The 57,671-nt window shown below is 72.1% G+C and carries 29 protein-coding genes (2 of these 29 cut by a window edge); 14 read left to right on the top strand and 15 right to left on the bottom strand.

The features are described 5' to 3' along the window. Window positions 1-661, top strand: partial view of a PLP-dependent aminotransferase family protein gene (locus AB0M02_RS36195; protein WP_364235458.1) — the 3' end only. Its footprint begins 704 nt before the window's first position; only the last 661 of its 1,365 coding nucleotides appear in the window; its start codon lies off the left edge, out of view; its stop codon occupies window positions 659-661. Here AB0M02_RS36195 and AB0M02_RS36190 read toward each other — a convergent pair. Then, a complete protein-coding gene (locus tag AB0M02_RS36190) occupies window positions 642-1,301 on the bottom strand; it encodes an MSMEG_1061 family FMN-dependent PPOX-type flavoprotein (protein WP_364235455.1) in 660 nt (219 codons plus the stop codon). The two genes, AB0M02_RS36195 and AB0M02_RS36190, sit on opposite strands and share 20 nt — an antisense overlap. Window positions 1,302-1,358: 57 nt before the next feature. After that, a complete protein-coding gene (locus AB0M02_RS36185; RefSeq protein WP_364235453.1) occupies window positions 1,359-1,865 on the bottom strand; it encodes a hypothetical protein in 507 nt (168 codons plus the stop codon). An 81-nt stretch (window positions 1,866-1,946) separates the two neighbouring features. Here AB0M02_RS36185 and AB0M02_RS36180 point away from each other — a divergent pair, with 81 nt between their 5' ends. Next, a complete protein-coding gene (locus AB0M02_RS36180) occupies window positions 1,947-4,163 on the top strand; it encodes an EAL domain-containing protein (protein ID WP_364235450.1) in 2,217 nt (738 codons plus the stop codon). A 28-nt stretch (window positions 4,164-4,191) separates the two neighbouring features. Further along, entirely contained in the window at window positions 4,192-4,659 is a 468-nt protein-coding gene (locus AB0M02_RS36175; protein ID WP_364235448.1) for a hypothetical protein, read from the top strand. 25 nt (window positions 4,660-4,684) lie between these two features. Here AB0M02_RS36175 and AB0M02_RS36170 read toward each other — a convergent pair whose 3' ends face one another. From AB0M02_RS36170 to AB0M02_RS36160, 3 genes are all read right to left on the bottom strand, one after another. Continuing rightward, the gene (locus tag AB0M02_RS36170) at window positions 4,685-6,139 is read right to left on the bottom strand and encodes a hypothetical protein (protein ID WP_364235446.1); all 1,455 of its coding nucleotides are present in this window, start codon (window positions 6,137-6,139) and stop codon (window positions 4,685-4,687) included. 25 nt (window positions 6,140-6,164) lie between these two features. Further along, window positions 6,165-19,799, bottom strand: a complete 13,635-nt coding sequence (locus AB0M02_RS36165) for a hemopexin repeat-containing protein (protein ID WP_364235443.1) — start codon at window positions 19,797-19,799, stop codon at window positions 6,165-6,167. A 269-nt stretch (window positions 19,800-20,068) separates the two neighbouring features. Beyond that, window positions 20,069-21,913, bottom strand: coding sequence for a BTAD domain-containing putative transcriptional regulator (locus AB0M02_RS36160; protein WP_364235441.1), 1,845 nt, complete (start codon window positions 21,911-21,913; stop codon window positions 20,069-20,071). 146 nt (window positions 21,914-22,059) lie between these two features. Between AB0M02_RS36160 and AB0M02_RS36155 the strand changes: the two genes are divergently transcribed. Further along, entirely contained in the window at window positions 22,060-23,451 is a 1,392-nt protein-coding gene (locus AB0M02_RS36155) for an FAD-binding oxidoreductase (RefSeq protein ID WP_364235439.1), read from the top strand. 195 nt (window positions 23,452-23,646) lie between these two features. Here the strand turns inward: AB0M02_RS36155 and AB0M02_RS36150 are convergent, their stop codons facing one another. Together AB0M02_RS36150 and AB0M02_RS36145 are read right to left on the bottom strand one after the other, a co-directional pair. Next, window positions 23,647-24,654, bottom strand: coding sequence for a carboxypeptidase-like regulatory domain-containing protein (locus AB0M02_RS36150; RefSeq protein ID WP_364235437.1), 1,008 nt, complete (start codon window positions 24,652-24,654; stop codon window positions 23,647-23,649). Window positions 24,655-24,717: 63 nt separating this feature from the next. Continuing rightward, the gene (locus AB0M02_RS36145) at window positions 24,718-25,956 is read right to left on the bottom strand and encodes a PQQ-dependent sugar dehydrogenase (RefSeq protein ID WP_364235434.1); all 1,239 of its coding nucleotides are present in this window, start codon (window positions 25,954-25,956) and stop codon (window positions 24,718-24,720) included. A gap of 199 nt (window positions 25,957-26,155) precedes the next feature. On the opposite strand from AB0M02_RS36145, the gene AB0M02_RS36140 reads away from it, so the two are divergent. From AB0M02_RS36140 to AB0M02_RS36130, 3 genes are read left to right on the top strand one after another with little or no spacing between them, the layout of a single operon-like run. Beyond that, window positions 26,156-31,249 (top strand): hypothetical protein, encoded by a 5,094-nt coding sequence (locus AB0M02_RS36140; RefSeq protein WP_364235432.1) that lies wholly within the window; start codon window positions 26,156-26,158, stop codon window positions 31,247-31,249. Then, on the top strand, window positions 31,246-36,165 hold the full coding sequence (locus tag AB0M02_RS36135; RefSeq protein ID WP_364235429.1) for a hypothetical protein: 4,920 nt from the start codon (window positions 31,246-31,248) through the stop codon (window positions 36,163-36,165). The genes AB0M02_RS36140 and AB0M02_RS36135 overlap by 4 nt, the downstream gene beginning before the upstream one ends. 10 nt (window positions 36,166-36,175) lie before the next feature. After that, on the top strand, window positions 36,176-38,785 hold the full coding sequence (locus tag AB0M02_RS36130) for a hypothetical protein (RefSeq protein ID WP_364235426.1): 2,610 nt from the start codon (window positions 36,176-36,178) through the stop codon (window positions 38,783-38,785). On the opposite strand, the gene AB0M02_RS36125 is transcribed toward AB0M02_RS36130, so the two are convergent. Next, window positions 38,772-39,977, bottom strand: a complete 1,206-nt coding sequence (locus AB0M02_RS36125) for a cysteine desulfurase-like protein (RefSeq protein ID WP_364235424.1) — start codon at window positions 39,975-39,977, stop codon at window positions 38,772-38,774. The two genes, AB0M02_RS36130 and AB0M02_RS36125, sit on opposite strands and share 14 nt — an antisense overlap. Window positions 39,978-39,995: 18 nt before the next feature. Between AB0M02_RS36125 and AB0M02_RS36120 the strand changes: the two genes are divergently transcribed. Next, window positions 39,996-40,643, top strand: coding sequence for a hypothetical protein (locus AB0M02_RS36120; protein ID WP_364235422.1), 648 nt, complete (start codon window positions 39,996-39,998; stop codon window positions 40,641-40,643). 60 nt (window positions 40,644-40,703) lie between these two features. Beyond that, window positions 40,704-41,828, top strand: coding sequence for a nucleotide disphospho-sugar-binding domain-containing protein (locus AB0M02_RS36115; RefSeq protein WP_364235419.1), 1,125 nt, complete (start codon window positions 40,704-40,706; stop codon window positions 41,826-41,828). Here AB0M02_RS36115 and AB0M02_RS36110 read toward each other — a convergent pair. Continuing rightward, window positions 41,767-42,426 (bottom strand): VTT domain-containing protein, encoded by a 660-nt coding sequence (locus tag AB0M02_RS36110; RefSeq protein WP_364235417.1) that lies wholly within the window; start codon window positions 42,424-42,426, stop codon window positions 41,767-41,769. The two genes, AB0M02_RS36115 and AB0M02_RS36110, sit on opposite strands and share 62 nt — an antisense overlap. A gap of 185 nt (window positions 42,427-42,611) precedes the next feature. Here AB0M02_RS36110 and AB0M02_RS36105 point away from each other — a divergent pair, with 185 nt between their 5' ends. From AB0M02_RS36105 to AB0M02_RS36095, 3 genes are read left to right on the top strand one after another with little or no spacing between them, the layout of a single operon-like run. Continuing rightward, window positions 42,612-43,436, top strand: coding sequence for a type II CAAX endopeptidase family protein (locus AB0M02_RS36105; RefSeq protein ID WP_364235416.1), 825 nt, complete (start codon window positions 42,612-42,614; stop codon window positions 43,434-43,436). Then, a complete protein-coding gene (locus AB0M02_RS36100) occupies window positions 43,433-44,587 on the top strand; it encodes a histidine kinase (RefSeq protein WP_364235414.1) in 1,155 nt (384 codons plus the stop codon). The genes AB0M02_RS36105 and AB0M02_RS36100 overlap by 4 nt, the downstream gene beginning before the upstream one ends. After that, the gene (locus AB0M02_RS36095; RefSeq protein WP_364235411.1) at window positions 44,584-45,243 is read left to right on the top strand and encodes a response regulator transcription factor; all 660 of its coding nucleotides are present in this window, start codon (window positions 44,584-44,586) and stop codon (window positions 45,241-45,243) included. The genes AB0M02_RS36100 and AB0M02_RS36095 overlap by 4 nt, the downstream gene beginning before the upstream one ends. On the opposite strand, the gene AB0M02_RS36090 is transcribed toward AB0M02_RS36095, so the two are convergent. The 6 genes from AB0M02_RS36090 to AB0M02_RS36065 are packed head-to-tail and all read right to left on the bottom strand — an operon-like array spanning window position 45,219 to window position 53,538. Continuing rightward, window positions 45,219-46,946: an ABC transporter ATP-binding protein gene (locus tag AB0M02_RS36090; protein ID WP_364235409.1), complete on the bottom strand. Its 1,728-nt coding sequence runs from the start codon at window positions 46,944-46,946 to the stop codon at window positions 45,219-45,221. The two genes, AB0M02_RS36095 and AB0M02_RS36090, sit on opposite strands and share 25 nt — an antisense overlap. Further along, the gene (locus AB0M02_RS36085) at window positions 46,943-48,583 is read right to left on the bottom strand and encodes an ABC transporter ATP-binding protein (protein ID WP_364235407.1); all 1,641 of its coding nucleotides are present in this window, start codon (window positions 48,581-48,583) and stop codon (window positions 46,943-46,945) included. The genes AB0M02_RS36090 and AB0M02_RS36085 overlap by 4 nt, the downstream gene beginning before the upstream one ends. Continuing rightward, window positions 48,580-49,623: an iron chelate uptake ABC transporter family permease subunit gene (locus AB0M02_RS36080; RefSeq protein ID WP_364235404.1), complete on the bottom strand. Its 1,044-nt coding sequence runs from the start codon at window positions 49,621-49,623 to the stop codon at window positions 48,580-48,582. Before AB0M02_RS36080 ends, AB0M02_RS36085 begins: the two co-directional genes overlap by 4 nt. After that, window positions 49,620-50,663, bottom strand: coding sequence for an iron chelate uptake ABC transporter family permease subunit (locus tag AB0M02_RS36075; protein ID WP_364235402.1), 1,044 nt, complete (start codon window positions 50,661-50,663; stop codon window positions 49,620-49,622). The genes AB0M02_RS36080 and AB0M02_RS36075 overlap by 4 nt, the downstream gene beginning before the upstream one ends. Then, window positions 50,663-51,655 carry an ABC transporter substrate-binding protein gene (locus AB0M02_RS36070; RefSeq protein WP_364235399.1) on the bottom strand — a complete coding sequence of 331 codons (993 nt, stop codon included), beginning with the start codon at window positions 51,653-51,655 and terminating at the stop codon, window positions 50,663-50,665. Before AB0M02_RS36070 ends, AB0M02_RS36075 begins: the two co-directional genes overlap by 1 nt. Window positions 51,656-51,672: 17 nt before the next feature. Next, window positions 51,673-53,538 carry a siderophore-interacting protein gene (locus AB0M02_RS36065; protein WP_364235398.1) on the bottom strand — a complete coding sequence of 622 codons (1,866 nt, stop codon included), beginning with the start codon at window positions 53,536-53,538 and terminating at the stop codon, window positions 51,673-51,675. 119 nt (window positions 53,539-53,657) lie between these two features. On the opposite strand from AB0M02_RS36065, the gene AB0M02_RS36060 reads away from it, so the two are divergent. Together AB0M02_RS36060 and AB0M02_RS36055 are read left to right on the top strand one after the other, a co-directional pair. Continuing rightward, window positions 53,658-55,223 (top strand): AraC family transcriptional regulator, encoded by a 1,566-nt coding sequence (locus AB0M02_RS36060; protein ID WP_364235396.1) that lies wholly within the window; start codon window positions 53,658-53,660, stop codon window positions 55,221-55,223. After that, window positions 55,220-57,671, top strand: partial view of a TIR domain-containing protein gene (locus AB0M02_RS36055; RefSeq protein ID WP_364235394.1) — the 5' portion only. The gene runs 914 nt beyond the window's last position; the window shows 2,452 of its 3,366 coding nt (coding positions 1-2,452); the start codon lies at window positions 55,220-55,222; the stop codon falls past the right edge of the window. The genes AB0M02_RS36060 and AB0M02_RS36055 overlap by 4 nt, the downstream gene beginning before the upstream one ends.

The raw sequence follows: 57,671 nt of genomic DNA, 5'->3' as shown, positions 1-57,671 counted from the left end.
CCTGACACCGGCGCACCAGCACCCCACCGGCGTGGTCCTGGCCCCGGAGCGCCGGACCGCGCTGATCTCTCTGCTGCGTGCCACCGGTGCCGTCGCCGTCGAGGACGACTACGACGCGGAGTACCGCTACGACCGGTCACCGGTGGGCGCTCTGCAGGGTCTCGATCCGGAGCACGTGGTCTACGCCGGAACGGTCAGCAAGATCCTGGCCCCCGCACTGCGGCTGGGCTGGATGGTCCTGCCCCCGTCGCTGGTGGATGCGGTACGCGAGGAGGAGCACGGCACCGCCCGCGTCGAGCAGCTCGCCTTCGCCCACTTCCTGCGGCGCGGCGACCTGGACCGGCATCTGCGCCGGATGCGTACGCGATACCGCCGCCGCCGCGACACGATGATCGCCGCCCTGGCCGAGTCGTTCCCCCAGGCGACGGTCCGCGGGATCGCCGCCGGACTGCACGTCACCGTGGAGTTACCGCGCACCGCCGACGAGGCAGCCGTCGCGGCCGCGGCCCGTGCCCTGGGCATCGCGCTGGCCACGATGGGCGATTACTCCACCCGCGCCGACCGCCCGCCCACCCTGATCCTCGGCTACTCCCAGATGACCGAGTCCCGGCTGCGCGAGGGTGTACGCGAACTCGCCGCCGCTACTCGTACCGGTACTTGAGCGCGTCCGCCTCGGTCTGCTCGATCTCCGCGATCGTCAGCTCCGGCATCCGCAGCTGAGCGAGCGTCACCTCGGCCGAGGTCGGCTGGGCGTCCGCCGGCAGCCACTGATCGGGCTTCCACACCGTGCCCCGCAGGAACGACTTGGGGCAGTGCGGGTAGACCTCCTCAATACCCACCACCAGCGCGCTGGCCGGCGGCTTGCCCACCGCGGTCAGCTGCGACAGCAGGTCCGGCCGGGTGGAGACGCAGGCCCGGCCGTTCACCCGGAGCGTCGTGGGGCGCCCCGGGATGACGAACATCAGCCCCGCCCGCCCGGTCGCGATGACGTTCTGCAGGGTGTCGAGACGCTTGTTGCCGGTCGCGTCCGGAATCGCCACCGTCCGGGAGTCCAGGACGCTGACGAACCCGGCGGGGCCACCGCGCGGGGAGACGTCACAGTTGCCCTCGGCGTCCATGCTGGCGACGAGGACCAGCGACGCACAGGCGATCAGCTGGCGGGTCTGCTCGGTGAGCTCGGTCATCTGCTTGCGCACGGCCGCGTCGCCGGGCAGCGCGTAGATCCGGCGCAGCGCCTCCTGATCGGGCACGGCGTCGACGCGCAGCGAGTCGAAGGCACTGGTGTCCAGGGCTGACGTCATTCACCGACCCTAATCGACCGGCCCGGCGACCCGGCCACCGATTTTCCCGTCCCGGGCTCAGGCGGTCAGGCAGCGGCCGCCGGGGAGCAGGCCCGCGTACCACTCGTGCCAGCGCCCGTCCGGACCGGGAACGACGTCGCCGAGCACGCAGACGTCGCCGACGCGGACCGCCCAGAGCAGCGCGCCCGGCACGGACGGGTCCTCGGGGCGGGCGAGGCGCACCACGGCGCCGGTGTAGCCCTTCTCGGTCAGCGCGCGCTGGACGCGGGTCACGTACTCCTCGGTCGCCTCCAGTCCGGTGCCGTCGAGGCGGGCGGTGTTGAACACGGCGACGGCGGCCTCGTCGAGAGCCTCGTCCTGGCCGATGGCGGGCGCACCCGTACGCTGATGGCTGTCTTTGAGTTCGTGAGCGCAGTGTCCCGGGTCGTTGATCGGATCGGCGCAGACGGCCGAGGGTGCGCTGCTCGGCGGTGACCGGACCGAACTCTCCGCGCCGCACGACGCGATGACGGAGAGCAACAGGGCCGCCGGGGCGAGATGCGCTCTCCGTGATGTTGATGTCACAGCCAGCAACGGTACGTGACCGCGCCCGCACCGCAGCCGCAACTGTCGCCTGGTGCGCTTGACCATGTGACGGAACGGGGCATGCGAACGGCGGCGTACCGGTGGTACCTCGGTTTCGGCGGCCTGGTCCTGGCCGCTGTGCTGATCGCGCCCCCGCTGGTGCAACGCGTGCTGATCATGGTGCTCGCCCTGTCGGTGATCGTCGCTGTGATCGTGGGCGTGCGCCGCTACCGGCCGGTCTGGTCGCGCCCCTGGTGGCTGGTGGTGACCACGGTCGGTGTGTCCATGGGCGCGAACCTGGGATGGGCGCTGGCGACCACCCCGTCCGGCGAGCTGATCTTCCCGTCCGCCGGCGACCTGTTCTTCGCGATGTCGATGGCCCTGCTGACCGCCTGCGTCTACTGGTGGATCCGCCCGGGCCGGTACCGCGGCGGCATGATCGACGCGGCCATCGCGCTGACCGGCGGCGGTGCGGTCGTGTGGGTGTTCGTCCTGACACCGCTGCTGTTCGACGGCCGGGCCACCGGGCTGCGGCTGGGCAGCTACCTCTACCTCATCGCGGTCGACCTGCTGATCCTGGCGTTCACGGTCCGGGTCGCGGTGATCTCGCGGGTGCGCACGGTCGCGTACCGGCTGATGGTCACGGCCTCGACCCTGTGGGTGGTGACCGACACGGTCTACTACGCGGCGCTGTTCGGCGGTGCCTACCGGCCCGCCCACTGGACGGTGGTCGGCTGGCTGACGGCGTACGTGCTGGTCGGCGCCGCCGCGCTGCACCCGTCCATGGCCCGCAGCACCGGAAGCATGCCGCGCAACGCAGCGTTGATGTCGCGGACCAGGCTGGCCGCCTACGTCATGCTCACGATGCTGATCGCCGGGCTGGCCGTCTACGGGTTCGAGAACGCGCGCCCGGCCCACCGGACCGTCCAGCTGATGGTGATGCTCGGCATCGGCTGCACCACGTCGGTGCTGCTGATCGCCCGGCTGGCGCACCTCGGCGCCGCCCTCAACCGCCGCGCGTACGTGGACCCGCTGACCGGTCTGGGCAACCGCGCCGCGCTGCAGACCCACCTGCACCGCCGCGCCGCTCACGACCGGATCCTGCTCGTGGTGGACCTCGACTGCTTCCGGGAGATCAACGCCGCCTTCGGCCATCAGGTCGGCGACGCCGTGCTGGTCGAGACCGGTCACCGCCTGCGCGCGGCGGCACCCAGCGACGCCGTGGTGGTCCGGCTCGAGGCCGACGCGTTCGCGGTGCTGACCCGCGGCGGTGACGCGGACTTCCACGGCCTCGCCGAGCAGTTCCTGCGGGCGATCGCCGAGCCGTACCCGGCGGCCGGGCTGACCAGCCGGCGCGTCCAGGCCGTCATCGGCGGCGTCACGGTCACCGGCGGCGGCGACGGCACCACCGCACTCCGCGACGCCGATCTGGCACTCGGCGACGCCCGCACCGAGGGCTGCCGGTCGGTGCTCTTCGACACCGGCGACTACGCGCGGTGGAAGGCGAACCGCGACCTGGTCGCCGGCCTGCAGCACGCGGCCGCCGCCGGCGAATTCGGCCTGCACTACCAGCCCATCGTCGACCTCGGCACGGGCGCGGTCGTGGCCGCCGAGGCCCTGCTGCGCTGGACCCGCGCCGACGGCACGAAGGTGTCGCCGGGCGAGTTCATCCCGCTGGCCGAGCAGAGCGGCGAGATCATCGCGATCGGCGACTGGGTGATCGCCCAGGTCTGCGCCGATCTGGACGAGCTGTGGAAGGCGTACCGGCTGCCCGTCACCGTGAACGTGTCGGCGCACCAGCTGCGCGACCCCCTCTTCGCGGACCGCCTGATCAGCCGCATGGAGCGCACGGGTCTGCCCGGCCCGGCCCTGATCGTCGAGATCACCGAAACCGTCCTGATGACCACGGTGACCGACGCCGCCAGCACGATCGCACAGCTGCAGCAGCTGCGCGCCCACGGCGTCCGGATCGCCATCGACGACTTCGGCACCGGCTACTCGTCGCTCGCCTATCTGCGCGAACTCCCGGTGGACGTCCTGAAGATGGACGGCTCGTTCACCTCCGAGCAGATCGAGAGCGGCGGGGAGCGGGAGATCGCGTTCGTCCGTACCATCGTGGACCTGGGCCGCAGCCTGAACCTGCTCACGCTGGCCGAGGCCGTGGAGACGCCGGCGCAGGCGGAGCGGTTGCGGGAGCTGGGCTGCCACCTCGCGCAGGGATACCACTTCGCCCGTCCGGCACCGGTCCGGGTGCTGCATGATCTCCTGTCGGAACACGGGTCACGCACAGCAGCGTGACCCGTCCCTCGAACGGCGGGAGACACCGATGAGCGCCGACGACGGTCTTGACCCGGGCTGGGTCCGCGCCTGGGTGGCGGAGATCACCGCGCATCTGCGGTCCGTCCTGTCCGCGTTCGACACCTACTATCCGTTCCCGCCCGGCAGGAACGAGGTCGTCCTGGCGGATCCCGGCCGGAGCTTGCCCGGCGGCACTCCACCCGACCTGACCGCCTTCTACCGGGTGGTCGAAGAGGTGACCATGCCCGACATCGGCAACGGGTTCTTCATCCACCCACCCGTTCTGCTCAGCGACGGCGACCACGGCACGGTCTTCGCCAGCAACGGCGGCGGAATCCTCTATGCCATCGGCCCGGACAACACGGTTCACCGTTCACGCGCGGCGTCCACCGACAGCGACTTCGACCCCGTCGCGACCGACCTGCGTGACTTCCTCGGTCAGGTCCTCGACGCCGTCGCACACTTCGCAGCGACCAGAAACCCCGGCGACCTCTGATCCCGCCGCTCTCCCGGTCGGTTGTCTACTGGAAAGCCTCCATCACCTCCTTGATGCCCTTGAGTCTCTTCGGCAGGGGCGGGAGCACGGTCGGGTCCAGCCGCTGCGGGGGTACCTGGGCGACCGGCTGGACCACGACCGGCGGCGGGGCGGGCTGGACCACGACTGGCGGCGGGGCGGGCTGGACCACGACTGGCGGTGGGGCGGGCTGGACCACGACTGGCGGTGGGGGCGGCTGGACCACGACTGGCGGTGGTGGCGGCGGGCCGACGTCGTCCAGCGGTGGGGGCGGCCCGTCGTTCGCCGGCGGCGGGGGTGCCTGGCGGCGGACCCCGGGCGGTAGCGGGGGCGGCGGGATCGAGGGCACCGGCGGAAGGGGTGGCTGGCGCTGCGGCGGGGCGGGCGACGCGAACCGGAGGGGCGCGTTGACCAGCAGGACGGGCCGCGGGCGCAGGTTGGCGGGGTTCAGCCGCTCGGTGTACTCGTCCAGCGCGGTCTGCGGGTCCTCGTCGGTGACACGGTTCTCCATCTCGCCGCCCCGCGCCCAGGCGTCCGCCTCGACCGGCATCGTCGCGTACAGCGGGAAGGCCACGCGGTACGCCTCGCGCTGGCGAAGATAGTTGTCGTACTCGGCCAGCGCGTCGTCGAGCCAGCGCTGCGGCCCGTCCGGGTGCTCCATGTACTCGTTGTACTTCTTCCGGAACGCCTCGTCGGAGTCCGGGTTCTGGTACTTCTCCAGCTTCGCCTCACTGTCCTTGATCCCGTAGTCCGCGTCGAACGCGGCGCCGGCGAGGGCGGACGCGTTCCCCACCAGGTTCGCCCGCCACACCTCGGCCTCCGCCCACTCGCGCAGCGACAGGCGACTCAGCGGATCGGCTTTCGCGGCCCGGGCCACCGGGCCGTCGATCGTGAGGAGGTTCGCGATCTCGCCCTCGGTCCGGCCCTCCGTCGCCATCATGCGGGCCACCCGGAACAACTGCTCGGCGTGCCGGGCCTCGTGATAGACGTTGTTGGCGAGCGTGGCGAAGGTCGCCTTGTCGAAATCACCATCGAGGAACCGGGCCGGGCAGTTCATCGACCACAGGGCGCCGGAGAACATCGGGTTGTCGCCGAACTCCCTGTCGATCTTCTTGATCCGCGGGATCTTCAGCGCGTCGAACAGAACGTTCACCGGCTCCAGCACGATGTCGTTCCGCTCGTCCGGCGTCTTCGTGTTCCAGTCCTTCTTGGCCGTGTTCACGTGTCCGGCCCACCATTGGGCGTACCCGGGATCCGCCAGGCCGATCGGTTCGGCCGGCGGTGCCGACCAGTCGATCGGCTGTTGCACCACCAGTGGGGGCGGAACGGCTATGGGGCCGATGTTCTGGTTCTGTACCGCGAGCACCGCCACGGGCCCCTGCGGTGTGGCGTCACGCTTCTTCTTCTGCACCTTGGTCTTGGTGCTCTTGCCCTTCTTCCTGCCCGTGCTCTGAATGCTCATCGGTGACGTCCTTCCGAGTCGGGGCTCACCGGTTCGCCCGGTAGGTGAGCATCAGGCCGAGGTTGTCGAGTGCGCTCTTGTCGCCCTCCAGTTGCAGGCGCCAGCCGCCCGCGCCGAGCGTCAGGCCGGGAGTCCGGAGCAGCTTGCCGTCGGCCAGCGCGAGCCGTTTGTCGCCGCCGAGCAGGAACTGGGCGGTGCCGCCGTCGAGCAGCTGGTACTTCGCGTACACGCCGGTGATCTGGCGGCCGACGATGTCCGGGAACTGGTCCGGGGCGAGCGGGAGGACCAGGGTGGCCGAGCCGTTGTCCCGGAACTCCGCCCAGGCCTCCGGGAACTCGGCCGCCACGTTGAACATGCGGGTCGCCGGGTACGGCTTCAGCATGCCGCGTACCGCCGTGGCGAAGGTCTCGCCACCGGCCTCGGCGGTGTACTTGACCGTGACGGTCACGTCGAGCAGGTCGTCCGGTGGCCGCTGCCCTCCGGTGTCCAGCCGCCACCGGGAGACCGCGCCGGTCCCCTCGAACGGCAGGTACCGGTCGTCGTCGAAGCGCGTCTCGAACAGGCCGTTGTTGTCCCGGCCCTCCTCGACCTCGGAGAGCACGACCTGGTCACCGGCGCGCCAGTCGGTGCGTACCGCGGCCGGCGGCGAGCCGTTCGGCTCCAGCAGGAACTTGACCGCGGCCGGGTCGGCCGAGAGCACGGTCCGGTGGTCCAGCTGGGTGAGTGTGGCGTTCACCCCGAGCGGTCCGTCCTCGGCGTCGAACGAGACGCTGACCGTACGGATCTGGCGCCGGAAGTGGCCGGGGAAGTCCCGGTCGAACAGCGCCTCGGTGAACGCGAACTCGCACCGGCCGGTGTTGCGCAGGTCCAGCAGCGCGAGGGGGTCCAGCGCGAACAGCGAGACCCGCCTGGTGATCTCCAGGGTCCGGCGCCCGGCCGTGGAGTACGCCCGGTTCAGGCGCTCCAGGTCGAGCCAGAGGCTCTCGCCGGCCAGCAGGCCCTGGCGCCGGCTGTCCCAGCTGGACGGCTGGACGTACGCGCTCCCGCTGTCACCCGTCTCGAACTGGTAGGCGCGCTCGGCGGCGCGTGCCGTCTCGTACGCGAGGTGGTAGGTCTGCAGGTACATCGCGGAGAGCCGCCCGGCCATCCAGTGGTACAGCTGCGGCCCGGCGAACTTTCCGGTCACGTACGTCAGGACCGCCTCGTTGTTCGCCGCCTGCAGGTTGAGGGTGTCGAGCTCGCGCTGGGCGATCGCCACCTGATGCTCGGCCGCCGTCACCTGATGGCCGATCTGGACCACGTCGCTGCGCGAGATGCCGAGCTGCAGGTTCCAGTCCTGCGCCGTGCGCTCCTGTTCCGCGCGGATGCCGAGGATCTCGCCGGCCAGCGCGAGCCCCTCCCCGAGCGACGAGGAGATGTCCGAACCCGTCTCCAGCGCGCCGCCGAACTCGTCACCGCCCTGCTGGAAGCCCATGATGAACGGCCCGATCAGCATCTCGGGCATGCCCTTGGCGATCGCGGCGCCGATCTTCAGACCGGCCGCCGCGAAGTGCGCGTTGGCGCCGTGGGACATCAGCTCGATCTGCGCCTGCTGCACCGCGGTGAGCCCGGTGGCGATCTGCGTCTCGTAGTGCACGACCCGGGCGGCGGCGCCGTCCAGCGCGGCCCGCGTCTCGGCGAGGCGCTCGACGGCGATGCGGAGTTCGGCCTCCTTGATGCCGCGGGTCAGCGCCAGAACGGCCGCCTCCTGCCGTTGCTGGAGCAGGAACAGCTCCTCGGCGTCACGGCGCTCCATGGTGCTGAGCAGGTCGCCGCCGAACTGGCGTACCCGGTCGGCCAGGTCCTGCGCCCGCCGGATCAGCACCGCGAACCGGTGGTTCGGCACCGGCGCGGCGGCGGCCGCCGTGACCTGGTCGAGGGCCGCACCGGTGGCCGCACCGCGGACCAGCGCCATGACGTCGGCCGGCGGCTCGAACATCGGCAGCGGCCGGCTGATCCCCAGGATGTCCATCGACTGGCGGATCTTCCGCAGCCGGTCCTCGACCCGCGTCCAGTACTCGAAGAACGTGCTGTTGGCGGGCACGTAGAAGTACGGGTTGGCGACGCCGGCGTGCACCGACCCGGCGCCCTCCAGCAGGGTGCCGCCCGCCGTCAGGTGCTCCACCTCCGGCCCGGCCGGCGCGGCCTCCAGGGCCGCGTAGGCGGCCGCCGGCGGCAGGGCCCGCGCGCCCAGGTCGTACGGGCGCTGCCCGAGCAGGTCGTACGCGAGGATGTAGAGCATCCGCGCCTCGTCGACGCTCTCCGCCGTGTACTGCCGGAACAGCATGTCGGCGCCGTCGAGCACGTTGTCGATGTAGGCCATGACGACCGACCTGCGGTATGCCACCGGCCGCAGCTCGGCGATCGCGTGCGGGTCGAACGGGTCGTCGAGGTACGCCTTGATCAGGCTGCCCCGGTCGCCGATCGCGTCGTACTGGCGGCCGAGCCGCGCGATCATCGCGACCCGCTCCTCGAGGCTGCGCCGCACCGCGCCCGCGGGCACCGACTTCAGCGCCGTGACCACGTCGTCGAGCCCGTCGCCGGCCAGCGTGTCCAGGTAGGCGATGTCGTCGGCGGTCAGGTCGCGGATCTGGTGGAAGGCCGGCGCGAGCCCGGACAACCGCTGCAGCACCGGTTCGAACGCCGCCCGGGCGCGGGCGCCGTCGGGAGTGGCGAGGTCGCCGCGGCAGCTGACCACCAGGGCGTCCACGTCGACGGCGAGGAAGGGCAGGAACCGCCAGTAATGGGTGCGCTCTGTCGGGTCGAAGATGTACTCGAACCAGCGGCGGGCCTCCTCGAACCGCTGGGCGCTGTTCAGCACCTGCGCGATGAGCAGCGGCGCGTGGAAGAAGATCTCCCAGTAGTACGTGCCGTTGGAGCTGGTGAAGTCCAGGTGCGAGCTGGTGGGCATGCGCGCCGTCAGCACGCGGTCGGGCACCTGGATCGTGGTGGCGTCCGAGCGCGTGGTGCTGAACGCGGGCAGCTCGTCGATCTCCTGGGTCTCCGGGCTGAGCAGCGCGTCCACCCCGCCGGCGAGCAGCCGCCGGTTGAGCTCGAACGCGGTGCTCGACGTCAGCCGGACGATGTCCGTCGGCAGCCCCGCGATCTCGTACGGGCTCGGCGTGATCCCCTTGTTGGTGTAAGCCGCGTACTGCTTGCCCCGGAAGAGGAACAGCTTCTCGTCCGTGTCGAGGACGGTGAACCGGCCGGACAACCCGGTGGGCAGGCCGCGCCAGTTGTCCGCGATCGGCGCCCACGTCAGCGTCGCGTCCAGCTCGACGTCGTCGGGCAGGGGCGCGTACATGCCGCCGCTGACCGCGTAGCGCTGCCCGAGCCGCCGGAACACCGCGTTCACCTCGCGCGACGTCCGCTTCGGGTATCCGGGGTCGGTGAGCCCGGCGATCGTGCTGCCGTCCACCGAGTACCGGACGAACTGGTCGCGGCTGACGAGATAGAGCTTGGTCGCGCCGTCCACCTCGGCGAGGTAGGCCGCGTCCACCCGGCCCTCCCTGCCCAGGAGGCTCTCGACCGGGCTGAGGTCGGTGAGCCGTCCGGTGCGGGCGGCGGTGACCGTGGGCCCCGCCAGTTCCCACATCTGCTGGGCGTTGTCGAACCGCAGGAGGTTGCCGCCCCAGAACACGCTGGGGCCGCTCGGCGCGCTCGGCGGCAGGCTGTCGGCGTTGCCGGTGAACGGGCGCAGCTGCGGGACGCGGTTGTCCGGCACGACCGGGAGATACTCGTTGCCGAAGACGAGGTACGTCTTGCCGGCGGCCACCGCGACGGTGTCGAGGACGCGGCCGGACGCCTCCGGCCACAGCTCGCTCAGCCTGCGCGGCCTCGTCAGGTCGGCCGAGGTGACGAAGGCGTTCTGCGTCTTCGAGTAGAAGTACTCGGTACCGTCCGGGCCGGCGAAGGCACTGTCGATCCTCGTCCAGAGGGGCAGCCGGTCGGTGTTGGCGTCGATCCGCTGGGGATAGTCGCGGTCGAGCCTCCCGATCTCGGCCGAGTAGCGGTAGTACTCGTCCCCGGCGAAGACGAAGAGGCGGCCGTCGCGGACCATCGCGGCGTCCACCGGCACACCACGGGTCAGGTTGGCGCCGATGGTGCCCCAGACCGGGGTGGTGAGCGCGGTGTTGCGGCCCGCACTCGGCTCGTCCTTCGGTGTCTTCAGGAACCGCGCGCGGGAGTTGTCGAAGAAGTAGCGGGTGCCGTCGGCGGTCTGGAACGCCGCGTCGATCCAGTCCCACGAGTACGGCAGCAGCTCGCCGTTGCCCTGCAGGTCCCGCATCGGCTGCGGCTCGGCGTGCGCGGTGATCGGCCGGCACAGGAAGCTGCCGCCCTTGTGGTCGACACTGATCCACGGCCCGTCCGGCGAGTCGGCGGGAGCGTTGAACCGTACGACGCTCGCCGGGCCGGGCCGGCTGGTGACCGGTTCGGCGAAGACGCGGCTCACGTCGGCCGCCCGGGGCGGTGTCACGGGCTTGTCGGCGCGCAGGCCGTACAGCTCGGGGGTCAGCGTGAAGGCGGAGCTGACCGCCCGCGCGCCGGTGATCCCCAGGGTCGTGTACGAGCAGGAGACCACGATCGCGTCGTGGCTGCCCGCCGGTCCGCCCGGCACGGTCCGGGAGGCCTGGACGTACAGGCTCACCCCGCTGATCGGGCCGGCCTGCGCGGTGTCCACCGCGAGCACCTGGGCCGGCACCCAGTCCTGGTTGAGGTTGCGGAACGAGTAGTAGATCCGGACCCGGTACATCGGCGGCGGCGCGGTCACCTGCTGCTCGGCGCCGTCGGTCGTGGCCACGATCGTGGTGCTGCTCGGGTCGTCGGGCTGCACGGTCTCGACGACCGGCCAGAACACGAAGACGCGGCCGAACGCGTGCACCGGGTCGACCCGTTCGGCGTCGATCTGGACGTCCACCTTGAGCCACGGGTCCCAGGAGGCGGAGAGCTTCTCGCCGTCGCGGAACTCGGCGCTGCGGTAGTAGTAGCGCCGCGGCTCGGTACGGGTCCGGCCGAAAATCACCAGGCGCCGGGTGCCGTCCGGCACGCCGTCCGGGGTGTAGACGTAGCCACCGGCGATCGCCAGCCGCGACACCTCGGTGTACTCGTCCAGGTAGCGCAGATACGCCTGGCGTACCGCGTCCTCGGTGATCTCGCCTTGGAGCAGGTCGCTCTCGAGTGTGGCGAACGCGGGTGTCCGGTGGCTGCGCAGGTCGGGGCGGACGTAGTTCTCCGGGTACAGGAAGACCTTGCGGTTGGCCTCCCAGACCCGGTAGTTGCGCATCCAGCTCCACCAGCGCTTGAGCCGCTGCCGTACCTCGTCGGGGTCGGCTCCCTCGGGCAGCCGGACCGCCTCCAGGTCGAGCAGGTACCGGTGCAGGAACAGCTGGGTCGCGGCGATCGCCTCGCGGACCCGGGACGTGGTGCCGGCGCTGCCCATGTCGACGTCGATGAGGAGCTGCTCGAACACCTCGCGTGAGGTGCGGAACTCCGGGTGGTCGGCGATCACCGTGGCGACCAGGGCGTCACGCTTGAGGAGGTTGAGCTCGTCGTGGATCCGGGCCGACACGGTGGCCCATCCGCCGGGGCCGGTGCGGCGTTCCAGCATCCGGTACACCGCGTCGGCTGCGGCGCCGACGTCCGGAGTGGTGTTGTCGTCGTGCAGGAGCGTCCAGACCTCGTCGTGGACCTCGGCGAGGCTCGCACCCAGCCGGCGGGTGAGCGCGAACGCGTCGACCAGTGCGAGCAGGAACTCGATCTCGAACCGTGCCTCCTCGGCGGTGTCCGGGGTGAGCAGGGCGCTGTGGCGCCGCGCCCAGCGCAGGTCGTCGGCGTCCCAGCCGAACAGGCCGGCGAGGAAGGCGTACGGATCCTCGGCGCCGTCGACCAGGAAGGCGGCGAGACCGTCCGGCACCGACCGGGCCAGCTCGGCGAAGCGGACGATCGTGTGCACGTCGCTGAGGCGGTAGTCGGCCGCCGACGCCCAGCGGTGGGCGAACTCCTGCGGGAAGGTCCGGTCCATCCGGTCGAAGCCGCTGCTGTATCGGGCGTACCGGTCGCCCTTGACCAGATAGGTGCGGCCCTCGAACGTGAACGCGCCGTCCGGGCCCTGTTCGAACGCGCCCGGCAGATCGCCCCAGTCGTCCGTCACCGTGCGGGGGAAGCCCTCGTCGGCGACGTCCAGCCGGCCGGCCGTGTACCGGACGTACTGGCCGGAGCGGAAGGCGTACAGGTCGCCGCCGGGTGCCACGAAGGCGGCGTCGAGGCCGGGGAGGCCGGTGGTGAAGGCGTTGCCGACGACCCCCCAGGTGCCCTTGATCGGCTGCCGGCGCCCGTCGTGGAGGAACTCCCGGCCCTTGAACAGGTGGACGCGGCCGTCGGGCAGGCGGAACGCGGCGTCCAGCCCGTCGGCGAACTCGTCCGGCAGCGGCGCCAGGCCCGGGTCGAGCTCTCCCGGGAACGCGGCGCCGATCGACTTCGGGTACCCGTCGTCCACGATGCTGTGGTCGTGTCCGGAGTAGCGGACGTACTGGTCGCCCGAGAAGAGATAGGTGCTCCGGCCGGCCACGAGAGCCGCGTCCACCCGCCCTGTCTCGGCGAGGGTGTTGCGGATCCGCCCCAGGGCGCCGACGCCGATGCTGCCCGAGATCGTGCGGGAGACCACATGGCAACCGCCACCGATGAAGATGTACGCGGTGCGGTCGTTGGCGACGATCGCGTCGATGCCACTGCGCTCGCCGGGCGCGCCGAGGAAGTCCTCGAACGACTCCGGCAGATTGGTGAACGGCTCCTCGGCGCGCAGGTTGTTCGCGATCGCCCTGGGGTAGCCCGGGTCGATGTACCGGTACTCGGGCCCGGTGTAGCGGACGTAGTGATCCCCCGAGAAAAGGAACGTCTGCTCGCCGCGCCAGACGAACGCCGCGTCCACCGTGCCGCTGCCGTCGGCGGGCACGAACGGGTTCCGGGACAGTCCCCAGCGCTCGCGGATCACGGCCGGTTCGGAGAAGGCGCCGCCGGTGTACCCGGCGTAGTGCTTCTCGAAGAAGAACCAGGTCACGCCGCCGGCCGTCGTGAAGGCCGCGCGCAGCTCCTCCTCCAGAGCGTCGGCGAGCCGGTCGAAGCCGTGCCACACCCGGTCGATCGGGCGCGGGTGGGACCACCGGCCGGTCTTCTCGTTGTACGACACGCATCGCCGGCCCTTGAGCAGCAGCATGGCGTCGTCCGAGAAGAGCACGGCGTCCGGAAGGCCGAAGTCGCCCCCGGCGCCGTCGTCCACCGCGCTCACCGTGGCCGGGTACCCCTCGTCGGGCCGGTCGTAGGTGGTGCCGGAGTACGCCAGGCAGCGCATCCGCCCGTCCTCGTCCGGCTTCTCGAACAGGTACGTCGTGCCGTCCTGCACGTAGGCCAGGGCCACGCTGGTCAGGCCGGCCCAGTGCTCGCTGATCGGCATCGGGTCGCCGTCGACGGTGGTGCCGGCGGCGTCCGGGTAGACGACGAACTGGTCGCCGCTGAACAGGTACGTCCGCCCGTCGCGGCCCGGCAGGGCGGCGTCGACTGCCCCGCTCTCGAAGATCGTGTTGCGGGGGCGGCCCCACTCCTCGGCGAGCGGGTACTCCCGGTTGAGCCGTACGTTGAAGCAGGACGCGCCCTTGAACAGGTAGGTGTTGCCGTCCACCCCGGTCAGGACCGCGTCCAGCCCGGTCCGGAAGGCCGCCGGAACGGTACGCAGCGTGCGCGGCCGGAACGGCGTGGCGCTCACCGCGCGTCCCTCCAGCGACGAGCGGCGCATCCAGCCCTCGGGCTTCTGGACCAGCACCGAGCCGTCCTCGATGAACGCGCAGGTCATGCCCGGCAGGCAGGCGATGTCGGTGTAGTGCCGGTACGCGCTCGCGGACACCACGTGGCCGGTGTCGCCACGGAACAGGTACGCCGTGCGGCGGTCCGCGTAGGCGGCGTCCACCCCGTCCAGAGTGACGTCGAGCGCGGCGAGCCCGGGTTCGGAGGCGAGCTGCGCGACGGCCCGCGGATAGCCGTCCTGCACCGTCGTGTACTCCCCGCTGACGTACCGCACGTACTGGTCGCCGGAGAAGAGGTAGGTGTATCCGCGCGGCACGGCGACGCCGTCGACGGTCTCGGTCACGTCGGTCACCAGTGCGGCGTCGACCCGGCCGGTCCGCGCGATGTTGTTGACGACGTTGCCCCAGAACGTGCCGACCGTACGCGGATAGCCGTCGTCGACCTCGGTGTAGTCACTGCCCGAGTAGCGCACGTACTGGTCGCCGTGGAACAGGTACGTGCGGCCGTCCTGGCCGACGAACCCGGCGTCGACGTGCTTGAACGGGAAGCTGTCCCAGTCCACGCTCAGCAGCCGCGGCTCGGACCACCAGCGGTGCTGCGCGTCGAAGGTCACGAACCGGCCGGCGGAGAAGAGGTACGTGCGGTCGTCGCGGCCGGTGAAGACCGTGTCGATCGGCCCGAAGTCGGCGCCGTCGAGCAGGTTCCACCAGTTGTCGGTCAGCGGTTTCGGGAAGCCGGCGTCCGGCGCGGCGTAGTCCCTGGTGGAGTAGCGGACGTAGAAGCGGGCGCCGTCACCGCCCGTGCCGAACAGGTACGCGCTGCCGTCGAGCACCAGCGAGGCGTCGACACTGGTCAGCCCACCCCAGTCCCGGCTGATCAGGCGCGGATATCCGCTGTCCACCACCGTGTAGTCGGTGCCGGAGTAGCGCAGGTAGGTGTCACCGCTGAACAGGTAGGTCTTGCCGTCCAGACCGACGAAGGCCGCGTCCACCGTGCCGCTGGGCAGCGCCGGGCGCAGCACGCCCCACCGCTCGGCGGTGGCGGTGACGACGCCGTCGGTCCGGCTGCCGGTGGCGGCGGGCTCCCAGTGGCCGTCCGAGTACCGGACGGTCCGCCACAGCCGTCCTGTCGCGTTCACCGCGGCGACCCGCAGATCCGGGCCGGCGAACCCGATGCTCACGCCGGTCACGTCGCCCATGTCGCCGGCCTGGCTCTCGATGTCACCGAACGGGCTCCACCGCCCGGCGCCCAACCGGACGGTGTGCCACAGCCGGCCGGCCGCGTTGACGGCGGCCACGTGCAGATCCAGGCCGACGGCGGCGACGCTCACACCGCGGAGGTGGCCGATGTCGCCGATCTGGCTCTCGACGTCACCGAACTGGCTCCAGCGCCCGGCCCCGTACCGGATCGTGTGCCACAGCCGGCCCGCCGCGTTCACGACGACGACGTGCAGATCCGGGCCGATCGCGGCGACACTCACGTCGGCCACGTCGCCCATGTCGCCGGTCTGGCTCTCGATGTCGCCGAAGGGCCCCCAGCGCCCGTCGGCGTACTTGACGGTGTGCCACAGACGGCCGGCCGCGTTGACGGCGGCCACATGCAGGTCCCCGCCGACGGCGGCGATGCCCACACCCCGCAGGGTGCCGATGTCGCCGGTCTGGCTCTCGATGTCGGCGAACGGGCCCCAGCGCCCGTCGGCGGACCGGACGGTGTGCCACAGCCGGCCCGCCGCGTTCACGACGACGACGTGCAGATCCCGGTCGATCGCGGCGACACTCACGTCGGTCACGTCGCCGATGTCGCCGGTCTGGCCCTCGACGTCGCCGAACGGGCCCCAGGAACCGTCGGCGGACCGGACCGCGTGCCACAGCTCGCCGGCCGCGCCGGCGGCACAGAGATGCTGGACGGTACGGTCGGCGACCGCGACCGCGGCGGCCCGGACGGCGCCGGGCGGTTCGGACGACGCGCCGGCCGTTGCCGCACCGGCTCCGATCGAAACGGTCCGGCCGTCCTTGAACAGGTGCCGCACGCCGGACGGATCGGTGAACGCCGCGTCCAGCCCGCCGTCGAACCCGGCCGGGACGTCGGCGATCCGGCGGGGGTGACCCTCGTCCGCGCGTACGCCCTGGTTCTCGACGCAGTCCGAGTAGGCGAACTGCTGGTCGCCGGCGAAGAACCGCACGACGGGCCCGTCCTCGGCGGCCGCGTCGATCCGGCCGGCCAGCTCGAGGTTGTTGCGGACCTTTCCCCAGGCGGCGGCCTCCGGCTGCCCGTCCCGGTCCCGGAGGCAGGCGTCGATCGCGGTACGGAACGCCGGCGGCATCGGCCCGTCCAGCTCCTCCCGCCGCCACCAGTCCGCGGTGCTGCGCGGGTAGCCCTCGTCCACGACCCGCAGATCCGTCCGGGAGTACCGGACGTACTGGTCGCCGCAGAGCAGGAAGGTACGGCCGTTCGGGTCGACGAACGCGGCGTCGACGCGCGCCGGGTCCTCGAAGGTGTTGCGGATCCGGCCCCAGACCTGGTCCCGCGGCACCCAGCGGGCGGAGCCCTCGTCACGGGTGAAGGCGTGCGTGGCGCCCTGGCCGTCGCGGCCGATCAGCCACTCGGTGCCGGAGGGGTGGCGGAACGCGGCGTCGACGGCGACCAGTGCCCCGAAGCGGCCGGAGAGATCGGTGAGCGGCCTCGGGGCCGGGCTGGTCAGCTCGTACGTGGCCGCGGACCAGGTCCAGTACCCGCCCTCGCCGAACGCGTAGACCGTGCCGTCGGAGCTCTCCAGCAGCGCGTCGAAGCGGGTGACGCCCGGCGGCAGCGCCAGGTTCTCGCCGAACTTGCCGACCAGATCCTGATCCTTGAAGACCGCGGCGATCTCGGCCGGGTCCAGCCCCAGCTTCGCGGCGAGCAGCGCGAACCGGCGTACCCGGCGATGGGCGAGCCGGAAGCGCGCGCCGGCCGGGACCGTGGTGAACACATCGAGGGCCGCGTCCGCGCTGCCGGTGACCGCCTCGCAGATCGCCGCGACGGTCGCCACCGGCACGCCGAACGAGTCGGCCAGCGCGCCGTACAGGGTGTCCTGCTGACGCCCGGCGTGCGCGGCGAGGCTGTCACCGATCTCGATGACGGCCGCGTGCTGCTCGATCGCCACGGCGTGCAGCAGGAAGAAGATCTCGGTCTGGTAGTCCTCCAGGTCCTCCAGGACGAAGTCGAGCGCGTTGCTCTCGGCGCGGAACCAGGGGAGCCAGTCCGGTGTCAGCCCCCGGCCCGCGGTCAGCAGGCCCATCTCGGTCAGCTGGGCGGCGAGCCGGTCGCACTCGTCGTCGGTGAAGCCGAGGCCGGCGAGGGACGCGGCCTGGAGGCGGTACGGCTCCTGATCGGCGAGCGCCTGGCTGATCCGCCGGTGCACGACCCGCAGTTCCGCGGCGGTGAACCCCGGTCCGAGGTCGAGCGTGCCGAAGGGATCGGCGAACAGCGACTCGTCCAGCACCCGGCCGCCGGCCGTGTGGGTGCCCTCCAGAGCCGCGCGCACCCGTTCGCCCATCGCGGCGTCGGCGAGCGGGGCGAAGTCGTCCGCCGTGAACGTCTGCACCTCGGCCTGGAACGCCGCGATCTGCGCGCGCATCGCGTCCAGGATCACCCGGCGATGCCGGTGGAACGGCGGGGCCAGCCGGAAGTCGGCCGGGTCGAGGTCGCTCAGCGCGGCCTTGGCCGAGTAGCAGCCGGCGTCGTCCAGGAAGCCGTTGAACCGCAGACTTGCGGTCAGGGACGTGAGCTGCGCGGGGGTCGCCCGCAGGTCGGTGAAGACCGCCGGATCCAGGGCGAGGGGTGCGCTGCGGAACGTCGCGACGCGGTCGTCGATGAGCTGCCGTACGGCACCGGTGACGTCGGAGAGGTCCACGTCGACGTCGAACAGGGCGGCGTTGGCGGCGTCGGCGAAGAAGGCGGGATCCCGGAGGTCGCCGTCGGGGTTCACGTACCCGTTGAAGGTGAGATTGTCGTAGAGCTCGGCCTGCTGATCCGGCGTCAGGTGGTCGAGCATCACGAGATCGGAGGGGAAGAACGACGTGGTGCCGTTGGCCGCGGCGCCGATCATCTTGAACAGCATCTCCTGGTAGGAGCTGTAGTCGCGGGCCAGCCGCAGGTCGCCGGGCGCCTCGGCGAGCAGCGCGCCCTCCGCGGACAGCACACCCAGGTGTACGAGGTTGGCGAAGATCTTCGCGGTCAGCCGCCGGTCCAGGCCCAGCCCGGTGAAGTCGGCCGCGGTGATCACGCCGAGCTGGTCCACCGCGGCGGCGGCAGCGCCCGGCACGACGGCCGGGTCGAGGCGCGGCAGTCGCGCGGCCGGGGTCTCGTGGGTGGCGAGGGCGTCGTGGATCACCCGGGCGGCGCGCTCGGAGAACCGGTCCGAGGCGAGGACCGCGGGTGTGAACGCGACCGGGCCGAGCGCCCGCCGGATCGCGTCCGGGTCGGCGTCGTTCTCCGGACGGCCGCCCAGGATCGCCGTCAGCTCGGCCGCGCCGAAGCCGGTGTCCCGCATCCAGGCGACCACGGCGAGCATCAGCTGGATCAGCCGGAGAGCGGCGCCCCCGTCGTCACCGGCCAGGACCTCATAGGGGTCGCCGGCCCCGGGCGGGTCCAGGGTCACGAAGGTGCTCCAGCGATACAGCGACGGGTCGCGTCCCAGCGCGATCAGGACGTCGAACAGTTCGTCGACCGCGACGCCCAGCGTCCCGGCGAGGCGTACCACCCGGCGCAGCAGGGCGATCTCCGCCTGGCCGATGTCGCCGCGGTCGAACGGGCTCGGCGACGGTGCGTCGTAGTGCTCGCGGTAGCGCCGGACCACGGTCGCGATGTCGCTCTCGGCGACGTTGATCGCCACGGCCAGGCGGGCCCGGTAGTCCCGGTTGCGCGGCGCCAGGATGTCCCCGGTGCAGCCCTCGATGACGGCCGGGCCGGCCGCCCCGGCCAGCTCGCACACCTGAGCGGGTGTCAGGTCGTGCCGGCGCCCGAGGCGGATCACGATCGCGACGCTCCGGAGCGCGGCCGCGTCGAGAGTGCCGTCGCAGCAGCTCGTCAGGATGGTGCCCAGGTCGGTCAGGCTCAGCCCGGTCAGCCGGGCCAGGCGGGCGACCCGGCCGGCCCGCTCGAACCAGGCGACCTCGACGGCACCCGGACGGGCGGCCGGCTCGATCCGCGTATTGTCGGCAGCCATGACCACGCCGGGGCTGATCGCGACCAGTTCCCGTACCTGATCGCCGGACAGCCCCGTCGCCTCGCTGAACCGCCGGGCCTCCTGCAGACCGGCGAACGTGTCCTTGTCGCCGAACCCGTACGCGGTCCGCAGCGCCGCCTCCGGCAGAACCGTGGTCACGACCGCGACGTCCTCGGCGGACAACCCGAGGTACTCCCGCGCGACCACGTCGTGGTCCACGCTCGACGCGAAGAGCCGGTACAGCTCCTCCGGTGTGACCTCCAGACCGGCCAGGTACTTCTTGAGCCGCTCGTTGCGCAGGGCGAACGGCAGCCCGAACGGGTGGACCCGCTTGCGCAGCGATCCGTACGGGTCGTCGCCGACGAGCCGCTCCAGCACCTCGTTGGCGATGTCCAGGTACGGCGCCTCGGTGAACGTGTGCTCGGCGTCGAGAACGATCTGCCGCAGGTCCGGCCGCCGCTCCAGAAGCGACGGCCCGTCGAACGACGCCTCGAGCATTCCCAGCAGCTCGACCAGATAGGCGGCGGGTGAGCAGACCGACCGCCCGTCGTCCTCCGCGCGGAAGTCCAACTCGCCGAACAACTGCTCGTAGCTGGGTGATGAATCGTTCCTCAGCACCGGATCCTCCCCTTGCGCACGGCGATCGCACGACGTCGGTGGGGGACCTCGACCCGAAGCTACGGCGGGACGCTCGGGTGGCCGTATCGCCGGATCATCCGATCCAACCGATCACGGAATTCGGCGTGCGTCCGCCCGTGCCCATGGCCTCGCGACGTTGCCGCAGGCCAGCGGCGACTTCACTGAGTGAGCCCGCGAATCCGATCAGTGGCCACGGATCATGGCCCGTCTGCCGTTTGCGCTCGGTGCGGGCAATAGCGCATTCCGAGTCAACGACCCGAGTCCGGCAATTCGCTGTGAGCAGCCTGCTGTTCAGCGCACCGCGACGCCGCGATCGCCTGGCGCCTGGCGAACCACCGCACGATGTCCAGGTAGCGGTAACGCTGGTAGCCGGCCGGTTCGACCAGGTGGGCGTCGGCCATCGACTCCATGAGACGTTCCGCCTCGGTCTCGGGCAGTTCGAGCAGGCAGGCGGCCGTGCCGACCGTGATCTCGGCGTGCTCGGTGAGGGCGACCAGCCCGAACGCGACGGCGGCCGGGGGGTCGGCCGCCCGCAGCGCGGCCAGGTCGCGTTCGAACGGCGCCTCGACCCGGATGCAGTCCTCGTGCAGCGCGACCGGCTGGCGCATCTCCACCCGCAGCCGTTCGCCGATCGCCGCGACCGACCAGGTGGGCCGGGCGGCGAGTCGTTCGGCACCGAGGCGTACGGCCAGCGGGAGGTGGGAGCAGGCGTCGGCGAACCGCAGCGCCGCCTCGCGTTCGGCGTCGACTCGTTCCCGGCCGGCTACCCGGCGGAAGAGCTCGACGGAGTCCTCCGGGTCGAACGCGGGCAGGGTGAACCAGCGCGTGACCGACATGCCCGGAACACGCCGGCTGCCGGTGATGATCGCGGCGCTGCCGGTTCCGGCCGGCAACAGTCGACGCAGCTGGTCCGGGGTGCCGGCATGGTCGAGCAGGAGCAGCAGGCGGCGGCCGTGGGAGACGGTACGCCACAGCGCGGCCCGTTCCGCCGGATCGTCCGGAACCTCAGCGGCGGGCACCCCGCACGCGCGCAGGAAGCCGGTCAGCACCGCGCAGCCGTCGGCTCCGGCACCGCGCAGATCGGCGTAGAGCTGCCCGTCCGGGAAGTGCCGCCGGACGCGATGGGCGACGTGCACGGCCAGGGTGCTGGTGCCCATGCCGCCGAGCCCGGCGAGGCCGACGACCGGTGCGCTGATGCCGTCCGCGACGAGCAGGCCGGTGACCCGGTCGATCAGCTCGGCACGTCCGACGAAGTCCCGGATGCCGGGCGGTAGCTGTTCCGGCGCGGCGCGGGCGACCGGCGTGGTGACCGGCTCCCACACCGGCGCGGCCGGTGCCGGTGCCGGCTCGCCGTCCAGAATCCGCTGGTAGACGTCACGCAGCGCCGGACCCGGGTCGAGCCCCAGTTCGTCGGCGAGCAGGCCACCGATCCGCTGGTACTCGGCGACGGCCATCGCCTGCCGGCCGGTCCGGTACAACCCGAGCATGAGCAGCGAACTCAGACCCTCGTCGAGGGGGTGCTGCTCGATCAGCGCGGTCAACTCGGTGACCGCGGTACCGACGCGGTTCGAGCCGATGTCGAGGGCGAGCCGTTCCTCGGCGGCGGTGTGCCGTTCGCGGTCGAGGCGTACCCGCTGGGCGGTGGCGTACGGTCCGGGGACGTCGGCGAGCGCGGGTCCCCGCCACAGGTCGCCGGCCTCGCGGAGGGCCAGTGCCGCCTCACCGTGCCGGCCCGCGTCGCGCGCGGCGCGAGCCCGGGTCACCGCCGTGGTGAAGTCCGCCAGGTCCAGGGTCCCGGGTTCCAGCCGCAGCAGGTAGCCACCGTTGACGGTCACGATCACGTCGGCGCCGAAGGACTGCCGCAGCCGGGAGATGTAGGTGCGCAGGGTGAGTGCGCTGGTCCGCGGGGGAGCCTCGCCCCACACCGCGTCGATCAGCGCGTCCAGGGTGGCCTGCCGGCCCTCCCGCAGCGCCAGGGCGGTCAGCACGGCGCGTTGCTGTGGGGTGCCGAGGTCGAGCTCCTCCTCGCCCCGCCAGGCGCGCACCGGCCCGAGCACCCGGATCCGGAGCCGCCGGCCCGTCACCACCGTCATCGCACTGTCCCCCGTCGTGTCGTCCGGCCTCGATGTGAGCCGGGCATCTACGTTCTACCAACTCTTTGTCGAACTCGGTGTCGCGGAATAGGCGTGCTGCGGCCGGCGCCAGTGCCGGCCCCCGTGATCCGGAAAGGCTGTTCTCCGTGAACACACCCCCTTCCGCGGCTGCCGTCGCTGCTCTGCGTGCGGCCGTCGCCGGTCCCGTTCTCCTCCCGGGGGACGAGGGCTACGCCGAGGAGATCCCGGCGTACAACCTCACCGTCGTGCACACGCCGGCCGTTGCCGTCGGCGCCACCAGCGCCGCGGACGTGCAGACGGCCGTACGCTTCGCCGCCGCCCACGACCTGCCCGTCGCGATCCTCGGTGCCGGGCACGGAACGTCCGTGTCGTCCGAGGGCGCGGTGCTGATCACCACGCGCCGGCTGACCGGCCTGTCGATCGACGAGCACGCCATGACCGCGCGCGTCGAGGCCGGCGTACGGTGGGCGGAGTTCGTCGAGCTGGCCGGCAAGCTGGGTGTGGCCGCGCTGAACGGCTCGTCGCCGACCGTGACGGTGGTCGGCTACACCCTCGGTGGCGGGCTCGGGCCGTTCGGCCGCAAGTACGGCTATGCCGCCGACCACGTCACCGCGATGGACGTGGTGACCGCCGACGGCGAGCTGCGGCACGTCACCGCGGACAGCGAGCCCGACCTGTTCTGGGCGTTGCGCGGGGCCAAGGGCAACTTCGGCGTGGTGGTCGCCATCGAGTTCACCGTCTTCCCGATCAAGGCGTTCTACGGTGGCGGCATCTTCTTCCCGGGCGAACTCGCCGGCGAGGTGCTGCACCTGTTCGGCGAGTGGACGCGGGACCTGCCCGAGGAGATGTCCGCGTCGGTGGGGCTGCTGCACCTGCCGCCGGCGCCGTTCGTGCCGGAGCCGTTGCGTGACCGGCTCGTCGCCCACCTGCGCATCGCCTACCTCGGCGGGCCGTCGGACGGCGCGGCACTGGTCGCGCCGTTCCGCGAACTCGGGACCCCGATCATCGACGCGGTCGGCCCGATGCCGTACGCGGCGGTCGCCGCGGTGCACAACGATCCGGTCGACCCGTTGCCGCTGTACGAGCACGCGGCACTGCTGCGGGAACTCCCGGCCGAGGCGATCGACGCGATCCTGCGGTACGCCGGGCCGGAGGCGGAGTCCCCGCTCGTCCTGGCCGAACTGCGGCACATGGGTGGCGCGCTCAGCCGTACCCCGCAGGTCCCGAACGCGGTCGGCAACCGTGACGAAACCCTTTACAGCCTGTTCCTCGTGGCCGCCGGCGGTCCGCCGGACGCCGGGGCCCTGCACGCCTACCAGCAGCGGGTGATCGACGCGCTGGCTCCGTGGTCCACCGGCCGCCGGTACCTGAACTTCATGTTCGCCGGCGACGCGGACCCGGCGACCGCGGCGCTCGCCTACGCGCCGGAGGCCTACGAGCGGCTGACCGTGATCAAGCGCCGGTTCGACCCGGCGAACCTGTTCCGGATCAACCACAACATCCCACCCGCGAACTGACGCTAGGTCGTTGCCAGTGTGTGGAGTTGGGGTGCGTGGGAGGGCCGTACTCCACACACATGCTCGCGTCGTCGCCAGGTCGTTGTCAGTGTGTGGAGTTGGGGTGCGTGGGAGGGCCGTACTCCACACACGGGCTCGGGTCGTCGCCGGGTCGTTGTCGGTGTGTGGAGTTGGGGTGCGTGGGAGGGCCGTACTTCACACGCGGGGGTGGCGTGGCAGTGTCGTGTGCAGCAGCGCGGTCGGTGCGTCGGCCACGGCAGGGGCGGCGTCGCGCCGGCGGCGGGCCGCCATCAGCGCGAGCGCTCCCAGGCCCGCGGCGACCAGGAGGCCGCCCAGGAGGGTGTACGGGAGCAGACTGCCGCCGTCGTCGCTGAGCGTCTCGGCGCTGGGCGGTGCCGCCGCCGCGGTGCTCGCCTCGGGTGTCTCGTCGGCTGCCACGAGCGGGGCGGCGGCTGACGGCGGTGCCGTGGTGGGCGCGGCCTTGGCGGCGGCCAGGGTCAGCCGCACGGTCGCGGTGCCGCCGGCGCGGCCCTTCACCGTCGTGCCGGCGGTGCGGTAGCCGTCCATGACCGCGATGACCGTGATCGTGCCCTTGGCGATCGGGTTGGCGGCGCTCGACCGGATCGCGAACCGGCCGCTCCGGTCGCTGGTCGCGGTGTACTCGTGGCCGGCGCTGTCCCCGACGGTCACGGCCGCGCCGCCGATCGCCTTCCCGGCCGTGTCGCGGACGCGGCCGATGACCCGGTCCACCCCGGCCGCCGGCTCGCCCGCGCCGGGTGGCGACGCGCCCGTCCCGGAGACGTAGACCGTCCTGTGGTCGAAGCTGTTCTGCCCGCCGAGCCGCACGGCGACCGAGATGTTGAGCCCGCTCGTCTCACCCGGGTTGACCTTGGGCGCGGTGAGCTTGGCGTCGAGGTCACGGCTCTCGCCGGGGCCGAGGTTCGGCTCCGCGCGGCATCCCGTGTTGCACGTCAGGCCGCCGCCGACCACCACGATCGCCGTCTCGGCCGCCTTGCCGGTGTTCGTGACGCGGAAGCGTATCCGTACTGTATCGCCTGGTTTGAGGTTTTCCGCCGACACGCTCAGGAAGCGGATGGGCGCCGGTGCGCCCGCCGCGGGCGTCGCGGCCACCGCGAGCAAACCCCCGATCAGCGCGACCAGTGCGGTGGCCCGGGCCCATCGGGTACGCGAACGCGTCGTCACTTCCCACTACCTGTCTCCGGGGCGGCGCCACCGGTCGATGGCGCCGCGGGCCACTATGCCCTGTCAGCGCCGGAGTTCGCGACCCGCGGGCGCGGGTACCCGCTCGAACCGCACCCGGCTCAGGAATCCCGGGAGGTCACTGAGCACGTACAACTCGCCGTGCACGTCGGTGCCGATGGCGCTCGGCTGGGTGGGGAGGTAGCCGATGACGGCTGTCTCGTAGCCGCCCCGGAGCTTCGGGCGCACGGCGAACACGCGGGTGGAGCAGTAGTCGGCCGCGATGTAGGTGCCCCACGCCTCAGGGGTGCGGAACCCGCGGTACACCGGGCCGCCGGTCACCGCGCAGTTGTCGTTGTAGTGGTCGTACTCGTAGACCGGGTCGACATACCGCACACCCGGCCGGCACTGCTCCTGGTCGAACACCGGGGTGCCCTCGCGGCAGGACCAGCCGAGGTTCGCGCCGCCCTGCCACGGCCGGATGTGGTTGATCTCCTCCCACTTGCCCTGGCCGACGTCACCGATCCACAGCGAGCCGTCGACCGGGTCGACGGAGAACCGCCACGGGTTGCGCAGGCCGTAGAGCCAGATCTCCGGTCGTGCGCTCGGGTCGCGTACGAAAGGATTGTCGGAAGGAACGCAGTAAGGTCTCGCACCGCAGGCGCGGCTGACGTCGATCCGCACGATCTTGCCGAGCAGCGTGCCCAGGTCCTGACCGGATTTGTACGGGTCGTTGGCATGCCCGCCGTCACCGGTCGACCAGTAGAGGTAACCGTCGCGCCCGAACGCCACCTGGCCGCCGTTGTGGTTGCCGTAGTCGGCGTGCTCCTGGGTCAGCAGGATCTGCAGCCGCTCCGGAGCGTTGATCGGCAGCCGCGCGAGGGTCAGCGCGCCGGCCGGCAGGCTCGTGTAGGCGATGTAGAGGATCCCGGTCCGCGCGAAGTTCGGCGCGGGCGTGATGCCCAGCAGGCCGCGCTCGTTGTCGGACGTGTCGATCCGGGCGCTCAGGTCGATGATCGGGTCCGGTGCCAGGCCGGTGTCGGGGTGGTACGAGCGGATGGTGCCGTCCTTCTCGGCGATCAGCATCCGGCCGTCGGGCAGGCCGGTGATCGCGATCGGGCGCCGGAGACCGAAGGCCACCTGTTCGGAGGCGACGGTCAGTTCGGTGAGCGGCACCGCGCGTGCCTGTGGCGCGCCGGCGGCGGCGGTGCCGGCCATCGATCCCGAGGCCAGCAGGGAGGCGGACAGGGCAAGAACCAGCAGGCCGGCCAGCATGGTGACCGGGCGCCGACGCCGTCGCGACATGGTGGAGCTCCTCGAGCAGAGTGGTGGACGCAGTCTGGGAGCGCTCCCACTATACATTGACTTACATAAATGCCAAAGCGGAGCGTCCTAGTTGGACAAGTGGCGGTATCTGCGGCCGCCTGGACATCCGCCCGGGGAGAGCGGAAGGTGGGTTTTCCGGGCGCGCGGGCCTCGGGGGAGCGGGCTGGGGGCAGCACGAATGACGACCACGGCGGTCCCGGCGGGCTTTCTGCCGCTCCGATTCGCGGTGCCCGAGATCGCCGACCGGCTCCGCGCCGAGCTCGGCGCCGGCGAGGTCGTCGACCTGGTCGACAGTCTCCTCGAGAACGACCTGCCCTCGCCGAGCCCGGCGGGGTCGGCGCTCGACGTCTGGGACGTGATCGGTTTCGCCGAGCTGATCACGCGCTTCGACGGGACGCGGATCATCCTGGACGGCGTGCTCGATGTGCTGCCGGGATATGAGCCGCAGTTTCCGGTGCCGGGCTTCGGCACCCTGTCGGTGGTCGTGACGCAGCTCGGGCGCGTGCATGTCGAGCTGGCCGCCGACGGCGCGTGGCTTGAGGTGACCGGGCCGTCGATAGCGCTGCGGATCGATCCGGGATGGCTGCGGCCGGTCGCCGCCGGTGATCCGGCCGTGTTCGCGGAGATCGAGATCGTGGAGCTCGGCCACCTCCTCGTGGACAGCGCCGGCAGCGTCACGTTCGGTGCGATGCGTGGCGGAAACCTGCGATTCGTCACCGCCAACGACCCGTGGCGGATCGGGGACACGAGCGTCACGCTCGAGGCGGGCGAGCTCGACGTCGTTCTCAGCGAGGGGCCCGAAGGCGGTCCGGTCGTCACGCTCACCGACGCGGTGCTGCGTTTCTCCGAGGACCTCGCGGCGAAGGACGGGACCGGTTTCGCGCTGGCGTCGGCCGGTGCGCGCATCGACGCGACCGGGTTCAGCGGGACGGTGAGCGCGATGTTCCCCGACACCGTCGTCGACGATCCGCAGCGGCCGACCACGTTCGTCGGTCAGGGCGCCGCGTCGCTGTTCGGGTTCGAGTTCGGCGTCAGCTCGATCGACATCGAGTTCCGGAGCAATCTGCCGGTGCGCTGCGCGATCGGCGGCGCCATGATCCTGCCGTTCTTCTCCGAGGCGGTGACGTGCACGCTCGGCCTCGGCGAGGGCGGCGACTTCCTGGTCGCGTTCGCCGATGTGGACGGCGACGGCCTGGTGCAGTTCACCAAGGCGGACGTCTGCCGGCTGGCGCTCACCGGCTTCGCGCTCGCCCGTACCGGCGAGGTCACCACGCTCTCGCTCAGCGGCGACATCGCCATCCTGCGCGCGCCGTCCGAACTGCCCGTCCTGCCGTCACTCACGGTCCGGAACCTGACGATCTCGAGCACCGGCGAGGTGACGCTCGAGGCGGGCTGGATCGAGCTGAACCCGGCCGTCACGCTCGACTTCATCGGCTTCCTGCTGACCATCGAGAGGCTGGGCGTCGGGTTCGATCCCGCGCTCCTCTGGTTCGGCGTCACCGGCGGCCTCACCCTGGTCAACGGGCTGCCGCGGGCGACGGTCGAGGAGTTGCGCCTCAACCTTCCGCTTCCGGGAGGTACGCCGAGCGTCACGCTCAGTGGCGCCACCGTCGACGCTGACGTCGGCGGGGCCATCCAGTTGTACGGCGGCTTCCGCCTGCTGCCCGAGGAGGAGGGGGTCCAGGGTTTCGCGGGCGACGTGCGCCTCACGCTCGCGGCCGGGTTCGGCCTCGACGGATCGCTCCTGGTCGGTATCGACACGGTCGAGAACTATCCCTTCCTGTACGTGTTCATCGGCGTCGAGCTGCCGGCCGGTATCCCGCTGGGCCCGTCGGGCGTCGCCCTCTTCGGGTGCGCCGGCCTCTTCGGCTTCAACGTCGCGCCGGCCCGGGAACCCGACGAGAGCTGGTACGACGACTGGTACTCCGGTCCGCCCGCGCCGGGCGCGACGCAGAGCACGAAGTGGCGGCCGGAGAGGGACGCGTTCGCGTTCGGCGCGGGCGTCACGATCGGCACCCAGGACGGTTTCACCATCGTCGTGCGCGCGCTGTTCGTCATCACCCTGCCGAGCTTCACGATCATGATCGAGGGACGCGCGGGATTCCTCACCGAGCGATCGAAACTCGGCGCGGATCCGCCGCTCCGGGCTCTCGTGATCTTCGACCCGGCCGACGGCATCCTGATCTCGCTCGAGGCGCAGTACGAGTTCGTCGCGAACGTCCTGTTCGCCCACGGCCTGGTCGAAGGCTACTTTCCCTTCCACAGCGGCGCCTGGCACGTGTATCTCGGCGAGGAGCCGTCCGAGCGGCGGATCGTCGCCGACGTCCTCAAGAAGCTGTTCCGGGCCGACGCCTACGTGATGATCGACGGCTCGCAGACCCGGTTCGGCGGCGGCATCGGGTACGCGCTCGACCGCCGGTTCGGCCCGGTCGCCGTCCGGGTGGCCGCCGGGTTGAGCGGCGCGGGGACGTTCTCGTACGAGCCCACGCAGCTCGAGGCGTCACTCGCGCTGTTCGGATCGCTGCGGCTGTCGGCGTTCGGGTTCTCGATCGGCGCGGAGCTCGACGCCGGCATCACGGTGCGGGTGCCGACACCGTTCCTGCTGTCGATGCACTTCGCGGCCCGGCTGAATCTCTGCTGGCCCCTCGACGACGTCAAGATCGAGTTCGACGTCCGCTGGGAGGAGCAGATACCGCCGCCGTACCCGGCGCCGCTGCTCGCCGACTGCGGAGCGCTGTACAACATCAGCTCGGACACCATCGCCCTCACGCCCGGCCAGATCGCCGAGAACGTTCCCCTGGACGCCCGGTTCGCCCTCAACTTCGCGCACGCGCTGAGCCGGCCGGCGCCCGGCGACTACCCGCGCCTGTTGAACTTCGCCGAGACCTACCTGCATCGCGTCTCGCCAAGCGACACGTTCCGCTACAACCTCGCCGCACTGCGCCTCGAACGGCTGGACGACGCCGGCGCCGTCGCGGAGACCCTGGATTTCGACGAGTCGGACAGCCCACTCTTCGGCCACTGGCAGATCACGCCGGCCGGCGAGGAGTCCGGCGGCGGCCCGGCGCCGGCCGATTCGACCCGCGCGCCGGGCGGCACGCTCCTGCTCTTCGCGCGTACGCCGTTCGAGTACCTGCAGGGGACCTGGACGCAGAACGACGGCACCGCGCCGCCCGCGGACGTTCCCGGATACGAACCCGTCCCCGAGGAGCCGCCGGCCACGTACGACATCGACCTCTGCGACGAGATCGGGTCGCCGTCCGATCCGAGTGACGGCTGGCTCCCGGGGCACGGTGAGACGGCTGCTGGAACACCCGATCCGGCGGCGCCCACCGAGACGATCACACCCGGCGGTGTCGTGATCGTCGTGCACGGTTTCCCGGAGTCGGAGGGCGGCGGCCTGATCGATCCGACGGGCGGACCGTTCCAGGTCGACGTCGAGTTCCCCGGTCCGGTGGTGGTGACCGGAACCACTGTGGATCCCGGCCCGGGCGGCGACACGACCATCACCCTCGACGGCGAGCCGGCCACCGAACCGCAGGTGCCCGGAACATCCGCCGAGCCGTCGGCGCCCGACGACGGCGAGGAACCCGGCGACGGCGAGGAAGAGGAACCCGAGCCGGAGAAGCCCTCGTCGTTCCCGTGGTGGTGCTGTTGCGCGCTCACCCTGCTCGGCTTCCTGTCGATTGTCAGCGCCGTTGCGGCGTACGTTTATGAAGGTTTTGTTGCTTTTGTCCTTGTTGTTTTGTTGGCGACCGTGGTCATGGCGCTTCTGTTCTACGCGTGCGCCCGCGCCCGGCGGCGGAAGTGGAAGCGGCATCGGCGCGAACCGGCCACCACCGCTCTGCGCGCCATGGCGGCAGCAGCCGTCACCAGGTCGCCGGGCGCCCTGATGGCGGACCGGGTCTCCTTCCGGGGGACGCGCGTCAGCTGCGGGAGCGTCACCTACGTCGACGGCGCCGCGTGGCGCTCCTACGCACAGGCTCAGGACGTGAACGCCATGCGCGCCGCCGAACGCGCGGTCTACGGCGCCATGGCCTACGAGACCCTCACCGACGACGCGTTCATCCTGCGCCCGGACAGCCACTACCGTCTGCGGCTGTCGGTCGTGAAGTCGGGCGGCGCGAACGACAGCGTCGAGTCGCACGACACCGCGACGACGGATCTCGAGTTCCGCACCCAGCCCGCCCCGCCGTCCGACCTGCGCCCGTACGTGCTCGAAGCCGTACCGACGGACCTGCAGGCACCGCTGTTCCGCGCGGAGGAGACGGGGGTGCGCTTCATCGAGACGTACCTGCGGCAGATGTACACCCGCGCGGCCGGGCTGACCCTGTCGGTGCGCATTCAGTACACCGACGGGGCGGTCGTGCCCGGCCGCCGCACCGAGTGGCGGAAGGCAGAGGATCACGTGGACCGGACCGGCCTGCTCGCCTATCTGACGCGTGTGAACGAGATCTATGAAGCCGGCATCTCCACCTCCTCGATGCTGCGCGACGACATTCTGGTGTCGCTGCCGGAGGCGCCGGGATCCGGTGTTCTCCCCGGCGGTGTGACGCTCGAGGCGGCGATCGTCGCGAGCGGTCCGGGCGCCCCGGCCGAGCCGCTGTACTCCTATCGGTTCCGGACGAGCCGCTATGCCGATGCGGCGGGCTGGGCAGCCGCGATGTCCGCGACGGCCGGGATCTACGCCGATCCGGGGCTGCCGGACACGTTGTGGACCGGCACCGATCCGCTTCCGATCAGCGAGGAGGCGTTGCTGCCGCTTCTCAAGGAGGCGCTGCCGGACGCTCCGCTGCTGCGCCGGATGAGCCGTGCCGGCAAACCGCCGGTCCTGATCCTCACGTTCCCGGAACCACTCCCGCGCACGCGTGTGGAGTTCGTGCTGTGGGTGCCGGCGGCCGAGAGCCCGTACCCGGCCTCCGCGCACACGGTGTTCCGCAGCGACTACCTGGTGCCGCTCGCGCGCTACAGCGGCGCCCCCGAACCGAACGGCCGGGCCGACCCCGTCACCCGGCTGCGCACCGCGCGCAACGAGCAGCCCGTCGCCGAACTGGCGACGGTACCCGGGCCGGCGCAGGCACGCGAGGTGCCGACCACCACGGTGTGGGCAGAGGACGGCTCCCGCGCGTTCCTGGTGCCGGCCGACCCGGCGGAGCGCGTCGCGGCCGGCACCTACGACATCGAGATCCGGTACGCGCACCCGCTTCCGGACGCCGGCGGCAACCGTGTCGTCGACACCGCGACCGCTCGCGTAGAGATTCCCGTCGCATGACCGAGCCGCATGTCCGCCTCGACCGTCCGCGCCGGCTCGGTCCGCTGCTGCACCGGCTGCGGTGGAATCCGCACGTGCTCGGCGCCCTCGCGTACCCGATGGCGGCGCACCCCGCGGACGACTCCTGGGGCGTCCCGCCGACCGGCAGCGGACATCACCTGCGATGGAGCGTGGACCCCCGGCGGGGCGCGCCCGCGGCGGGCTTCTTCGTGTACCGGCGCGGTCACGAGCGCTTCGGTGCGAAGCCGACGCACGAGATCAGCTTCCTGCGCAGCGACGAGGAGCGGCACGCGACCGCTCTGGGTATCGACGTCGGCGAGCCGGCACCGTTGCGCCTGCGCCACCCGGCGGGATTCCGGCTCGTCCCGCGATCAGGTCTGGAACTGCCGCCGAGCGCGGCGCCGTTCGAGTTCACCCTGCCGACGACCGGGCGCTCGATCCAGATCTCCCTCGTCGACGTCCCGGCCGGCGCCGAGGTGCGGGCAACGCATGCCGGGCACCTGGTGCATTTCGCACGTACGACCAGGGCGGAGGCGGACTGGCTGGTGACCTGCTTCGACCAGGCCGACCAGATCCACATCTCGGCTCCCGGCGCGCGGATCTTCGGCATCGCCTGGATCCGCGTGCCCGGCGATCTCGCCGGGTGGGTCCCGCTCGCTCGATTCCCGCCGCTCGGGACGGCCCCGCTCGATCGCGCGGGCATCGCGCACCGTCTCGGCGAGGTGGACCTGACCGATGCGGATCGCGACCTCTACCTCGACCAGATCCTGGGCAACCTGGACGCCACGGCGGCGCCGGTCTCCTGGCCGGCCGACGACGGCGGATCGGGGCTCGACATCGAGGCGGGGCTCCTGCTGGCCACGCTCACGCTGCAACCGCGTCTCGCGTCGGCGTTCGGCCGCTATCTGGTCGACGTGCAGCCCGCGGAGGGCCCGAGCGACTATCTGGTCGTCGCGGGATGGATGGACATGCCGTTCGACGCCGCGCCGCCGGGCTCGCTGCCGTACGTCCCGGGCGGTCCGGCGCTGGACGAACTGATCGAGAACCTTCGCGGACGCGGCGGGTTGCTGTACTTCGCGCCCTGTTACGCGGTGACGGCTCGACGGGCCTGGACGCCGCGGCCGGCCCGGCTCGACGCCTTCGAGGTCGTCACCGCCGAGACACGGCGCCAGATGGACGCCGGCGGGCAGGCCGTGCTCGAGATGCCGCTGCGCACCGAGTGGTCGCTGCGCCGTGCCGGCCGGCCGCTGCTCGCGGCGCAGCAGACACCGCTCGCCCTGGTCACCTTCACCGGGCCGGGCGCCGACCCGGCGCCACGTGTCGTCACCGCGTCCGCCACCACGGACGGGCACGCGCTGGTCGAACTCGTCGCCCCGCTGCTCAGCGCGCTGCCCGGCTCGATGCGGATCAGCCTCACGGCGCTCGACCTGTTCGGTCACCTCACCGGCCCGGCGGACACCCGGACGCTCCCGCTCGAGGCCGATCTGTACCCGGCCGCGCCACCACCCGTCGGCGTGCTGCTCCAGGTCGTTCCGCCGTCGCCGGATCTGCGGGTCACCTGGCAGTGGGGCGGCCGGCTGCGGCTGTTCCATCCGGACGTGCGGGGCTTCGCCGCCGAGTGGATCGAGGACAGCGACCTCCCCGCCGGCGTGCCCACACAGGAGGCGCTGCGCGACGAGACGATCGGCTGGAACGCTCTTCCGCGGGTCGCGTCCACGCCGCCGCACGCCGCCCACATCGACGCGCTCGAGAGCTCCCTCGCCGGGCGGACCACGACGGCTGTCCTGCTGCGCGAGGACGGCACGCTGCTCGGCGGTGTACGGACGGGCCTGGGCGTGGCGCCGGGCGCGGCCGGACGGCTCGCGACGTGGTCGCTGCGGCTCGGCTCCGGCACCTTCGGCGTGCGGCGCCACACGGTCGGCGACGACGTCTGGCTCTACCTGGACCTGGCCGGAGACGCCGGCGGAACACCGTTCGCCGGGTTCACCGAGGGACAGGAGCAGCCGCTCGACATGCCGTGGACACTGACGCCACCCGCGGACACGGCCGGCGCGATCGTACGGGTGAGCGGCGCGGCCGCCGATCTCGGCGCGCTCGTGCCGGGGTCGCTCCTGACCCAGGGCGCGCTCGTGTTCGGTGTGCTGGCGCACGCGGCGGGCCCGCCGGCGCTGGCCCTGCTCGACCTGAGCACGCCGGCGCAGGAGCCCGGCGCCCCGGTCCCGCCGCGCCCGCTTCCCGCTGTCGGGGACGTCGAGTTCGACGCGCCGGCGACGAGCCTGTTCGCCGGCGTCGGCATCACGGCCCCGACAGCCGCGCACGCCCGCCGGCGGGTCTGGGTGCGCGTGCGTACCGTCGACGCGCTGGACCGGGCGGGAACCGCCGGCAGCCCGGCGGAGGGCGCCTGGGCCAAGGCGTTCCCACCCGTGCCCGCCGACGGCCCGGCCGTCGTCCGCCGTTCACCGCCGGACGCGTTCGGGCACTGCCGGCTCCTCGTACGCTTCGGGTTCACGCTCGCCGACCACGGCGCCGTGCTCTACCGTGCGAGCGACGCGCAGCTGGGCGTCATGCTGGCCCGGGCCCAGCGCGCGGTGGCGGAGCAACCGGGGACCGCGTTCGCGGCGCTCCCGGCCGGCTTCGTGTGGCCGGCCGGTGGCCCGCAGCGCCCGGAGGACGTGACCGACCCGCTCACCGACTTCGCCGGCGACCCCGACATGATGCGGGTGTTCTGCAACGAGCTCCGGATCGACGAGGGCGCGAGCACCGGACCGCGGCCGGTGTTCCTCGACGCCTTCGAACGCCGCGGCCGCATGACCGGCCCGGGGCTCATCGCCACCGCCGACGACGCGCCGCTCGAACTGGACGACATCGTCGAGCGCGCCGGCAACCGATATCTCTATCTCGTCCGGCTGATCGACGGCGCGGACCAGGAAGGCGGCGTGTCCGGCGTCAGCCTGCCCGGCCAGGGCTGGGACATCGCGGCGCCGGCGACCCCGGTTCTGCTGCCCGTGTTCGTGACCGGCGATGAGTTGATCATCCGGTGGCGGCCGCTGCCCGACCCTCGCGTCACCCGCTACCGCGTGACGCTGAGCCCCCGGTGGGACGCCGCGCCGCCGGCGGCCGTCGTCGAGCGTCCGCCCGGCGAGTTCCCGAGCCCCGTCCGCATCGAGGGCGACCGCGTGTCGCTGCCCGGGTTCGTCGTGACGCCCGTTCCGTCGGATCTGACATCGGTCACGACGGTCGCCGACGGTGTCGAGCGGGTGAGCGAGGGCTTCGTCGTCGCCGCGACCCAGCAGTTCGTGTGGTGGTGCGCCGCCGGCAACGGCGCGCTGGTCGTCGCCACCGGCGCGGCGGACGTACGGGATCGCGTTCCGGCCGAGCACAGCGCGGGCGTCGAGGACGGCGCGGTCGTGGATCCGGGGCTGCTCGCACTCGGCCGTGGCGTGCTGGACGGCGAGCCACTCGGGATCCCGGCGGGCGTCTTCGACCGGCTGCTGGCGCGGGAACTCGACGGCACCTTCGTCGATCGCACGGCGGCCGGCGCCTGGCACGACGACGACTTCCTCAGCGTGCCGCCGGCGCTCGAGGAGGCTGCCGGCGTGGTGCTCGAAACGACGTCGCCGACCGGGACGCGGCACACCGTGGGCCGCTGCCCCGGCGCCCCGGCGGAGGCCGTGGTCGCCGTCACCGGCGGCGTGATCGGGCTGGGGTCCGTCGCGTCCCGGCTCGCCGCCGGGGACCGGCCCAGCGGCGTGTTCCGCGCCGACGAGGTGACGCGCGCCGACGCGACCGGGGCGCCCGATCCGCGCACGTCCGGAGCCACGAACCTGATCGACGCGGCCGTCTGGTACCGGTCGGGGTTCGTCCGCCGCGTCCGCAACGGTGTTCCGATGGTCCTGCGGTGGCGCGGGCTCGCGGACGGCCGCGAACGGTTCCTGACCACCGCGCCGGGCGGGCGCCCCCTCCGGATGCTCGACGGCTCGCTCGTCGTCGCGCCGTGGAGCGCGTCCGGTGAGGTCCTGGACGGCGTCTACGAGCGAGCGACGGTCGGCATCACCGGCACCACGGTGTCGATCCCGTTCGGCGCGCGCAATCTGGCGGCCGACGTGCTGGCCGACCCGGCGACCGGTCGCATCGTCACGCTCCTCGCCGACGGTGTGCCGGTGCGCGTGCGCCGACGGGACGGCAGCGAGATCGGCGCCCGCTTCGCACCGCTGACGTGGCGGGAGCGCCGGCTCGCGGCCGGCGGCCTCTTCGGCGACGGTGTCCTGCACCCGGACGCGCTCCACGCCTTCGAACCCGATGCCACCGGGCAGCTCGTCCCTCGTGTCGATCGCGATCGCCTCGGCTCGGCGGTCCTCGCGGCCGACGGCACCGCCCTCGTCGCCGTGGGCCTGCCCGCCGAGGGGTCGAGGGTCGCGATCGAGTACGGCGGGGACGGTGTCGCGCGCACCGTCGACCCCGGACGGCTCGAGCTCAGCGTGAGTCTGACCGCCGCCGACGTCGGACGTGCGTGGGACATCGAGGTCGAAGCGCTCTGCGACTTTCCCGATCCGGTGGGCGCCGTGTCCTCGCTTCCCGCGATCACCCAGGTCACGGTCCGGCCGCCACGGCTGGACCTGGCCGTCACCTCGGCGCGGTGGACCGCGGCGAACACGCTGGAGATCCGGTACGCCGGGCCGGCGAGCCTCCATTACCGCGTGGAAGCCGTCTCGGTGGCGACCGGCCGAAGATATGTGCTGGCCGATCCCGCGGCCGGTGGCGTCGTGACGACGGCGGTGGCGCTCGACGGAACCCCGGTGCCGCTCGCCGAAGCGCTGTCGGTCGAGCTGACCGCGTGGTACGAGAACGCCGCCGACCAGCCCTACCTCGCCGAGCCCGTACCCGTGGATCCGGCGCTGCCGGACATGATCTCCTAGGGGGTGGGCCATGCAGCCACCGATCAGTCTCCCGGATCCGGCGGACCCACCCTTCGGCGCCGTCAACGAGGCGAGGACGTTCGATCCGTTCGACCCGGCCGCGCTGAACTGGACCACGGCGGCCACCCCGGAGCAACGCGAGGCGGCGATGGCCGCGTTCGGCCTGCGGCTCACCCTCACGGCGACGCGGGCCGCCGCGCTGCTCGCACCCGCCCGCGGTCAGGTCTCGTGGACCGTCACCACCGACAACGGTCAGTTCGTGAGCCGGACCCTCGTGCTGGAACTGGAGCCGGACGCCGTGGCGGCCCTGCATCTCGCCGGCCGCGTGGAGAACGAACCGGAACCGGCGAATCTGTCGGTCCTGCCGTGGCACAGCGTGTCCGGGGGCGCCGTCCGGGTACGACTGCTCTTCACGTTCGCCGACCCGGCTCTCGACGAGCGGGTCCGCACCCAGGTCGCCGCGCTCCACGCCGGCGGCACACTCACCCGCGCCTGCGACGACGACCTCGATCTCCGATTCGTCGACGGTGTCCTGACGCCGTTCGACCTTCCGGCCGGGACACCGGAGCAGCGCCACCTCGAGCCCTGGTGGACCGGCATCAGCGCCGTCACGTGGCGGCTGCGGGGGGCCGACCCGGACAACAAGCTCGTCGATCTCCTGCCGGGTGACGTCGTGCACCTCCAGGCGCAACTGCGCGACGGGCTGTCGAAGTCCGCCACCGATCACTGGTTCCTGTGCAACCCCGGCCTGGTGCTGCGCAGCCTCGCGGTGGCCGGCGACCCGGCCGACCAGGCCAACGACGCCGCCTACCGCGTGCTGTGCGGCGACTGTGTGGCGCCGGTGGTGAGCGGGGGCACGCCCGCGAGCGGCGGCACCAATCCGGCCGGCGACGAGCCGCTCGGGTTCGCCGGCGCCGTCGTGGTCCACGGCGGGTCGAACGGCGGCGTGCTGCTGCAGCCGCCGGCCGACGTGGTGACGCCGGGGTGCGCGTTCAGCTTCACCAGCGCGGAGGACGTCCGCGTCTTCTCGCCGCGGCTGGCGGATCAGGTCGTCGGGCTCCGGCTGTGGCAGCCGACGTACGACGTGCTCGACCTGACCATGGTGCGGGAGCGCGTCGTCGCCGGAAAGGGAAACGGCAACGACGTGTGGGTGCCGGCCGACAACACCGTGATCCTGACGACGGAATACGCGGCTCCCGGGCGGGCGGAGCGGTACCCGGCCAACCGCGACACGCATTTCCTGCCGGCGACGGAGTTCGCGTACGGCTACGACGGCAGCCGCGCCCGCCCGGCGGAGGGCCAGCCTCCGCACGAGCTTCCGGTAGCCGCCACGTGGGAGCGCGTGTTCAACCTGAACGAGACGGCCGAGATCCGGCCGGAGCATCCCCGCTGGCGCAACAAGGGGTCGGCGCCGCTGTTCCCGACCGTGCGCCGGTTGTTCCCGCTCCGCGTCGAGATGTCACTCGCCGGTGCCCCGGACGCGCAGCCGCTCTGCACCATCTCGCAGGACGACGTGGACTGCGTCCGGCAGGAGTACATCTTCCACATGCGGTTCACCGACTACTACCAGGACTACGCGGTCGTCTGGCGCGCGGACCAGCTGCCCACCCGGGTCTTTCCCTCGCCGACGCACCGCATCGGCGTCGACGCCGGTGGCAACGCGGTGCCCGCGCTCGGCGAGGGGCGGGTGATCACGGTGCCCACCCGTCGCAGGGTACGGCCGGTGGTCCGGCAGGAGACGCGCTACCGGTACTCGCTATTGGTGGCGAACTGGCAGGACCGTATCGTTCAGGCCGAGACACCGGGCGAGAGGTACGCCACGAGGCTGCGCGACATCCTGGCCGATCCGGCGACGTTGACGGACATCCGCAACGCGATGGCGGCCGGGGTGGATTACGCCGACCCCGTCCTGCCGGCGTACGCGGCCGAGATCGCCGCGCTCGTGGACGAGTTCGTCAACGCCGGGCCGTTCCCGGCCGGCTCGACGCGGGACTTCCTGTCGGCGACGCTGCGCGGGCAGGACGCCATCGCCAGGTTCACGGCGCTGGATCCGTTCGCCCTCCAACTCGGCTCCTCGTGGCGCCCACCGGAGTTCAACGAATCGGTCAGTGACACGCCGATCAGCAATCACCAGCGCGGCGAGGCATTCGACAAACAGCCGCTGGGAGCCGGGCCGGGTCTGCGCAATCCGCTGGCGCAGCTGTGCCTGCACATGGTGGGACAGGACTTCTTCCCGGGACTGCTCAGCGAGATGCTCCTCGAGGACCAGAAGTCGAAGTATCTGAGCACGCTGTTCGACGCCACCGTCGATGCGGCGGGAATCGCCCGGCGCCGCTACGTGGTGATCGCGAACTTCCTGGTCAACGGCTCGGCGGAGTTCCGGCTCCGTGCGCCGGACGGCACCGAGGAGGAACTGCCGACGCAGTCCGTGCTGGACGGCGAGGTGCTCACGGCGAGCACGCGGCAGCTCTCCAGCAACCTCGCTAACGCGTTCCTCACCGCGTACCGCAGCCACCTCCAGCAGAGCGGCGACCTGTGGCCGGTGCCGCCGCCCACGTACCTGGAGACGTACCTGTTCGGCCTCACCGCGGCGTCGCACGTCCATTTCACGTGGCGGTGAAGGAGGCGAGGCCGTCGAGGAAGCGGTCCACGTCCTCGGCGGTGTTGTAGGGCGCGAGTCCCGCCCGCAGCGCGGGATCGGTCAGTCGCAGGGCGGTGAACGGCTCGTAGGCGTAGAAGGAGCCGGCGGGTGCCAGGACGCCTCGCGCGGCCAGATGCACCTGGGCCTGCCGGGCGTCGCGGCCGTCGAGGGTCATCAGCAGCGTCGGCGTACGGTCGGCAGCCTGTGAATGCAGGGTGACCGCGTCGCCGAGCGCGCGCAACCCGTCCTCCAGCCTCGTGCGCAGCGCGTCCTCGTGCTCGTGCAGGGCGGCCAGCGAGTGCGCGAGACGCTCCCGGCGGGAGGTCCGCGGGCCGGGGTCCATGGCGGCGAGATAGTCCACGGCGGCGGTGGCGCCCGCCAGCATCTCGTAGGGCAGGGTGCCGAACTCGAAGCGCTCCGGCACCGCGTTGGAGGACGGCAGCAGCTTGTCCGGCTGGATGGTCTCGAGAAGCTCCGGAGCCGCCGCGAGCACGCCGCAGTGCGGCCCGAGGAACTTGTAGGGCGAACAGACGAACAGGTCGGCGCCCATCGCGGGCACGTCGACGAGGTCGTGGGCGGCGTAGTGCACACCGTCCACGTAGACCAGTGCGCCGTGCTCGTGCGCCAGATCGGCGATCCGGCGCAGCGGCGGCTTGGTGCCCAGCACGTTCGAGGCGGCCGTGACGGCGACCAGCCGTGTGCGGGGTGAGAGCGCATGCGCGTACGCATGAAGGTCCAGCTCTTTGCTCTTGCTCTCGATCTCCATCCAGCGGACGGTGACGCCGGTGCGCGCGGCCGCCTGGACCCACGGGCGCACGTTGCAGTCGTGATCGAGGCGGCTGAGGACGATCTCGTCGCCGGGCCGCCACGTCTTCGCGAGGTGCCGGGAGAAGTCGTAGGTCAGCTGGGTGGCACTGCGGCCGTGGACGACACCGGCGGCGGGCACGTTGAGCATGTCGGCGTAGGCGGCCCGGAACTCCGCGACGGTGCGTTCCGCGTTGGCCTCGGACACGCTCAGCGTCCCCCGGTTGGACAGGGGACCGGTCAGCGTTGTGGCGATGGCCTCGGCGACCGGGCGGGGAGTCTGTGTCCCACCCGGACCGTCGAAGAAGGCGAGGCCGTGGTCGAGGGCGGGGAAATCCGCGCGCAGGGCGGTCACGTCGATGGCCATGAGCGCCAGAATAGGTCCATGGTTCTCGACGAGCTGGAGTTTCTCGCATCCGTAGAACACGCGCTGACAGTTGAATACCTGACGATCGGTTACGCGCTCGCCGCGGACCTGCCCGACGCGTCCGTCGTCGCCGCGAGTCTCGGGCAGAGTCAGATGTTCCGGCTCCACCGTCTCTGCCGGGCGCTCGTGGCCGCCGGCCGCAGTCCGTCACTGGACCGGGCCGCGAGCATCACGGCGGACCTGCTGTTCAGCCCGGTGGGCCCGGACGCGTACGCGAACCTGCTGCACCGCGAGTCCGCGATCGCGCGAGCGGTGGACGACCGGTATCGCGCCCTCGCCCCCTCGGCCGGGCCGGAACTGGCGGAACTGATCGGCGAGTCCGGGCCCACCCACGAGGCAGATCTCCAGCCGCTGCGCGACGCGATCGGGGACCCGGCCCCGCCCGGTTTGCTGCACACGGTCCGTTTCGAGCCCCGCGACGACACCGAGTCCCTGCTCCTGAGCGCGAGCGACTCGGCGTACCGCGTCGTGGTCACCGCGCTGCGCGCCATGTACGGCGACGACTTCGGGTCCTACCGCTCGATCGCCAACACCTCCATGATGACCCTCGACGCGATCAACCAGGTGATGGCCAGGACCGGGCTGTTGCCCTCCTTCAACCCCTGACTTCGTCAGCTGCTGGACACGGAGAGGCGCCCGAGGTGGTCGCCGTTCTACGGTGAGCCGGTGCGGGTACTCATCGTGTCGGCGCCGATGCTCGGGCATGTCTTCCCGCTCGTGCCGCTCGGCCGGGCGCTCGAGAAGGCGGGCCACGAGGTGCTGGTGGCGACCGCTGCCGAAGCGCTGCGCGTACGGGAGAGCGGCCTCGCCGTGCACGACGTCCGGCCGGGTTACCGGTTCGGGCCGATAGCGGCTCGCATGCTGCTGCGGCACCCGCTGCTGTCGCGGGCGCAGCTGGCCGGCGCGACCGACCCCCGCGGCGTCGGCGCCCTGTTCGGTGTGGTCAACGACCGGATCGCGGACGGCGTGATGGCCGTTGCCCGCCGGTGGCGGCCGGACCTCGTCGTCCACGAACCACTCGCGGCGGCCGGCGCGCTGGCCGCCGCAGGCATCGGCGTGCCGGCGGTGCTGCACGAGACCACGCTGTTCGGCGGCTCGTCGCTGGTGGCCGCGACCGCCTCCCGGCTCGGCGACGCGATGCGCCGGCATTCGGTCGCCGAGCTTCCGCCGCCGGCCGCGGTGCTGACGATCGCTCCGGCCAGCGTGGCCGGGACGCGCGACGGCTGGCCGATGCGCGCCGTGCCGTACGGTGCCGACCAGCCGCTACCCGGCTGGCTCACCGAGCCGCCACCGCGCGCCCGTGTCCTGGTCAGCCGCAGCACCGTGCCGCAGCCCGGGGCGGATCGGCTGATGAGCCGGGTGATCGGCGCCGCCGGCCCGGTCGACGCGGACTTCGTGCTGATCCGGCCCGACCGGCGGGCCGCCGCCCGGCAGTGCCCGCCGAACGTCCGCGTCACCGACTGGCTGCCGTTGCCCGCCGCCCTCGCGGTCAGCACCGCGATCGTGCATCACGGTGGAGCCGGTTCCGTCCTCGCCGCCCTGCACGCCGGTGTCCCGCAGCTGGTCGTCCGCGGCGCCGCCGACCGCCGGCACAACGCCGAACTCGTCGCGGCGCGTGGTGCCGGGCTGGCGGTCGACGAGAGGGAGATCAGCACGGCGGTGATCGGCCGGTTGCTCGACGATCCGGCGCTGGCGCAAGCGGCCAAGCAGGTCAGCGCGGAGGTGGCGGCTATGCCGGCCCCGGCGGACGTGGTACCACGGCTGACCGGGTTGGTCCCTCGCGGAGCATGAATCTGCCCAGCAACCAGCAGACCACGGCGGCCACCGCGACCGCGCCGAAGACGACCAGGCTGTCGCCGGTCGTCGCGCCGCGCCAGCCCGTGTAGGAGAAGGCGACGGCCGGCCCGGCGGTCCCCGCGGCGGCAGCGGCGAACGCTGCCGCCGGCCGCATCCCCAGGGCGCCCGCGGTGTACGCGACGGTCTCGGCCACCAGCGGCAACGGCCGGCTGACGACGACCGCCAGCAGGCCCCAGCGCCGCACCAGCCCGGCCGAGCGAGGGGTGCCGGTCGCGAGCAGGTTCCGGGACCGCCGCCCGAGGACATAGCCGACGGCGAATCCGCCGAGACCGCCCAGCAATGCCAGCGCGGCACCGGTGGCCAGGCCGAACGTCGCACCCAGCGCGACCATGACGACGCTCGACGGCACCGGCACCACGGCGTCAGCGACCAGCAGACCGACACCGATCGCCGCGGCGGCGATCGAGACCGTGCCCAGCACCGGCCGCGGGTCGGTGAGCAGCGGCACCCCGGCCAGCTCGACAATCAGGAAGACCGTCAGGAGTGCGGCCGCCACGACGGTGACCAGCATCCAGACGCGTAGACGCCCCATGCCCGGAAACGGTACGAGTGGTACGCGGTCCACGACAGTCAGTAAGCAGACGGAACGTCAGTCGGCTGTGTCCCCCGTGCGAGCTACACGCAGATGTCCACCGTGTGGTGACGTTTCGGGACGTACGAATTCATAGGTTTCTTCGTGTCGCGGCACCTCGGCCGCGACCTCACGAAGGAGTCATCATGCGGCTCGTCAAGCAGTTCCTGGCCGTCGCGGCCATCGCCTTCCTCGGTGGCCAGGGCGCCGCCGCGGTGGACGGGAACCCTTGGCTCACCCTGGTCGCCGGGCTGGCGACCGCGGCCCTCGCGATCCTCGTCTACCGCTGGGTGGTACGCCGCACCGAGCGGCGCGCGCCGGACGAGCTGGCCCGCGCCGGGGCCGGCCGCCGGCTCGCCGTGGGCACGCTGATCGGGTTCGGGATGTTCGCGGCGGTGATCGCGAACATCGCCTTCCTCGGCGGTTACCACGTGCACGGCATCGGCTCGGTGAGTGGCGCGGTGGGCATGATCGGATTCATGGCCGCCGCGGCGACGACCGAGGAGCTGCTCTTCCGCGGCGTGCTCTTCCGCGTCATCGAGGAGCGCACCGGCACCTGGATCGCGCTGTTCGGCACCGGCCTGGTGTTCGGCCTGATGCACCTGGCCAACCCGGACGCCTCGCTGTGGGGCGCGATCGCGATCGCCATCGAGGCGGGGTTCATGCTCGCCGCCTGCTACGCCGCCACCCGCAACCTGTGGGTGCCGATCGGCCTGCACTTCGGCTGGAACTTCGCGCTGGGCGGCATCTCGGGCGCCGTGGTCTCGGGCAACGGCGAGTCCACGGGCCTGCTGGACGCGACCACCTCGGGCCCGGCCCTGCTCAGCGGCGGCGACTTCGGCCCGGAGGGCAGCCTCTACACGGTCGGGGCGGGTGTGCTGCTGACGGTGATCTTCCTGTGGCTGGCCCACCGCCGCGGCAACCTCGTGCCGCGCCGCCGCCGGGCGGCCGACGCTACAGTCTCCCGGTGATCGACACACGGCGGGCCCGGACGATCTGGCGGCGGCAGCCGGTCATCGTCCGGGATGCCCCGTTGGCGCTGCTGTTCGCCGGCGCGGCGGCGTGGCCGGCGCTGGACAGCAACGGCACCCAGCTCGGCAACCTGGCCGACCGCCCGGACGACGCGCTGACCGTGCTGGTGGTCGCGCTGCTGAGCCTGCCGCTGGCGGTGCGCCGCCGGTGGCCGGCGATCTGCCTGGCGCTGGTGTCGCTCGGTTTCGCCCTCGACCAGCTGTACGGCTACCACACGGTCGCCAGCAGCGCCCTGCCCATCGCCCTTATGAGCGCGGGCGCCCACCTGGAGCGGCACCGGCGCCCGATCGCGATCACCGCCGCCGTGGCGTACGTGCCGCTGGCCGTGGCCCTGGACCGGCTCGGAACGGGCGACGGCACGGCCGAGGGCCTGGCCGGGTTCGTCACGTTCTTCCTGCTGCTGGCCGTCGCCTGGGGCGTCGGGGCCTGGCTGCGGCAGACCCGGGCAGCGGAGGCGGAACGCCGGCGGCACGTCGCCGAGAGCACCCGCGCTGCCGAGCGCACCCGGATCGCCCGCGAGCTGCACGACGTCGTCACCCATCACGTGACCGCGATGGTCGTGCAGGCGGAGGCGGCCCGCTACCTGACCGCGGCGCCCGACCGGCTCGACCAGACGCTGACGGCAGTCACCGACACCGGCCGGCGGGCGATCTCGGACCTGCGGAAGATGCTCGATCTGCTCGACCCCGGCCACGACACGCTGCCGGCGGGCGGGCTCGGCTCGCTCGTCGAGCAGACCCGCCGCGCCGGTCAGCCGGTCGAGTTCGTCGCCGAGGGCACCCCGCCCGAACCGGCCGGCAGCGCCGAGGCCACCGCCTACCGGGTGGTGCAGGAGGCGCTGACCAACGCGATGAAGTACGACCACGGCGGGCACACCGCCGTGCACGTCCGGTACGGGGCGAGGGAGATCAGCGTACGGATCAGCAGCTCAGGCTCGGGGTCGGGCGCCGCGTCCCCGGGCGGCAGCGGGCGCGGGCTCGCCGGGCTGCGCGAGCGCGTCGGTGTGCTGGGCGGCGAGTTCAGCGCGGGCCCGGAGCCGGACGGCGGCTTCGTGGTCCGGGCCCTCATCCCCGCGGGCGGCGCGTCGTGACGGCGCCGGTCCGGGTGCTGATCTGCGACGACCAGGCGCTGATCCGTACCGGCTTCGCGACGATCATCGACGCCCAGCCCGATCTGGAGGCGATCGGGGAGTGCGGCGACGGGCGGGCCGCGGTCGAGCTGGCCCGCCGGCTGGAGCCGGACGTGGTGGTGATGGACGTGCGGATGCCGGTGCTCGACGGCATCGCCGCGACCCGTCTTCTGGCCGGCGCCGGGGTCGAGCGGCCGGTCAAGGTCCTGATCGTCACAACCTTCAACCTTGATGAGTACGTGTACGAGGCGCTGCGCGCCGGCGCCAGTGGTTTCCTGCTGAAGGACGCCCCGCCGGCCCAGCTGCTCAACGGCATCCGCACCGTCGCGACGGGCGCCGCGCTGCTCGCTCCCGAGGTGACCCGGCAGCTGGTGGGCCGGTATGCCGGGCGGATCCGCCCGGCCGAGGCCGCGACCGGCGACATCCCGCTCGCCCCGCGCGAGCTGGAGGTGCTGCGGCTGATCGCGGACGGGCTGTCGAACAGCGAGATCGCCGCGACCCTGGTGATCAGCCAGGAGACGGTCAAGACGTACGTGTCCCGGATCCTCACCAAGCTCGACCTGCGCGACCGCGTCCAGGCCGTGGTCTACGCCTACCGCCGCGGCCTGGTCAGCTGACTCCACGCCGCCCACAGGCCTGCGTAGAGGCCGCCCGCCGCGACGAGTTCGTCGTGCGTGCCCTCCTCGGTGATCCGCCCGTGCTCCATGACCACGATCCGGTCGCACGCGGCGGCCTGTGACAGCCGATGGGCGATCACCAGCCCGGTACGACCCGCCAGGGCGGCCTCGGCGGCACGGTCGAGCAGGCCGGCGTGGGTGGAACCGGCTTCGGCGGTGGCTTCGTCGAGAATCGCCAGGTCAGGGTTGTAGAGCAGCAGGCGGGCGAGCGCGAGCTGTTGTGCCTGGGCGTCGGTGAGCGGATGTCCGCCACTACCGACCACGGTGTCGAGGCCGTCCGGTGACAGGTCGAGCAGACCGGCTGATCCGGTGGCCTCCAGCGCCTCCCGTACTTCGCGGTCGGTGGCATCCGGTGCGGCGAGCGTGAGGTTCTCCCGCAGGGAGCCGGCGAACACGTGCACCTCCTGGGTGATGACCGCGGTGCGTTCCGGCCGTGCCACGGTCCCGGCATCGGGCGGGTGGATGCCGGCGATCACGGCTGCGAGCGTGGTCTTGCCCGCCCCGGAGGCGCCGACGACGGCGACGCGCCGACCGGAACCGATGCCGAGGGTGACGTCGTCGAGCACGAGCGGGCCGTTGTCGTAGGTGAACGTGACCCCGTCCAGCCGGACGGAGTCGCCCGCGCCGGACATCGGGCTCGGCCGGTCCGCCGGCATCGTGACGACGCCGATCATGCGGCTCAGCGAGGCGAGGGCGGACTGGAGGGTGTCGACGACGAACAGCAGCTGGTTGACCGGTCCGAGCAGGCGCAGCACGAGCAGCATCGCGGCGGTGGCGGCGCCGACGGTGGAGGTTCCACGGTCGATCAGGACGAACCCGACGACGAGCACGGCGGCCAGGCTCAGGCACTCGCCGATGTTGAGGCGGGCGTTGAGCATGCTCTGCACGGTCCGGGCGCGCAGCGACTGCACCGCGACGCTCCAGGAGGCGGTCATCACGGTGCGGTGGCGTTGCTCGGCGAGGCCGAAGCCGAGCACGGTCGCGTAGCCGCGCTGGGACTCGAGGATCTGTTGCGCGCGTGTGCTCATCGCCGCCCGCTCCCTGCGGTACACCGGCGGGCCGGTGCGCAGATACCACCGCATGGCCAGCACGTAGACCGGCATCACGACGGCGAACGCGAGAGCGTAGGGCCAATCCAGTGCCGCGAGCCCGCCGAGTGACACAACGATGGTGTACGCGGTGACGGTGACCGCCGGGATCACCGCCGGAGCGGCATCGGCGACCGCGGTCACGTCGTCACTGGACCGCGAGATCAGGTCCCCTGTCCCGGCGCGCTCCACCCGGTGCTGCGGGAGCGTCAGAGCGCGGGCGACCAGCTGTTCGCGCAGTGCGGCGAGGATGGCATGGTAGGCGCGGGTGGCCAGGACGATCGTCGCCGCGGTGCCGCCGGCGCCGAGCACGACCGAGACCGCCATCGTCGTGGCGACCGTCAGCACCGTGCCGAGGTCGGCGGTGCCGGTCCGGACCCGATCGACGAGGAACCCGATCGCGACCGGCCCGACCAGGTCGACGGCGGTGCTGACGATCCCCAGCCCCGCGACGGCGGCGAGCCGTGTCCGGTGCCCACGGCTGAGCCGCCACACCTCCCCGGCCGTCTCCCGGGCACCCGCGACCGGCAGCGCGTGCTCCGTCGTCCCGGTCATCGGGCCGGCTCGTCCCCGAGCAGGTCGACGACGCGGTCGCAGGCACCGAGCAGCGCCGGGGCCGAGGTGAGCAGCAGCGTCGAGCGGCCCGCCCGGGCACCGCGCAGCCGGCCGGCGATCGCGTGCTCGGTGACCGGGTCGACCGCGGTGGTCGGGTCGTGCAGCACGAGCACCGGCGCGTCACTCGCCAGGGCCCGGGCGAGCGCGACGCGCTGACGCTGGCCGCCGGAGAGGCGGTTGCCGCCCTCGCCGACTCCGACGTCGAGGTCGGCGGCGAAGTCGTCGCACGCCGCCGCCAGCACCGCGGCGTCCACCCGCTCGGGCGCTGCCGCCGTGACGGCGACGTTGTCGCGGAGCGTGCCGCTGAACAGGGTGGCGCGGTGCGGGGCGACGGTGACCCGGGAGCGGAACTCGGCCGGGGACAGCTCCCGCGCCGCGATCCCGTCGAGCCGCGCCTCGGCACCGCCCTCGGCCCGCGGGTCCAGCAGCGCCTCGACGACACGGGCGGCGGTCCGGTCGTCAGTGCGTACACCCACGAGTTCTCCGGGCTCCACCCGGATCGTCACGCCTGACGTGGACACCTCCAGTGCGGGTAGTGCGGCGTCCTCGCGTACGCATGCGATGTTGATCGTGGGTGTTGAGGTCGCGTTGTCCCGCAGCACGTCGAGGACATGCGCGGCAGAGGCGCGGGCGTTGGCCAGGTTGGGGATGGAGATGCTCGCGATCGCCTGGATCTGCGGGAGCAGAGCCTGGGTGAGGCCGACGGCGGTGATCAGCCCGCCGATGCTCAGCTGCCCGTCGACTGCGAACCAGCCGGCCAGTCCCATCACCGCTGCGACGAACGTGCCGCTGACCACGCCCGAGCCCATCAGGAACCGGCCCAGCAGGCCCGCGTTGCGCCTGGCGCCGGCGAGTGTCAGCCGGCTGGCCCGCCGGTACCGCCGGGTCGCCTCGGCCTCGGCGCGCACGCCCTTGACCACCCGGTATCCGGCGACCAGGTCGGTGGCCCGCCCGACGGTGGCGGCCAGCGACGCCTGGTACTCGCGGGTGTCCCGTGAGAGCCGCCCGCTGAGCAGGCCCATCAACCAGACCGCTACCGGCGCACCGAACAGGACCACGAGTCCGAGCAGCCAGTGCGTCGCCAGCAGCGATGCCGCGATGAATCCGATGGCCGTGATCCTCGAGACCGGGATGATCACCAGGATCACCGCGTTGGACAGGCGCGTGACGTCGTTGGTCATCACCGAGACCACGCCGCCGTCCGGCCCCTGTGCGGTGCCGCCGACCGGATGCAACACGCCGATCGAGAGGGTGCCGCGCAGCCGGTGCTGCAGCAGCTGCACCGCGTACGCGGTCAGCCGCAGCGAGAGCCTGGCCGCCGCCGTCAGCGCTACGTACAGGGCGACCAGCACGCCGAGCCACAGCCCCAGCTGTACCGCGTCCCCGGTCGCCAGCGCCCGGTCGATCGCGAGCCCCATCACCACCGGGATCGCCGACTCGCCGACCTGCCACACGATCGCCAGCAGCATCGCGGGAACGGTGACCCGTGGTAGCGAGAAGATGACGCGGGCCACGAACGTGCCGGGACGGTCGCCCGCCCCGACCTCGAACGGCCGGCCGTCGGGAGGCGGGTTCACAGACGTCTCCTGGCTTCGATGAACAGCAGCCAGCCGAGGTAGCCGCCGCCGAGAACGACGGTGATGATCCCCACCGGCAGGGGAGTCGGGGCGACGTGCTGGGCGAGGTAGTCCGCCGTCAGGCACAGCAGCGCGCCGACGAAGGCAGCGGGTGCGAGGGTGATCCCGGCGGTGCGGGCCAGCCGGCGGGCGATCTGCGGCGCGACCAGGGAGATGAACGCGATCGGCCCGGACGCGGCGGTGACCGTCGCGGTCAGCGCCACCCCCACCACGACCAGCCCGAGACGGGTCGGCGACACGCGTACCCCATGGGAGGCGGCCGCGTCGTCGCCCAGTTCCATCTGCCGCATCGGCCGGCTCAGCATCGCCGCCTGCAGCAGGAGCACGGCGATGCAGGCGCCGCCGACGGCGACCTGGCTCCAGGACACACCGTTGAGCGACCCGGCACCCCACGCGGCCGCGGCCATCGCCTGTTCCAGATCGGCCTGGAGGATCAGCCACACGTTGATCGAATCCAGCATCGCCGAGACGCCGATGCCGACGATGATCAGCCGGAAGCCCTGCACCCCTCGCCGGTAGGCGAGCAGGTACACGGCGACGGCGGTGGCCATTCCGCCCAGCAGCGCCCCGCCGACCAGCTGCGCATAGGTGCCGTTGACGGCCAGGATCACGATCAGCGCGCCGGTGTAGGAGCCCTGGGAGAACCCGATGACGCTCGGGTCCGCGAGCGGATTGCGCAACATCGACTGGAACACCGCCCCGCTCACCCCCAGCGCGGCACCGAACACCAGCGCCGCGGCCACCCGCGGCAGCCGCCATTCGACCACGATGTCGTGCACCAGCCCGCTCTCCCCGCCGGTCAGCGCGGAGACCACCTGCCCCGGGCTGAGCTGGTACGAGCCGGTCATCAGGGCCAGCACCGCCATGGCCGCGAGCGCGACCGCGAGGACCGCGCAGACGACGAGCGAGCGCCATTCGAGGCGTACCGCGACTCGCCGGCGCCGCAGCACCAGCACCCGCCGCCCGAGGTCCACGCTCATAGTCCGCTCGCCTTTTTGCGCCGCACCAGCGCGATGAGGACGGGGGCGCCGACGAAGGCTGTCACGACGCCCACCGGTATCTCGCCGGGCCGTATGACGACGCGGCCGACGATGTCGGAGGCCAGCAGCAGGCTCGGGGCGAGAAGGATGCTGTAGGCGAAGATCCATGGTTGGTGTGGGCCGACGAGCCAGCGGGCCACGTGCGGGACCATGAGCCCGACGAAGGCGATGGGCCCGGCGATCGCGGTGGCGCCGCCGGCGAGCAGGGTGAGCGCGATGATCGCGAGGACGCGGGTGCGCGCCAGGCTGACGCCCTGGGCGGCGGCGACGTCGTCGCCCAGGGCCATGGCGTTGAGTGATCCCGACACCGCGAGGGCGAGCACGAGGGCCACCGCGAAGAACGGCAGGATCGGCCACACCAGATCGAGTGGGCGGCCGACGATCGAACCGGCGTTCCAGGATCGCATCGCGTCGAAGGCCGCCGGGTTGGTCAACTGGAGCGCCTCCCGGGCGCCGCCGAGCACCGCGCCGACGCAGACCCCGGCGAGCACCATGAGCACCGGCGACTGACCCTGCCGGGTCGACCCGAGGGCGAGCACCATGAGCGTGACGATCAGCGCTCCGGCGAAAGCGAACCACATGTAGCCCTGGATGTCGCGAACGCCGAGTACGCCCACGGCGACCGTCACCGCGAAGGACGCACCGGCATGGACGCCGAGAATGCCGGGCTCGGCCAACGGGTTCCGGGTGAGCGCCTGGATCAACGCGCCGGACAGGCCGAGCGCGACGCCGACGACCAGACCGACGATCGTGCGCGGCAGCCGGTAGTCGCGGATCGCGAACTGGTCGATGTCGGCCGCTGGATGGAACAGGGCGTCCCACACCACTGACGGCCGGATCGACGTCGATCCGATCATGACGCTCAGCACCAGCAGAACGAGAAGGACCAGCAGCGCCGCCACGAGTCCGAGCAGACGACGACGCGGTCCGGGCACCGTGACGGTGCCCGGACCGGCCGGTCGCAGGGTGAGGGCTGTCACTACTTGGCGGGCAGGGACGCCAGCGCGCTGTCGAGCGAGTCCAGGTACTGCAGGACCGGCCCGTAGGAGTTGTTGCCGGGGCAGAAGACTCCGAGCGCGTGACCGGAGGTCACGGTGGGCAGCGCTTTCCAGGTGTTGCTCTCGACCACCGGCGCGAAGGCCTTCTTCGGCTGTCCGGCGGCGTCGACGGGGTACAGGATCGCGTCGTACTCGGACAGCCCGGCGATCTGCTCGAACGGCAGGTCGGCCCAGCCCAGGGGATCCTTGCCGGCCTCTGCCTTGGGGGAGTTCAGGCCGATGTCGTCCGCGGCGATCTCGATGCACCCGAAGTCGGTGATGACGAACGTCCCGGGATCGGAGTTGTCCCAGCGGTCGACCGCGACGAACTTGGTGTCCGCGATGATCTGGCGGTAGGTCTCCTTGATCTTCGTGACCTTGTCGTTGAACTGCGTCTTCTGCCCGCTCAGCGCGTCCGTCAGGTTGCCGGCCTCGGCGAGCCCGTCAGCGAAGGCCTTCCACTCGGTGTCGAGCCCCCAGTAGACCGTCGGGGCGATCGTCTCCAGCTGCTTCTTGATCCCCTCGAACTCGCTGTCCGGCACCTGAACCAGAATGAGGTCCGGCTTCAGGCCGGCGAGTTTCTCCAGGTCGACCTGGGCGGTGTCGGCCCCGAGGTTGGTGGCTGCCTGGTACGTGGCCTTCTGCTCGGCGGGAATGGGGTCGAGCTCGGAAGCGGAGAGCTCGGTGACGCCGACCGGCTTCCCGCCGATGTCGATGAACGGCTGCGTCGTGTTGCCGAGCGCGACCACTCGCTGCGGGGCGGCGGGAATCTCGACGGCGCCGTTGCCGGCCGTGACGGTGCGGGTCTTGGCGGCCGTGTCGCCGGTGTCGCCGGTGCCGCCGTCGTCACCGCCGCAGCCGGTGAGGACGAGTGTGGCACTCAGCAGGGCGGCGGCCAGCGCGGCGCCGCGCCGTATCAGGGGTGTCGTGCTCATTGATGTGTTCCTCTTTTTTATGGGGTGAAGGTGGGTACGAGTTCGTGGACGGTGGTGCCCCAGCCGACGGTGTGCGCGGTGCGGCGGGCCAGCCCGGCTCGGGTGATGACGGCGTCGAGTTCGGTGCCGGTGCGCAGGCCGGAGCCGTGCACGGTGAGGGCGAGCAGGTCTGCTTCACCGTCGTGCTCGTCGAGGTCGTCGGTGTCGAAGAGGTCCTCGACCAGCAGCACCCGGCCTCCCGGGAGGAGGTTCTCGGCGGCCCGGCGCAGGGCGTGGGCGGCATCGGCGTCGGCCAGGGTCTTGAAGGCGCGGATGACGAACACAGCGTCCGCGGCGGGGCTGGGCTCGAAGACGGACTGCTCGACCACGCTGACCCGCGCGCGCTGCTGCTCGTCGGGAACGGCGGCGGGCAGGTCGCGGCGCAGCCAGTCGGCCTGGGCGGGCAGCGCGCAGATCGTCACGCGCAGGTCGGGGTGGGCGGCGACGAACTCGCGTGCCTGTGCGCCCGCGCCGCCGGAGTGGAGCACCAGGTGCCGGACACCCTTGAGGATGTCGGACGTGGCGATCGGCTCGGCCAGCGCGGCCTGGAACAGCGCGAGGCGTTCCAGGTAGCGGTCCTCGTAGTGCTGTTCGGCGCGCACCTCGGCGAAGGTCTGCCCGGTGACCGAGGCGTAGGAGGCGCGACCGGTGCGGATCGACTCGGTGAGCCCGCGGATGCCGAGCATCTCGCGCCCCACCACCCCGGCGGGATGCAGGGCGTTGGCGACGAACTCGACGGTCAGGACCTCACCGACCGGCGTCAACCGGTAGCAGTTCGGCTCGGTCGGGGTGAGGACGTCCAGCGTGTGCAGGTAGCGCAGCAGTTTGCCCAGCGCCCGCTCGTCGGCGCCCGCCCTGGCGGCCAGGTCCGCGACGCTGGTCACGCCCCGGGAGATCAGCTCGGGCACTCCCAGTTCGACGGCGGTGCGGATCGCCATCGGCGCGATCAGCTCGGTCAGGTCGTGCAGCCTCTCGAACGGGGTCTTCGTCTTCGCGGGGTCGGGCACCGCGGCGTCCTCCTCCAGGGCGACGACCTCACCGCGACGCCAGTACCCGGTGAACTCGATGTCCTCCTTGGGCACCCCCCGGTCCTCGACCAGATGGCGCCGGATGTCTCGCACCGCCGCCTGTTGCCCGGCGAGCCACGCGAACGGCCGGCCGTCCCACCAGCCGCAGTTCCGGACCGCGTCGACCAGGTGGGTGGTCGTGCCGGCCTCGGCGCCGTCGCGTACGAGCCAGTTCACCTCGACGCCGGGCCGCTCACGCAACTCCTGGCGGTGCTCGTTCTCGGCGATCTCGATGAACACCTGGGCCCTGGTGTCCTCGGGCAGCTCGTCGAGCAGGCGGGCGATCGCCGGGATCGTCGTGTCGTCCCCGGCGACCAGGAGCCAGTCCGCGTCGTGGGGGAGCGCTCGGGACGCGCTCGGGCCGAAGAAGTGGATGCGGTCCCCGACCTGGGCGCGGTACGCCCACGTGGTGCCCACACCGATGCCGTGCTTGACGACGTCGATGTCCAGTTCCCGCGCTTCCGGGTCCCAGCGGCGCACGGTGTAGATCCGCGACAGGGGGCGGGGATCGCGGGGCAGGTCGACACCTTTTTCCGTCTGTACGGGCAGCACCGGCTCGGTCTGGCCGGGGTAGCGGAACACCAGCCGGACGTCGTCGTCGAAGCCGGTCGAGACGAACGCCGGTTGGGCGAAGCCGTTCGCCGAGGTGAACTCGCCCAGCTGCGCGCCGGCCAACGTGATCCGCCGCATCCCGGGCGTCAGATCCGTCACCCGGACGACCTCGACCTCCCGCAGGGTCAGGGGATGCACGGTGATCCGGCGTGAGGTCTTCGGCATGCTGGGAAAGGCCCTTTCAGATCGGTGCGAGTTAGGTGAGCCTAACCTTCAATAGTGTGCGCAGGTCGCCATATAGTTAGGACATGGTGGGTGTTGATCTACCTCCGCCGATTCCTCGAGTGCGGTCGAGCGGTCTGTGGGATCAGAGCGAGCATCTCCTGCTCTGGGTCCGGACCGGCTCGGCGTGCGTCCGGGTGGGGGATCCGGAGTTCCGGCTGGCCGCCGGCGAGGGTGTCTGGATTCCGGCCGACGTCGGAAGCCATTGGACGATCGTCACCGAGCCGGGCACGGTCGCCTTCCCGCTGCTGACGCATCCGAGCATCGCGGCCGAGGCCCTGTCCGAGCCGAGACGGTTCGCGATTCCCGAGGGCTGGCAGGACTGGCTGATCCAGAGCTTCAACTTCATGATCACGCCGCTGACCAGCCACGGATACTCCCAGGACGTGCTCGCCGATCTGCTCCGCCGCCCCGGATCAGGACCTCCGGAACCGGCGTTCGCGGTCGATCCGGTCATGCCGACGGCCGGCGGGGCCCGGGAGGTGGCCGACGAACTGCTGCGGAATCCGGCGCTCGACCTCACCATCGCTGAATGGGCGGAACGGGTGCTGTCCAGCCCGCGCACCCTGCTCCGCGACTTCCGCGCTGACACCGGGCTGACCTTCGAGCAGTGGCGGCTGCGATGCCGGTTGAACGCCGCTGCCGAGTACCTCGCTGCCGGATACGGCGCCGGTCAGATCGCGGCCCGCGTGGGTTTCGCCACTCAGAACGGTTTCACCCGCGCGTTCAAGCAGCAGTTCCGGCAGACCCCGCACGAGTTCGGCCGGGACCGCTCCGCCCGGCCGGTCGCGAATGTGCTGACCCAACGCGCGGCGGCGGCCCGCCAGGCCGACGACCTGATGCGGATCATGGGGGCGGAGAACGCCCCCGCGGTGCCTGACATGTTGCCCGCGGCCCGCACGCCGTCGCACACGAACAACGTCCACGTGCTCGTCTGGACGTATCGCGGCAGCGGGTACCTGGACATCGGCGAGCATCGCTATGAGCAGCCGCGAGGCGTCGCGACCTGGATCCCCGCGGGCTCCGAGCACACCATGGGTGTCCGCGAGAACTCGATCTCGCTGCCGCTCGGGAACGCCGGAACCGGGGACCTGCAGCTGACCGAGCCGCTGCAGGCCCAGTTCTCGCCCGCCTGGGACGACTACCTGATGTTCTGCTCCATCAGTGCCCGCACCCCGGTGCGCCCGGACGACTACGACCCCAGCCACATCCTCGATCTCTTCGCCGACCAGGTCGCCGCACAGCGAGCGCTGTCGGTACCGATGCCGGCCGACGCCCGGGCACGGCGAGCGGCCATGGACTACCTGCGCGGCATCGGTACCTCCGGCGGCCCGAAGTTCGACCTGCCCGCCGACACCCACCGGGCCTTCCGCGAACAGACCGGTATGAGCTTCGCCCGCTGGCGCTACGCCGCCCGCATGCGGATAGCCCGCGGCCTGCTCGCCGGCGGCGCCAAACCCAGCGCTGTCGCCCGCCGGGTCGGCTACGCCCACCTGCCGACCTTCAGCGCCGCCTTCACCCGCTTCCACGGCCTCTCGCCACGGGACTACGTATCTGATTCCGCCGATGGCCCTCGGCGTGCACAATCGGTCGGCGTTGACAACCGACGACAGGGATCCGGGGCATGAGCTTCAACGGCTTCATCTCGTACAGCCACGCCGCGGACGGCAAGCTGGCGCCGGCGGTCCAGCGTGGGCTGCACCGGCTCGCGAAGCCCTGGCATCGCCGCCGGGCATTGTGGATCTTCCGGGACCAGACCGGCCTGTCGGTGACGCCCGGGCTGTGGTCGTCGATCCAGAAGGCGCTGGACGGTTCCGAGTGGTTCGTGCTGCTCGCCTCCCCGGCGGCGGCCCGGTCGGCGTGGGTGAACCGGGAGATCGAGTACTGGATCGCGACGAAACCGGCCGGCCGGATCCTGCCGGTGGTGACCGACGGTGAGTGGCGGTGGGACGCGGATCGCGGTGACCTGTCCGCGGACTCGACGGCCGTTCCGGACGCGCTGCGCGGCGTGTTCGCCGAGGAGCCGCTCTTCCTCGACCTGCGCTGGGCGCACGACGACCGGAAGCTGAATCTGCGCGACTCCCGCTTCCGGGACGCCATCGCGGAACTGGCCGCGCCCATGCACGGGGTCAGCAAGGACGAGCTGGAGAGCGAGGATCTCCGGCAGCACCGGCAGGGCCGCCGGCTGCGCCGGGTGGCGGTGGCGGCCGTCGCCCTGCTGACCGTGGTGGCGTCCGGGACCGCCGTGCTCGCGGACCACAACGCCGACCGGGCCACGGCCGCGGCGGTGGAGGCTCAGCGCCAGCAGCAGGACGCCTCACACCAGCGCGGCGAGGCGGAGCGGTACGCCGAACAGGCCCGCCGCCAGGAGGAGAACGCCCGGGTGCAGGCGGAGAACGCGCACACGCAGGAGGCGCGGGCACGCGCCGCCACCACCGAACGCAAGCAGCAGGAGGAGCGCGCCCGGGAACAGCAGGACGCGGCGCAGCGGGCGGCGGCCGAAGCGGAACGGCAGGAGAAGGCCGCACGCCGTCAGCAGGAGCTGGCGAAACGCGCTCAGGAACTGGCGCGGCAGCAGGAGGCGGTGGCCCGCGAGCAACGCGAGCTGGCGCTCCGTTCGTCGCGGGAGGCGACAAGCCAGCGGATCATCGCGGAGCAGCAGCAACGTCTCGCCGAGGAGGCCGCCGCGGAGACCGAACGGCAGCGGCGCAACGCCCAGCAGCAGCAGCGGATGGCTGAGGAGGCCGCGGCGGAGGCCCTGCGGCAGAAGGCCATCGCCGGGGAGGCGGCGGAGGAGGCTCTCCGGCAGAAGGCTGTCGCCGAGCAGAACGAGCGGAAGGCCGAGGTCGCCGCCGAGGAGGCCCGCCGCCAGGAGGCCAACGCCGAGGAACAGAAGAGGGTCACCACCGGGCGGCGCCTGATCAACCAGGCGAAGACGACGATCGACACCGACCCGGTGACGGCGTTGCGGCTGGGCATCGCCGCACAGCGGATCCAGCCGGGCACCGAGGCCCGCACGGAGCTGGCCGGAATCGTCACCTCCGCCCGCCGGGCCGGCACCGTGAGCGACGCCTGGTACGCCGCGTACGGGCCGGGCGACGTCATCGCCGTCGTCGAGTCCGATTTCCTGGCCGGGTTGTGGAGCGTTGCCGACCGGGCCAACCCGGTCCGGCTCGCCCCGCTCGACGGCTTTCTCTTCACCGCCCAGCCCGTCTTCAGCCGGGACGGCCGGTTACTCGTGATCTCCGGCGGCTATGAGCTCGCGCCGCACCTCTTCGACGTGTCCGATCCGGCCCATCCAGTGCTGCTCGCCACCGTGCCCGTGGAGATGGGTAAGTGGACCACTCTCAGCCCGGACGGGCGGATGCTCGGCGTCGTCGACTTCGACGGCGCGTGGTCCCTGTGGGACGTGGCCGACCCCGCCCGTCCCACCCTGCTCACCCGGCAGGCCAAGGGTTATCCGGCGCCGCTGGGGTTCAGCCCGGACGGCCGCAGCGTGGTGACCGCCGGCGCGCCCGGAACCGTCTGGGACATCACCGATCGAACCCGCCCCACCGAGGTGGGCACGCTGCCCGGCCGCTGGGCGCGGGTCGCCGTCCACCCGGTCCGGCCCCTGCTGGCCACCAACGACGAGGAGGGGAACCTGGCGTTCTGGCGCCTGGACGACCCGGCGAAACCGCGGCGGGACGGCACGGCGCAGGCTCGGTCCCACACCGTGGCGTTCAGCCCGGACGGCCGGACGATGGCCGGCAGCGACGACACCGGGACGGCGCGGCTCTGGGACCTGACCGACACACCGGTCCCCATGTTCGAGCTCAACGACCACGGCGGTTCCCCGAGTTCGTTGTCGTTCAGCTCGGACGGCCGGACGCTGGCCACGGTCGGCAGCCTCCGTACGCTGAGCCTGTGGAACGCCACGGCACACGGTGAGCCGACGGCCGTCGGCGAGGCGGACGGGACCACCGGACGGACCGTGACGGCGGCCCTCACCCCGGACGGGCGGCGGCTGACCACCGTGCAGGCCGACGGCACGGCGACGGTGTGGGACGTCGCGGACCGGGCCCGCCCGGTCGAGC

The sequence above is a fragment of the Actinoplanes sp. NPDC051861 genome (genome assembly GCF_040681145.1).
Taxonomy (GTDB): Bacteria; Actinomycetota; Actinomycetes; order Mycobacteriales; family Micromonosporaceae; genus Actinoplanes.
Note: the sequence above shows the minus strand (reverse complement) of the source record. Positions and strands in the feature narration are given on the sequence as shown.

What these genes read in the sequence shown, in the direction of transcription:
- AB0M02_RS36135 (WP_364235429.1), top strand. Translation starts at nt 31,246, where the DNA reads ATGACCGAGCCGCATGTCCGCCTCGACCGTCCGCGCCGGCTCGGTCCG.
- AB0M02_RS36190 (WP_364235455.1), bottom strand. Translation starts at nt 1,301, where the DNA reads ATGACGTCAGCCCTGGACACCAGTGCCTTCGACTCGCTGCGCGTCGAC.
- AB0M02_RS36140 (WP_364235432.1), top strand. Translation starts at nt 26,156, where the DNA reads ATGACGACCACGGCGGTCCCGGCGGGCTTTCTGCCGCTCCGATTCGCG.
- AB0M02_RS36080 (WP_364235404.1), bottom strand. Translation starts at nt 49,623, where the DNA reads ATGAGCGTGGACCTCGGGCGGCGGGTGCTGGTGCTGCGGCGCCGGCGA.
- AB0M02_RS36110 (WP_364235417.1), bottom strand. Translation starts at nt 42,426, where the DNA reads ATGGGGCGTCTACGCGTCTGGATGCTGGTCACCGTCGTGGCGGCCGCA.
- AB0M02_RS36175 (WP_364235448.1), top strand. Translation starts at nt 4,192, where the DNA reads ATGAGCGCCGACGACGGTCTTGACCCGGGCTGGGTCCGCGCCTGGGTG.
- AB0M02_RS36130 (WP_364235426.1), top strand. Translation starts at nt 36,176, where the DNA reads ATGCAGCCACCGATCAGTCTCCCGGATCCGGCGGACCCACCCTTCGGC.
- AB0M02_RS36065 (WP_364235398.1), bottom strand. Translation starts at nt 53,538, where the DNA reads ATGCCGAAGACCTCACGCCGGATCACCGTGCATCCCCTGACCCTGCGG.
- AB0M02_RS36120 (WP_364235422.1), top strand. Translation starts at nt 39,996, where the DNA reads ATGGTTCTCGACGAGCTGGAGTTTCTCGCATCCGTAGAACACGCGCTG.
- AB0M02_RS36125 (WP_364235424.1), bottom strand. Translation starts at nt 39,977, where the DNA reads ATGGCCATCGACGTGACCGCCCTGCGCGCGGATTTCCCCGCCCTCGAC.
- AB0M02_RS36180 (WP_364235450.1), top strand. Translation starts at nt 1,947, where the DNA reads ATGCGAACGGCGGCGTACCGGTGGTACCTCGGTTTCGGCGGCCTGGTC.
- AB0M02_RS36145 (WP_364235434.1), bottom strand. Translation starts at nt 25,956, where the DNA reads ATGTCGCGACGGCGTCGGCGCCCGGTCACCATGCTGGCCGGCCTGCTG.
- AB0M02_RS36090 (WP_364235409.1), bottom strand. Translation starts at nt 46,946, where the DNA reads ATGACCGGGACGACGGAGCACGCGCTGCCGGTCGCGGGTGCCCGGGAG.
- AB0M02_RS36160 (WP_364235441.1), bottom strand. Translation starts at nt 21,913, where the DNA reads ATGACGGTGGTGACGGGCCGGCGGCTCCGGATCCGGGTGCTCGGGCCG.
- AB0M02_RS36170 (WP_364235446.1), bottom strand. Translation starts at nt 6,139, where the DNA reads ATGAGCATTCAGAGCACGGGCAGGAAGAAGGGCAAGAGCACCAAGACC.
- AB0M02_RS36070 (WP_364235399.1), bottom strand. Translation starts at nt 51,655, where the DNA reads ATGAGCACGACACCCCTGATACGGCGCGGCGCCGCGCTGGCCGCCGCC.
- AB0M02_RS36105 (WP_364235416.1), top strand. Translation starts at nt 42,612, where the DNA reads ATGCGGCTCGTCAAGCAGTTCCTGGCCGTCGCGGCCATCGCCTTCCTC.